Genomic DNA, 56,795 nt, shown 5'->3' with positions numbered 1-56,795 from the left:
CTGATAGTTGATCATCAACATTATTAAATACTATAGAAATATTACTTTCATTATCAGCAATATATGTTTTTTCATAAACTATTTTATCTTTTTTTAGAATGTCTTCTACTTTAGACAAGGTTTGTTCTGTAACATTTGAATCTTTCTCTGAAACCTGCAAGGCTGGATTTTTACCAAATACATTTGGTAAAGCATAGAATAAAGACAATGCTAATATGAATACTATTAATAAATTTTTCCATAATGGAAATTGATTCACTGGAAGAGTTTTATGTTTTGCCATGGAGGATTCCTTCAAACAATAAAAAAGATAAAATGAAGAATTTTATATAATTAATAAATTATGCTTTTAAAGTACCTTTTGGTAAAACATTGCCTATAGCATTTCTTTGAACTTTAACAGTTAAATTATCAGCAATTTCTAAATCAACAAAAGTATCACCTAATTTAACAATTTTTCCAACTATTCCGCCACTAGTAAGAACTTCATCACCTTTAGTTAATTCAGATAACATTTTACGAAGTTCTTTATTTTTCTTTTGTTGAGGTCTAATTAAAAGGAACCAAAAGATTGCAAAGAAAACTACTAGCATCAATATAGAAGCTAATGGACTGCCTGCTTGACTACCTGCAGTATCAGCTGCGAAAGATGTTGAGCTAAATAAAGTAATCGCTGCTAAAGATAGAATTATTTTTTTCATTATTAAGTTACTCCCTAATTTAAATACATTATTATTTTTATAATTAAACGACAAAATTTTACATTACACACATGGTATTATCAAATACTATTACTTGTAGCTTGCTATAAAGTCTTTATAAAAGTTTTCAAACCTTTCTTCTTCTATAGCTTTTCTTATATTTTGCATTAGCTTTTGGTAGTAATGTAAGTTATGAATAGTATTTAGTCTTGCACCAAGTATCTCTTTAGTTTTGTCTAAGTGATGTAAATAGCTCTTTGAAAAGTTTTTACAAGTATAACAATCACAGTTTTTGTCTAAAGGAGATGTGTCCTCTTTATACTTAGAGTTTCGAATTCTAATTACTCCATCACTTGTAAATAAATGACCATTCCTAGCATTTCGTGAGGGCATAACACAGTCAAACATATCTATGCCTCTATGCACAGCTTCAACCAAGTCTTTAGGAGTACCAACTCCCATTAAATATCTTGGTTTATCTTCTGGTAATTTATAAGCTATATGATCTAAAACTCTAATCATATCCTCTTTAGGTTCACCAACAGACAAACCTCCTATAGCATAACCATCAAAATCAATTTCTTTTAATGCTGCTAATGACTCATCACGTAAATGCTCATACATACCACCTTGGACAATGCCAAATAATGCAGATGGATTATCTCCGTGAGCATCTTTAGATCTCTTTGCCCAACGCATCGATAGCTCCATAGAGTCTTTAGCTTCTTTTTCTGTTGCTGGATATGGTGTACATTCATCAAAACACATTACAATATCTGAGCCTAGATCTCTCTGAACTTGCATAGAAATTTCTGGAGATAAAAAAACTTTTGCTCCATTTATAGGAGAGCTAAAAGTTACTCCTTCTTCTGTAAGCTTTCTCATTTTACCGAGGCTAAATACTTGGAAACCACCAGAGTCTGTTAAGATAGGCTTGTCCCAGCCTATAAAATCATGTAAGTCACCATGCTTTTTCACAATATCTGTTCCTGGTCTTAGCCATAGATGAAATGTGTTACCTAATATTATCTCAGCGCCCAATTCTTTTAATTCTATAGGAGACATGGACTTAACTGCTCCATAAGTGCCAACAGGCATAAAAGCTGGAGTTTGAATATCGCCTCTTGGAAAACTGATGCTCCCCCTTCTCGCTTTATTTTGCTTATTTAATATTTTAAATTTCATTACACTCATATTATAAATATCTATATTTTAAAATTAGTACTAACTATTGCAGCTTACTATGCTATAAAAATAACTCTCTAATAGCAATAAAAATAGCTAGTCTATATCTCTAGGAAATAGTATTATTTATCCTAAAATTTATATTTAAATGAATATTTTTTATAACAGGAGTAATAAAAATGGATTTAGTAAATTTTTCATTATTAATATTTGCTTACCTATTGGGGTCTATTAATAGTGCTATTATTATATGTTATTTATTTAGGCTTCCTTCTCCTAAATCAGTAGGTTCTGGGAATCCTGGTACAACAAATGTTTTAAGAATTGGTGGGAAAGTTCCTGCAGCTTTGACTTTATTATTTGATTTGCTTAAAGGTCTTGTTCCAGTAGTTGTAGCTAACATTTATAGCAGTAGTGAATTTATAGTAGCCTTTGTTGCACTATATGCTGTTTTAGGACATATCTTTCCAATTTTCTTTGGGTTTAAAGGTGGTAAAGGTGTTGCTACTTTAATAGGAACATTATTTGGTTTTTGTTGGATAGTAGGATTAATTTTTGTAATAACATGGGTTTTAGTAGCTAAAATTACAAAATATTCTTCTCTTTCAGCTCTAATAGCAACCACTATTTCATGCTTATCTGTAATATTTCTAGCAAGTTTTAAAGTTGCTATTCCTTTTATAATAATAGCCCTTATTGTGATTATAAAACATAAAGGTAATATACAGAGATTAATCAAAGGTGAAGAAAGTAAAATTGGTGACAAGGCAAAAGCCAAAAATTAAATAGAAGGCCTATAGAATGATAAGAGTAGAAAACTTAAAAAAAGAATATATAACCAATGGAGTATCAAACCTGGTTCTTGATAATATAAATTTGGAAGTCAAGAAAGGAGAGATATTTGGTATTATTGGACATAGTGGCGCTGGAAAGAGCTCTTTACTTCGTTGTTTAAATCTACTCGAAGAACCTTCTGATGGCACAGTGTTTGTTGCAGATGAAGATATTACTAAGAAAAATCCAAAAGCTTTAAGAGCTTTTAGAAAAAATCTTGGAATGATTTTTCAACATTTTAATCTATTGTCCTCAAGAAATGTTTTTGAAAATGTAGCATTACCTTTGGAAATTCAAGGATATAGTAAACCAAATATAAAAAAGAGAGTTTTAGAGCTACTTGACTTAGTTGAGTTGCCAGGTAAAGCAAATGCTTACCCTAATGAACTAAGTGGTGGGCAAAAGCAAAAAGTTGCTATTGCCAGAGCTTTAGCATTAAATCCTTTAGTTCTACTTTCGGATGAAGCAACTTCTGCATTAGATCCAACGTCAACTAAGCAAATTCTTAGACTATTAAAGAAATTAAATAGAGAATTAAACTTAACGATTGTACTTATCACACACGAAATGGATGTGGTTAAAAATATTTGTGATAGAGTCGCCATTATAGATAAAGGGAAAATAGTAGAACTTGGAGATACTATTAATATCTTCTTAAATCCAAAAGCAGATGTTACAAGAGCTTTTGTTGAAACAAGTATTAATACAAAGATACCAAATTATTTATTATCTAAACTGCATGATAATCCTTACTCTCATGATAATCTCTTTCCTTTAGTAAGACTTACATTTTATGGCTTAAAAGGTAAAGCACCTATTATTTCACAAATATCTAAAAAATTTAATGCGAATGCTAGTATTATCCAAGCAAACATAGAAAGAATTCATGATCAAATTGTAGGAATAGCAATTTGTCATATAACTGGAGAAAGAAAAGACTGGGAAGAAGCATTAAAATTCTTATCTACTCAAGAAGTAAACTTAAAGGTACTGGGCTATGCATCAACAGATAACATCTAACCTTACTGAGCTAAATTTAATAATTGGTGCGACTTGGGAAACTATATTTATGGTTTTCATTGCTACGCTTGTAGCAGTTATTGGAGGTATTGCACTGGGTATAGTTTTATATATTACAAAAGATAGTAAGAACATATTTATAAGGGGTTCTAATAAAACTATTGGTATAGTAATAAACATTACTAGAAGTATTCCTTATATTATACTTCTAATTTTACTTTATCCTATAACTAGGATTATCGTTGGAACTACTATTGGAACTACTGCATCAATAGTACCTTTAGCAATTGCTGCCCTTCCATTCTATGCTAGATTAACAGAGTCTTCTCTAAAAGAGGTTGATAAAGGACTTATAGAAGCAGCTACAGCAATGGGAGCTACAAAATTTCAAATAATTTTTAAAGTACTTTTGCCTGAATCTAAAAGTTTATTGATAGATGCTGCTACATTAACATGTATTTCATTAATAGGTTTCTCCGCTATGGCTGGCATTGTTGGTGGCGGAGGTCTTGGTGACTTAACTTACTTTAAAGGTTATAACTATAGCAACTACACTCTTCTTTTCGGAGGGGTAATAATGCTAGTTATTCTTGTACAACTTTGCCAATCATACGGTAACTACTTGGTTGCGACAAAAAGATTAACTAGTTTATGGATTGTTACAGCTATATTAATTTTAGGTAGCGGTATTCAAATCTATTATAACAATAGTAAAGTTAACACAAATGAAATTACTGTAGGTTATGTAACTAGTCCACCTCAAGATAAGATAATGCAATTAAGTAAAAAGATTGCTAAAGAAAAGTATGGTTTAGATGTAAAACTAGTAACTTTTGGTGATTATAATATTCCAAACAGAGCATTAAATGATGGTGAAATTCAGATAAATGTTTTTCAACACATTCCTTTCTTAGAAGATCAAATAAAACAATTTGGCTATGACTTAACTTATATTGGGAAGACTTTTTTATATCCTATGGGAGTTTTTTCTAAAAAAATAGATAGTTTAGATCAATTAAAAGATGGAGCAACTGTAGCTATCCCAAATGATCCAACAAACCAGGGAAGAGCTCTAATGATCCTAGAAGATGCTGGTCTTATTAAATTGAAGAAAGATGTTAAATGGAATGCAACACCTAATAGCGTTGTAACAAATAATAAACATCTTAAGATCATTCCTTTACAAGCTGATCAAATCCCTAATAATCTTCAAGATGTTGATATAGCAGTAATTAATAATGATTACTTAGCTAAAGCTGGCTTAAGTCTTAAAGATGCATTATTTATTGAACCTAAAGATTCTCCTTTTGCGAATATTATCGCTGTACAAAAGAGTCAAAAAAATAATCCAAAACTTCAAGATTATGTTAAAGCTTATAATAATGATGAAATGATAAAACTAGTTGATGGACTTTATCCAAATGGTGCCGCTATTGCTGCTTGGTAATTAACTCTTATTATTTTGATACAAGAAAAATTCAACAAACTCAATATCTTCTTGTTTTGTTACCTTAATATTACTTCTCAAACCTTCTACAATTATTGGATTATCACCATATAATTCTAAAGCAGAAGCCTCATCTGTAACACTGTTTACTAAATTATTATTAGAACAATAATTAAATGCCTTTAATAGTTCTCCATATTTTGATAATTGAGGAGTCTGAGCCAACCAAATATTCTCTCTATTTAAAGTTTTAGTAATTTGACTATTTGTACATTCTTTTACTGTTTCAAATGCTTTAACAGCTAATATTCCAGAATTTGAGTTAACATTAGAGTTAGATACTTCTTTAAAGAGTTTCTTAACATTTTCTATATTTATACAAGGTCTAGCAGCATCATGAACAAATATCCAATCTTCTTTATCAGTACTATCTTTTATAAAGCTAAGAGCATTATAAACGCTGTGAAATCTTGTCTTTCCACCAATACAAGTTTTTACAAGTGAATGATTTGCAAACTCTGATTCAATCCAGTATTTATCTTTATCACTTAAAGAAATTATTACTAGATCAAAAAATGGTTCTTTCAAAAGAGCTAAGATTGTATTATCAAGAATGGTTTTATTATTACTTAGTTTAAGATATTGTTTTGGCAGATCTAATTCCATCCTCGAGCCAATGCCTGCAGCTGGAATAATTAATATTTTTTTAGGGTTACTCGACACTATAAAAAACTTCTCCTTTTTTAATGTATCCAAGATTTTCTCTAGCTAAGTTTTCTAAAACATTGTTATTATCTCTTAGCGAAACTACTTCAGAATATAGCTTTTGATTATTTAATTCCTTATTAGTAATCTCTTGTTTTTCTTCAACAACTTTAGATCTCAAGCTTTTAAGCTTCAAATATCCTGTATCACTAAACCAGAAGCTATATTGTAAAGAAACTATTAGTAAAATAACTACTGTTATAAAAGCATAAAAAGGAGTATTTGTTTTTACCTTCATTTAAATATTATTCTTCTACACTTATAACAACGTTTTCTGTTTCTTTTACAATTGTCTCTTTTACTTCTTCATTTACATGGTTATTCTCATCTTCTTGAGCTGAAGCAAATACAAAAGCTTTTATTCCTGGATAGATAGCATTCTCACCAAGTTCTTCCTCTATTCTTAAAAGCTGATTATATTTAGAAATACGATCAGATCTGCATAAAGAACCAGTTTTAATTTGACCTGAACAAGTAGCTACTGCTAAATCAGCTATTATAGTATCAGAAGTCTCACCTGAGCGATGAGAAACAACACAAGTATAACCAGCTTGACCAGCCATAGCCATAGTTTCAAATGTTTCAGTCAATGATCCAATTTGATTTAATTTAACTAGAATAGAATTAGCAACACCCTTTTCTATTCCTTGAGCTAGAATACTTGCATTAGTTACAAATAAGTCATCGCCAACTAATTGAACTTTGTCACCTAATTTTTCAGTTAAAAGTTTCCAACCATTCCAGTCTTCCTCTGCTAATCCATCTTCTATAGAAACGATAGGATATTTCTCTACCCATTCAGCATAATAGTTTACCATTTCTTCTGAAGTAAGAGATTTGTTCTCTGATTTTAGCTCATATCTACCATCCTTGTAGAATTCACTACTAGCAGGATCTAGTGCGATAAATACATGTTTACCTGGCTCATATCCAGCTTTTGTAATAGCTTTTAAAATAGCTTCAATAGCAGATTCGTTTGATGGTAAATTTGGAGCATAACCACCCTCATCACCGACTCCTGCTACTGTGTAGCCATCTTCTATAAGAACTTTTTTAAGTGTATGAAAAACCTCCGTACCACATCTTAAAGCTTCTGAAAAAGTATCAAACCCTGCTGGTACAATCATAAACTCTTGCATATCAACATTGTTATCAGCATGAGCACCACCATTTATAACGTTCATCATAGGAACAGGCATTAAATACTCTTTTACATCCATTAAATAACGATAAAATGGTTTTCTCAAATGAGATGCTGCTGCTCTAGCTGTAGCTAAAGAAACTCCCAAAATAGCGTTTGCTCCAAGCTCTCTTTTATTTTCTGTCCCATCTAATTCGATCATAGTTTTATCAACTAATCTTTGATCTAAAGCATCAATACCTTTTATTGCTTGAGCTATCTTTGTATTAACATTTTCTACAGCTTTATAAACACTTTTGCCTAAATAAATATCTTTATTACCATCTCTTAACTCTAAAGCTTCTCTAATACCAGTAGATGCTCCCGATGGCACAGCCGCTCTACCAAAAGCACCACTTTCTAATATTACATCAACTTCAACTGTTGGATTTCCTCTAGAATCTAAAATTTGTCTTGAAACTACTTTCTGAATTAATGATGACACAATGATCTCCTTTATTTTAATAAGTAAGTAAAATAGTACTTAAAATGTCTTTGATAAATTATAGGTTAGAGTTATAACCTTTGCAATTAGTACACACAACTTAAGCATAATAATATTTATTAATTATATTAAACTCCACAAGATATACTATATTTTATTTTTGACATTTTTTATCAAAATTAGTTGTCACTTTTTGGCAAATAAAGTTGACATTATTTTTTGCGGCACTTATACTCGACCATGAACTGACAACATAAGGAGTCAAAAATGAATAAAGAAACAGTAAAGGGCAGATGGAATGAATTTGTCGCTACTATGAAAAAAAAGTATGCTGAAATTAAAGATGATAAAGAGTTAGAAACAAAAGCGAATGTAGAAAAATTTGCGGCACATTTACAAGCTAAATATGGAATAGCGAAAGAAGAAGCAGAAAAACAAGCAAAAGAATTTGGAAAAGAGTTTAAATAAGAAATGAGGAGAAAATAATATGTTTACTAAAAATAAAAAGAAAATAGCTTTAACGATTTTATTATCAACTTTGGTATCACCTGTAGTTTTTGCAGGAAACCTTTCAGATGCTGGTGAAAGCATGGATAATGCCGGAAGCAATATAGCAGATGCTGCTTCTAGTACAGGAAATGCTGTAGCAAATAAATCATCAGATGCATGGCAAGCTACTAAAGAAGGAGCCTCTGATGCGGGAGATGCAATAGCAGATACATCTTCAGATGCATGGGATTCTACTAAAGAAGGAGCTTCTAAGGCAGCTGGTTATGTTTCTGACAAAACTAGTGATGCTGCAGATGCAATGGATCCAAGAAGCCCAACTGAAAAAGCTGGGGATGCTTTAGATAATGCTGGTGATGCTGTAGCAGATAAAGCACAAGATGCTAAAGATGCTATAGATCCTCGTGGACCAATGGAAAAAGCCGCTGATCAAGTTGAAGATTGATTAAGTTTCTTCCTAATTCTAAAAAATATGTTAAGCAAACAAAATATCTTAACAAATTTCTTTTTACCTTTTCTTGTAAATATTTTCTTAACATCTTTATATATGTATCTTTATCATGGACAATTAATGTATTTAAATCTTGTTGAAAGTATACAAAAGTTTTTGCCAATAAGTATTTCAATATTTTTTGTAACTTTTATAACTATACATACTTCTGGAAATTCTTTTCTATCTAAAAAAATATCAATAACTCAAGATATATTTTATTTTAAGAATAATCTGATCTGTAAAAATTATATTAGTTTTGTTTTTTCAAAGTTATTAACAGTAAATATCTGTATATATTTATTAACAGTAGTTTTTGATAAATCTGCGAATATAGTTAAAGAATCTTTTTTATTAAATCAATTTCTATCAATTGTTTTATTAAGTAGTTTTTTTTATATATTACTAAATTTACTTCGGATAATTAAATTGCTAAGAAGTGTTACTTATGAGGATGATTCATTAGTTTAGATAAAGTTATTTTGCAAAGAATTTTTCTGCTATGTTTATAGTTTTTTGGATATCTTCATCAGTATGAGCTATAGACATAAATCCTGCTTCATATGCAGATGGAGCAAAATATACTCCATTATCTAGCATATATGCAAAAAATTTATTAAACATTTTTATATCACATTTAGCTAAATCAGAGAAACTATTTATTTCTATATTACTATCACAAAAAAATAAACCAAACATACTACCTAAAGCTTTGGCATGAAAAGGAAAGTTCTTAGCTTTTGCAACACTATTCAAACCATCAACTAAAGTTATTGTTTTCTTAGTTAATTCTTCATAAAAACCAAGTTCAGTTATTTTTTCTAAAGTTTTTAAACCAGCTTTCATAGCTATAGGATTTCCAGATAATGTGCCTGCTTGATAAACAGATCCCGCTGGTGAAATTAATTGCATAATTTCTTTCTTACCACCAAATGCACCTACAGGCATTCCACCACCTATTACTTTCCCTAAGGTAGTAAGATCAGGTTTTATGTTATATAAGTCTTGAGCACCTTTTAAAGCAACTCTAAATCCTGTCATAACTTCATCAAAAACGAGTAAGCTACCATATTCATCACATAGTTTTCTCAATTCGGTTAGAAAGTCTTTATATGGCATAATAAGGTTCATATTGCCTGCTACTGGCTCAACAATAATACAGGCAATACTATTTCCATGTTTTTTGAATAAGTCTTTCACAGAATTTATATCATTAAAACTAGCAACTAATGTATCTTTTACAACATCTTTTGGTACACCTGGAGAATTTGGTTCACCTAATGATAATGCTCCCGAGCCGGCAGCCACAAGAAATTCATCAGCATGACCATGATAGCACCCTTCAAACTTGATGATTTTATCTTTTTTTGTATATGCTCTAGCTAAACGGATAGCACTCATAGTAGCTTCTGTACCAGAGTTTACAAATCTAACTTGCTCAATATTTGACATAATACTGATAATCTTTTTAGCAAGTTCAATTTCTAATTTACAAGGAGCGCCATAACTTAAACTGTTAAAAGTCTGCTGTTGTACAGCCTCAATAACCTCATCATCTGCATGTCCTAATATCATTGGTCCCCATGAACCAACATAGTCTATATATTGATTATTATCTTCATCAAATACATAAGCTCCTTTAGCAGAACTTATAAACCTAGGATATTCTTGCCCTACACTTCTAAAAGCTCTAACTGGTGAATTCACACCACCTGGGATATATTTTTTTGCTTCTTCAAAAAGTTTTTTTGAGTTTGAATAATCTCTGCTCATCTTAATATGACCTCATTTTTTCAAGTCTTTTTTCAATTGCTTCAACCAATAAACCTGCTGCATTTATCCCTGTATTTTTATAAATTTCCTGAATGCCTGTTGGGCTAGTAATATTAATTTCAGTAAGTTTATTTCCAATAACATCAATACCTGCAAACATAACACCGTGTGTTTTTAATTTTAATGCTACATCTTTAGCGATTTGGTATTCAACTAAATCTAATTCTCTAACCTCAGCTGTGGCGCCAGCTGCTAGATTACCTCTATTATCTTTATCACTAGGTATCCTAGCTAAACAATAATTAATAGGTTCACCATCAACTATTAATATTCTTTTGTCACCTTTTGATATTGCGGCTTGATAGTCTTGAACCATAATATATTTAGTTTGATGTTCAGTAAGCATTTCAAGGATAACATTTTTATTTTTATCACCATCTTTGATTCTAAAAATAGAGCTACCACCCATTCCATCTAAAGGTTTAACTATAATATCTTTATGCTGTTCATAAAATTCATTAATCTCTGCATAGCTTCTTGTCACAAGGGTTTGAGGAGAATATTGAGGAAAGTTAGATATAGCAACTTTTTCATTATAGTCTCTTAAAGCTCGAGGATTATTGACTATAAGAACATTAGCCTTTTTTGCTAAATCTAACATATATGTAACATATATATACTCCATATTAAATGGAGGGTCTTTTCTCATTAAAATAACATCTAAGTCAGTTAGAGCCATTTTATGTTCACTTTCTATTGTATACCAACTACTTTCACTATTATGATTAAACTTAAATACCTTAGCATTACCAAAAGGAACGCCATTTAGAATACTTAAATCATTTAAGTAAAAAGCATATATATCCCAACCTTTATCATGGATAGCATTTAGCATCATGTATGTACTATCTTTTCCTATATTAAAGGTTTCCAATCTATCAATAATAAAACCAACTTTCATATATTAACCTACTTTTTTACCTATATAATTTTTCAAATCTTTATAACCATTTAATATATCTGCAATATTGAGCATTTTTTTACCAGGAAATTGTAATTGCTTGAATCTAATAACTTTATCGGCTGTGGCCACATCAAAGCCATTCTTACTTATATCCAAAATCTCACCAAAGTTATTACTATTAATTTTAGAGTCTAATATCTCAAACTCTCCAACCTTAATTGTTTCATTATTTAGTATAAAATATGCTGATGGCCATGGAGTAAATGCTCTTATTTGACAGCTTATTTCAGCTGATTTCTTAGAAAAATCAATATTTCCTTCTTCTTTTGATATCTTATGAGCATAAGTAATATCACCATTTTGCTTTTGAGGCTCGCTAGTTTCAATATTATTTAAAACCTCTAGCAATGGCTTAATAGAAAGCTTTGCAAATTTATCATGTAATGTCTGTGAAGTATCTGTATCTAATATATCTATTTCTAAAATTTTTAGAATGTCGCCAGTATCTAAACCCTCATCCATTTGCATGATACAAACTCCAGTTTTTTTATCTCCAGCTTGAATTGCTCTTTGTATTGGTGCAGCACCTCTCCATCTTGGTAGAAGTGAAACATGGATATTTAAACAACCATATTTTGGAATATCTAAAAATTCTTTAGGAACAATAATTCCATATGCAATAACAACAATTACATCAGGATTTAAATTTTTTATATCTTCTAAAACTTCAGGATTCTTTTTAAATGACAACGGCTGAAAAACCGGTATGTTATGATCTAGAGCAATTTCTTTTACTGGAGAGTATTGAACTTTTTTTCCTCTGCCTTTTGCTCTATCTGGTTGAGTTAAAACTGCTTTAATATTGTGTTCAGTCTTATATAAATCTTTTAATACTTGTGCAGATATGTCCGGAGTACCCGCAAAAACTATATCCAGCTTTTTCATAATAACTAATCCCTAAAAGCATAAGCTTGAAGATTAACTGTACTTAATTCATTTAACTGCCCTTCTGGAAAAAAGCACATATATCTTACAGTATTCGTACCATTAGCAGCTGCTAACCTAACAGCTTCTTCTAGGTCTTTATTGCACGCTCTTTCAAAATCTTGAGGATTTTTAACGTTTATAGAAGCTCTAATAGATCCTATAGCATTATCAAATTCACCTTTATAAAGTTTATTTTGGCTATATTTTAAATCAAAAGCTTTTACATTATCTGGATCTATGCTTGGCAACCTTATATCATGAGCTGGTAAAAAAACGCCATGAGGCTTTATTGGTTCATTTGTATAAAATAAAACAGCACATATTGCGAAAACAACTAGTAAAACACCTAAATATAATAAATTTTGTGAAAACCTATTCATCAGACTTATCTTAAACTTTAAAACTAGCTAAATTTTATCATATCTTAGAAAAGATAATTTACTAATAGTCAGTAAAAACTAAAAAGAATGTAGATTTATCAATTATTTATTTCTAATTTCCCAACAATTATGGATATTTTTATTTGATAAGAAATCTCTAGATAAACATTTTTTGTCTATGTTTTCACAAGCATATTTATCAATAATGCTTTGAGCCATTTTAAAACGACGATAGTTATTAGAGAAAAATAAAACACCATCTTTGTTTAAAGATTCCATAGCTAGATTTATAAGCATTTCATGATCTCTTTGTACATCTAAAATATCTTCCATTCTCTTTGAGTTAGAAAAGGTTGGTGGATCTAAAAATATAACGTCAAATTTTTGTTTATTGTTTTTTAGCCATTGAATACAGTCAGCTTGAATAAAACTATGTTTAGATCTATCAATAGTATTTAGATCAAAGTTTTTCATACCCCATTCAAGATATGTGTTAGACATATCAACATTTGTAGTTTTTGCTCCATTTAAAGCAGCATGAACACTTGCTGTACAAGTATAAGAGAAAAGGTTCAACATAGTTTTATCTTTACTAGATTTGGCAACTAATTGCCTAATTTTTCGATGATCTAAGAAAATACCTGTATCTAAATAATCTGTAAAATTTACATAAAATTTAGCATCTGCTTCTTTTATTACGTAAAATTCTTTTTTTGTATCAGCCTTTTCATACTGATTTGCACCCTTTTGTCTTTGTCTAACTCTTGTATAGATATTTTCATAAGGGATATTTAGTATATTATGTATTTGATATATAGATTGAAAAAATCTTTGTTTAGCTATTTGAGGATTAATAGTAGCATCTGCTTTATATTCTTGTAGGTAAACTTTATCACCATAAACATCAACTGCTATAGCAAATGTAGGTATATCTGCATCATATAAACGAAAACATTCTATATCACTCTGATTTAACCAAGGTTTCAAATTATTTAGATTTTTCTTAAGTTTATTGGCAAAAGCTATATGCTCATCAGATTTTTCTGCTGAATATTCTGCTAATCTAATATTTTTTTCTAATTGAGTTTCATGTTTAAATCTTGATTCTTTATTAATATTAAATTGGTATAGGACTACCTCAATAGCACCATTATAAAATTTATTTTTTCTAACTGCCCTATATTGAAGCTCTTTTACTGAATCATAAAAGCTTGTGATTATAGCAATATTCCAACCTTCGAAATCTTTCTCAAGAGCTTTATCGAATTGAGTAAATGAATCAATTAATTTAGGGATTCTATCACCAAAAAGTCTTTCTCCATAAGGAGGGTTCATAATCATTAAACCACCATCTGTTGGAAAAATATTTTTAATATCTCTAATATCTTGCTGTTTGATATTTATTACATCTTCTAATCCAGCTATTTCAATATTTTTCTTAGCTTTTTCTAATATGTAATTATCAATATCATAGCCTTGGATAATTGCATTTGAACACTTTACTTTAGACTCTGCCTCTTCTAATAAATTAGACCATAGCTTTTGATCATGTAATTTTGAATCAAAAACCTTAAAGTCTGGGTTTAATAATGCCGGTGCAATATTTTTAGCCATCAACGCAGCTTCAATAAGTATAGTTCCTGAACCACACATTGGGTCAACTAATACAGGATTCTCATTTTGCAATTGCTCTAACCATCCTGATTTAATAAGGATAGCTGCAGCTAAATTTTCTTTTAGTGGAGCATAACCTTGGAAGTTTCTATAACCTCTTCTATGTAAACTGTCATTATTTATACATAGAAAAATATTTACATATTCTTTATTCAAATGGATTTTAATTACATTATCAGGAGTCTTTTGATCAACATCTGGTCTGATATCATATTTATCTCTAAACTGATCAACTATCGCATCTTTAACCTTTTGTGATATAAACATAGAGTTATTGAAATCATAATGACTACCAGATATTATGATCTTGAAGCTTTTCTCAACGGAAAAATATTCATCCCAATTTATAGAGCTAGCAAAGTCATATAGCTCTTCTTGAGTTTTGACTCTACTAGTTTGTATTTTAAGCATTACTTGACTGGCTAAATATGAGTATATGCAAACTTTATAAGCATCCTCTATAGATCCTTCAAACTCTACACCAGCTAATTTTTCTTGAGAAAAAATACCTAACTTTTCTAACTCATCCTTTAAAAGAAGTTCCAACCCCTTAGGGCAACTTACAAAAAATAGATTATCTTGCATGATTATAAAAATATAAAAAATATAAGGACTATAATAACTTAATCAATAAAAATAACAATCGCTAAGTAAAAATCCATTTTTACCAAGACATAAATCTATTTATTTTGTCCAAAAAACCAAGTAAAACCTGCAGATACCATACTCATTGCCGCTTTTGCATTTGGTTGCTGCATACCACCACCTGCTACAGGATCAGGACCTACTGTTTCAATATATCTGTACATAACGCCGACATTTAGATGTTTTGAGAGTACGAAGTTAAGACCTCCACCAACATCCCATGCGCCTTTAACAGGACCAGAAAGATTTGACCAGCCAGCTCCTCCAGCAAAGCTTGGCATAACCATAGTTCCTGTTGGGATCATAATTACACCCTCACCTATCCCAGTAAATGTGCCTCCTAAAGACATCATTTGGTTATATTGAATACCAAAATATTTATTGAAATTATAACCTGGCATAATCATCACATTTGCCATTGGACCACGCATTACACCATTATAGGCAGGAATACTGCTACCAACCATAACTCCTAAGTGCCATTGACCAGATCTGTTTTCAGGTCCCCAAGTATCATCCTCATTTGTCAAGGAACTCCATGTACTAGCAAAAGGTTTTATAAAGTAGTTTGAGGTAATGCTATTAGAGTCATCAGTATTAATATTATTTGGAGAAATATTTGTTTCATCATTACTACCAAAAGATATGCTAAATATACTTAAAAGCATAAAAGTAGTTATTAGAAATTTTTTACTCACAGAACAGTATTTTTTAAAAAATAGATGGAAATAATATATTTTTTTTATTTAAAGTACAAATTATTTTGCCCCAATCCTATGTAGGATTGACATTAGAAAAATTAATACTATAATGAAACTTCGAATACTCGCATAGCTCAGTTGGTTAGAGTACTACCTTGACATGGTAGGGGTCACTGGTTCGAATCCAGTTGCGAGTACCAATAATATAAACACTTTTAGCCTTGTTAATCAAAAACTCTATAAACTGACAGGTAACAAATATGTAACAATTTGTTTTACTTTTTTATCTATATGAATTTTAAATATCTGAAACGCTAGTAGATTTAGATGACCGCTGGGTTATATAAATCTTTTACAATAGTGTTTCTAACTATTAATTTATGCGAAGCATTACGCCTTGCTTACAACTAAGGGCGGATGATATTGAGAAACTCTAGCCTATGGGGTTTATTTGATAGCTTGATTATTTACTTACTTTGACAAAAGTAATAAATAAACTTAAAAATAAAGTAAAAATATTATTTTTATTGTGATACTTTAATTCATTTTTTTTTAGAGTTATCTGAGAAAAATAAGGTTATTTCACCTTATTATCTTAAACAGAATAAAGATCATATAAGTCGTGTAAGATAACAAACTCTTTTAAAATATCAAAAAGGCTTTCTCTACTTAATTTATTCATAAGTTATATTTTACTTTTTCCTATTTTTATCAAGCACTCTCTTTAGGCAACCATAGATCAGCTAATTCAGATGAACTTAGTTTAGTAGTAGTTTGGTGTTGTACCATCTACACTTCCTCCATCCATATCTATGTCATCTACTCCAGAGGCTGCTAATAGCTCTGCTATCTTATTTGAGTTAACTGATAAATCTAATGCAAATCCATCATTAGCATCTATCTCTAAACCTTGATTAGTGTATTGACTAGTAAAATAATCATCTACTATTACTGAGCCTAATGGATCGCTATCAAAACTAATTAGTAAGTCTTCTCCATCTCTACGGATAGTATTAAAAAATACCGTTACCCTATAGAAATCATTAGTTATGCTATGTGGATCTACCATAGATCTAATATGAGCTATAGAGATGTTGAAGAAAAGTTTATTTTATAGAGAGCTATTGATAGTGAAGGCTTTGGACTAGATGTATTTTTTCTACAAAAGCGAAAAAATAAAAAGGCTGCAAGTAGGTTTCCTACCTAGAGTTCTTAAATCTTATCCGTTACCTATGGTAATCGTTACGAATAAGCTTCCGAGTTATACAAAGCCAATAAAATATATGACAGATGCTGAGCACAGAAGACATAAAGATAAGTTTAAGAAGCTATCAGTATTTGGCGAGAAGCTGCTAAAGAGGTGCTGTATCTAAAATTAAGCATTTAGGCTTTTTCTAAACTGAATAAGTTAACTTGACGGCGACTAACTTAGTTATCTAGTATAGCTCTTTTGTTAAAATATTGGTTAAGAAACAAAGCCAGTTTGAGGCGCTTTTTTCTCACACTTTTTTTACAATTAGCTAGTTATTATCCGCAAATACTCCCTAAATTTTTTCAAACCATTGTTTCTTTGATGTCCATTTTGATATATTGTCAATATTTTGTTGATTTATCATATTAAAATTTTTAAGTTTTTTAATCATTAGTTCAAAATCATATGTAGAAAACTTTGTATTTAATTTTAAACTAACTAATGTTTGAAGCATTTCTTCAGAAAAAAAGTACGTACTAAAAGGTTTGTGATCTACAATATTGTTATAAGATATATGAGATAGATCTTTCATCATGAAATTTAGCAATATATTTCTATCTTTATACATATCTAATATAGTTTGCTTATCAAGATTTATTTCCGCTGCTATTAATGAAGGACTTTCAACAAGTTTATATAAATTGACATGTAAATGTTTGTTTTTAGATTCGCCCTCAGGAATTATACATTTCCTTAAATACCCCTGACCTGCACGTATGTTAGCTGGTAATAATAAGAGTTCTTTTTCTCCTGCATATAGTGAGTAAGACTGCATATTTATTCCTCTAGGATAAATAAATATTGACTCTTTATGTGAATTTCTATTTTTTTCATAAAAAAACATATTAAAAGGATCAAAAGATGTACTTATAAAACCTTCAAAAGAGTTCAGAAAAAGCTTTTCTCTATCTTTTATAATGTTTGGAGGGAGCTTGGAATGTTCCTCAATTCTATATGAGAGATTCATAGTATTATTTGAATTACATGCTGAACAAAGAAATATTATTGTTAATAAAAAGAATAGTAAGCTATCCTTATCATTATTGAGTACATTTATTTCTTTAAAAATATTATTAAGGGAGTATGCTCGAAGATAATTATTTATATTAGAAAAATATAAATCCGTAGAATAAATATAACAAGCAACTCTTTGAACGACATTTAACTCATCTTCCATCTTCAATAATTTATCAAACATTTTCTTAAAATCTTGGTGATCCTTTTTTCCTAAAAAAGATAAGTAATCATGAGATAGATTAAAATAATAATTTATAGCTAGTTCTATACGATTAAAATTTGAAATAACTATTTGATGCAAATTAGAACAATAAAATAAATCATCTATATATAAAGTATTTGAACCTAATGATATTTCACCATACTTAATATTCTCTATTTTAACATTATTTATATTCTCTACAATATCTAAGATAATTTCTGAATATCTATTCATATTTATTGGACCAAATTCTAAATCATCCGTTTCAAAAGGAATATTATTTAGATTTTTATACTTTATTTCTTTTGAAATTAATAGGTTTGGCATAATTTATATTCTTTTTTTATTATCAATAGTAACAAATCACAGGAACTTTTCAAGGTAACCAACTACGTTGGCAACTTTTATCCTAGCCAATCTATACCTTTCTGATACAATATAAATCAACTTCGTTTGATTTATATTTCACCCCTATCCGACTGCCAAGTAAAATCCAAGAGCTTCTCCAAACCAAGAATGGTTGGTGGAATTATACGAAAAAAACAGAAGATGTAATAAGAGATGGAGTCATTGAGTCTATAGTCAAAATGCTTAGTTGCGGTTCTCGTGCTAGAGAGTATCACCACTGTTGCGCTGTGAAGATCAAACGTGTAAACATTCAAAGAATGTGGCACATAGCTGCTCTCATACAGATACTGCCAAACATGCAAGGTTAAGCCAAACAAATGACTGGATTATAGAAATTCTACCCAATTGTATCATTCTAACTATGCCAGATACTTTATGACCAATATTCAAAGATATTAAGTCTCTAAACAAACTACCCAAAGTAGCTGCTGATATTTTTAATAAAAAAGCCTATATAGAAAATATAAATGCTCTGTGGAGTAATCTTATGCATACTAGTTTTATAAGGAGTTAGCTATAGCTGCTAAAATAAAATACTCGTCTTGTTTATCTTGCAAAATCACAGGGAAAGTTCTTGGATTGAAATACTCTGTTTTTAAGTCAACCGCCTTTGCCCTAAAGCCTTGAGCCTTGATTGCCCTTAAAAGATTGACTTCTGAAATATTGCCATCTGGCTCTGCATATTCGTGGATTATTTGTTTAGGGTCTACTGCTATTTTGTTGAAGTTAGCAATCTGGCAAAATGAATATATTCCACTATGCATAATTTTAATTTTCTTAAAACAAAATTAAACTAAATGGTATATAATTTTTATTCAAATTTAAACAATAATTTTGCACGCTATGTCAAGACTTTTTACAGCAATTATTCTATTGCTTACAATTTCACAAGCTAGTGCTTTTGCTAGTAGATATTTCTGTCCTGCATCAGAAGATTTCAAACAAGAAAATAATCAGCTTGTAGCAACTACTAATTATTATAATATTAAACATACATGGGTAGGCTTTGATAAAAATCCATCTGGATTTCCAGAATCTCCTCAACTATTCAAAGGGGCCACATTAGCAAATTGTAAAGATGGTACTTGTGATTTGATTTGTGTCTACTACTCAAATGTAGAAGATCATACTATTGAAGCTAGTTCAAATCATAAACCTAATCAAACCAAGTTCATAATCAATGAAAATATAAATGCTTATCTAAAAAACTTCCAATGCCAATTCACTGAACATGTGGATTGTCCCTTTATTGTTGAGACTGTATAGTTTTAAACTCAAACCACTGCCAAACATCATGAGTTAGATTAAATTGTCGCTTCTGTCAGTTAGTTGATATAGTAACTGACTTTATCGATTTCATAGCTTTCTCAACCATTTGAGCCTTAGATTGATCTGGCATTACATATCTAACTTTGTTTATCTGATTAGCTTTTATCATTTTTAGATATTGAACTATTATCTGCTGATAGCGATATTTACTCTTTATTGTTCGCTCAGCCTCTATAGCTATCTTTTGGTTCTCTTGAGTAATGATAATAGCATCAGGTCGTTTGACATTTTTGCCACCAAACCACTCATCAGTTAGCCATCTACCACTAATAAATCTATGGTTTTGTTTAATAGCTTGTAAATGTATCTGCTGACATAGAAACTTATGCAATAGCTGACTATGTTTAAGTTTGCTTATTTCAAAACCTCTTCTATCAAGATGATTAGTTTCAGCCATACCTTGTGAAGTGATACCAATTATCTTATAGGCTTTATTAGGTTCTTCTACACTTGGTAAGTTTATTTCTTTAGCCAAGTTAAGCTTTTCTAATCTCTTAATAAAATGACTTATACCTTGATTAGATGTTATACCAGTAACCTCTTTTAATATTTGTCTATTTGTATAAACTTCATCAGCTAGAAAATCTAATGCAAGCATTATTCTTTTATTACCCTGCTCAATTAGATCTTTCCGCCCTCTTGTCTCAATCATAAAGCCTCCATAATGTTTTTGTCGTCATCTTTTGGATTTGTGTCTGATTGATAACGCTTTGCTTGTATAAGAGTTGGATATTCAGTATCACTTGGATATCTAAGCACATCTGTTTGCACTAATTTAGCTTCTCCTTGTCCGATAAAGATTCTTCACCATATTTATCAAATACTTTTTTTATGTAGATCATACATACAGCTAACACCATCTAACTCTTTCTCCTAGTAGTTTTATCTAGCATCTCTAGAGAATTGAGCATAATAGTTAGCGTCTGTATCTTTGATCTTTAAAGATGGGAACAGTAAGTTAGTTAGCTCTTTAAATTTACATGGACTACAGTCTTGTAATAAGTCAATTTGCGGTCTGTTATAATCTTTAAAGTTAATCCAATGAAATCTTTTACCCATTTTTTCATATACTATGTCAAGAAAACACAATATTAATTCTTGACAAAATGTTTAGGTCTAGATAGTACCTTCAGTCTTTACTTGTTGTGGATATTAGAAATTAAAAATTTCAAATATTCTCACAAGTTCTATTATTTGTTTTGTCACAATCTTTGGATAAATGGATATGTCTATACATACTTAAATTATTAAGCATTATCACGATGTCACGCTTTTGACACAACAAAATTGTTCTCATCTATTATCTATATAAAATATTCCTTATCGGTAATATTTAGAGATAAATATATGAAAAGCGTATATAATAATACCGTACGGTAATAAATTGTTAATTTGTTTGAAGTTACTGTATAGACTCTTACCGATGGGGAATATGATATGCAAAAAAACATATTTGATAGTAAAGACCTAGGTTTATTAATTAGGAAAGCTAGAAAAAAACAAGGCTTAACTCAAGCTGATCTTGCTGGCATTTCTGGACTAGGAACTAGATTTATAGGTGAAGTCGAAAATGGTAAAAGTACGGCTCATATTGGAAAAGTTGTACAACTTGCTAGTAGTTTAGGTTTGGTAATTTCTGTTGGCTGTGATTGGATGGAGGATTGATAATGTCTAACCAACTAAATGTTTATTTAAAAGACATACATATTGGATATTTAAAAAAACAAGATTCAAAACTAAGCTTTAACTATTCAAAAGAATATTTAGATTTAGAGAATGCTCAACCTATATCCATAAGTATTCCTTTATCTAAAAACGAATATAAGCATAATGTAGTTCACCCATTTTTTTCTGGATTACTACCTGATGAGCCTGCTAGATCAAGATTAGCAAAATATTTACATATTTCTAATAAGAATACTTTTGAGCTTCTCAAAGCTATTGGTGGTGAATGTGCTGGTGCTATTTCAGTATATGATGGTCAACCGTTAGTCGATAATTATACAAAAAATGATTATCGTATTTTAAAGAACGATGAAGCTTATAAGCTTTTTAATGAGCTAAAAGTTCGTCCTTTACTTATTGGTGAAGATGATTTTAGAATCTCTGGAGCTGGTGCTCAAGATAAGATGATGATTTCTTTCGTAGATAATCAAGTTGCTATACCTCTGCACAATACTCCATCTACTCATATTATTAAACCAGCTATTAGTGAATTAAATGATACTGTCTTTAATGAGTTTTTTTGTATGCGATTAGCTATTGCTATGGGATTAAACACTTCAAAGCCAGATATTATTTGGTTAGAAAATAATCCTTTTTATATAGTAGAGAGATATGATAGAGAAGTCTCTCCTGATGGAAAAATTATTAGACTTCATCAAGAAGATTTCTGTCAAGCTATGGATATTGAACCAGATATTAAATATCAAAATGAGGGTGGACCTTCTATTATTGATTGTTTTGAATTAATAAATACTCTTATTAAACATGGTAAGATGTCGCTAACTAATAAAGTAGCTCTGTTTGATGCTAGTATTTTCAATTTTTTAATAGGAAATGGCGATGCTCATGCAAAAAACTTTTCACTATTATATAGAAACTCAAAAATAGAGCTTGCTCCTTTATATGATATTTTATCAACTATAATTTATGGGCAGCCATATCAAAAGGCTAAAATATCAATGAAGGTTTATAGTAAATATAAGTTCTGCCAGATACAAAAAATACACTTTATAGAACTAGGCAAGTCTATTGGCTTCAAAGATTCTTATTGTATAAAAAGAATACAAAATATTGCTAGTAAAATATTACCTATTGCAAAACAACTTCAACAAGACTTAAATACTGACAATAAATATAAATCTGAAATTTATCAAAATATTATAGATCTTATAGAAAAAACATCTAAACAAATAAGTTAATACAATATCATGGTATACAAAAAATTATATATAGCTCAAAATACTGAAAACAAAGGTTTTAAGACTGATTTATTTTCCGGTCACTTCTAGCCTATTCTAGTGCTATTTTGGAATAAATATTATTAAATTAATTACTTTGGAGCTATCCTAGATAAGTTTACTTTAAACTCTCTCTAACCCAGTGTCTAATTAGCTTTAGCTGCTCCTTAGAGTCACTGTGGTTAAACCTCCACTCACACTCTTTCAAAAACAAGTAAAAATGCTCTCTAGGAACTAGGAATACCATTAAATTTTCTTAAATGTCTCTTTGCTTGATTCCAGAAATTCTCTATACCATTTATATGATTATGCTTTTTAGCAAATAACTTACTATGATTAATTCTGTAATGTTTAAACTCAAATTATTGGTAGTAAAGTATCAACTCTTAGCATCTGGAAGAATTACTGTGTATACCTTCACATTACGTTTAAGTAAACTAAATACAGGAATTTTACCACCAGCTCCTCTACCTCGTTTTCCTTTACGAGTTCCTCCAAAGTAACTTTCATCTACTTCAATTTCTCCAGCAAACATTTCTAAATGCTCACTGTTTTGATAAATAAGTAATCTTAATCTATGAAAATAATAGCTGGCTGTAGTCTTTGTTTACTGATACTAATTCTGATGCAGTTCGTGCCGTACTTCCTGCTATAAATAACTCTATTAACTTGTCTTGTTTGTATGAACTTAACCTACTTCTTCTCATCAAAACCATCCTAACATAACTTAGTTATCTAGGACAGCCCCAAATTTTTTATAATCTAAAATGGAATATACTAAAAAATATATTTTTTATTCTATGCAGAAGTTCCGTTTAAGTTTTCAATATTATTAAGAAATTAATATTTATTTGTAGCATAATCTTCTTTAGATAGTAGAAAGAAAATAAAATCTTTTAATGAGTAAAAAATTAAAAATTTTAATCGCAGACGACGATAAGCAAATAGCTGACTTTATATATAAAAGTTTAAGTAGCCATAATATAGATAGTGATATTGCCAATGATGGTAAAGAAGCTTTATTTTTAATAACCACAAATAACTATGATGTGATAATTCTTGATTGTATGATGCCATATTTAGATGGTATATCTTTACTTAAGATTATTAGAAAGCAAGACATTCAAACACCTGTGATAATTCTAAGTGCTCTTGATGATACAAGCAATAAAATAGAAGGTTTTGAAGCTGGTAGTGATGATTATATAACTAAGCCATTCTCTATAGATGAACTTATTGTAAGAATAAAATCAATTTGTAGAAGACTTTCTATGGCGACTCAACAAGTTACAAAAATAATCTGTCAAGACCTTATCCTTGATGAAATAGCTCATAAAGTAACTAGAGATGGTATCGATATACCTCTTCAAGCTAGAGAATATAAAATATTACACTTATTGCTAAAGCATAAGAATGAAGTTGTTAGTAGAAATATGCTTTTAAAAGAGGTTTGGGATTATAGTTTTGACCCACAAACTAATGTTGTAGAAGTTCATATATCTAGACTTAGGAATAAGCTAAATATAAATGATAAACCTGATTTGATTATAACAGTTAGAGGTTTTGGGTATGTCATCAAAGATAGAGACTAATAATATTCAAAGAAGATATGTTATAAGCTCTAGTTTTAAAATGGCTATGCTATTTACAATCCTTTTAAGTTTTAGTTTAGCATCTTGGGGCTATATTCTTTATGTTTCTTCCTCTGAAATATATTTACACATAATACCTTTATCTATAGCTATATTAAGTACTTTTGCTGTAGTCATAATAAGTTTTTTAATTAGTGTATTCGTAGTAAAAAAAATAAATCAAATTGCTAATACAGCTGTTTCAATAGTAAATACTCAAGATCTAAGTCGTAGGATAGAGGTAAATGTAAAATGGGATGATTTGAGTAACTTAGCTCATGTTTTAAATATTTTATTAGCAAATATCGAGACATTACTTATAGATATAAAAAATGTTTCAGATAGTGTTGCTCATGATCTAAGAACTCCCTTAACAAGGTTAAAAAACCAACTTGAAGATTTAGATAAAACAGATCCTTCAGAAAATACTTATAATGCATTAGCCAACTGTAATCATATATTAGATATATTTAATAGCATTCTAAAAATAAATCATTTAGAGCATGGTAGACAAAAATTAGATAAGCAAAAATTTGATATAGCAAAAGTTATAGATGATGCTATAGAGTTATATCAGCCCATGATGGAAGATAAGAAAATAGCTTTAATAAAAGATATAAAAAGTATAGAAATTAGCATAGATAAAAGCCTTATATTTCAAAGTATTATAAATATCCTAGATAACTCATTAAAATATTCAGATAAACGAACAACAATTTTAATTAATTCATATAAAAAAAATAACTTCTATATATTAGAAATAATAGATGAAGGTATTGGGGTTAAAGAAGAAAATTTAGAAAATATATTTAATCGATTTTTTAGAGAAGAAAATAGTAGATCTACTAAAGGCAATGGATTAGGTTTAGTTCTTGTAAAAAAAGTCATAGAGCTACATGGTGGAAAAATTACTGCTAAAAATAATAATCCGGTAGGTTTAATAATAAAAATTCAGCTTCCTATAAGATAATTACATTAACTTTTTTTAACTATTCTTTTTTGATTATTTTTTTTAACCTTTATAGTAATAAAGACTATTTTGGTTGTTAGTATGAAAAAAGTTGCTGTAATCGGAAGTGGTATATCAGGCTTAGCAGTGAGCTATTTATTAAAAAATGAATATGATGTTACTTTGTATGAAAAAGAAAATTACTATGGTGGACATTCTCGTACAATAACAACTGATGATAATACTGATGTAGATACTGGTTTTATTGTTTTCAATTATGAAACTTATCATCATCTAACTAGATTATTCTCTGAGTTAAATGTATCAATAGAAAAAAGTGATATGTCTTTTGGAGTATCTATAAAAAATGGAAAATTTGAATATGGGTCTAAGAGCTTTAAAAGTATATTTTCACAAAAGTTAAATATCTTAAAACCTAGCTTTATTAAAATGCTTATGGATATTTTAAAATTTAATAAAATATCTATAAATCATTTAGAAAATAATTCCTTAAAAGAAGATGTTACATTAGGTGAGTATCTTGATACTATAAATGTAGGAAGCTGGTTCAGACACTATTATCTTCTTGCTATGGGTGCGGCTATTTGGAGTACTCCTATAAAAAAAATGTATGACTTCCCTGCCCTAACATTTATTAGATTCTTTAATAATCATGGATTACTAAGAACTTCTAAGCCAATTCAGTGGTATACAGTGAATGGTGGTAGCAAGATGTATGTTAAAAAGCTAATAGATTCTCTAAAGCTTTCTAATGTGAAATTTAGGTCTAAGGCAATATCTGTTATAAGAGAAAATGAAGTATCAATTATCGATGAGAGTGGAAATTTAAGTAAATATGATAAAGTTATTTTTGCTTGTCATTCGAATCAAGTATTAGAGATTTTACAAAATCCTACTGAATTAGAAGAGAAATTAATATCTAGTATTAAGTATCAGCAAAACAAAGCTATCTTACATAAAGATATATCATTTATGCCAAAGAAAAAATCAGCATGGTCAAGCTGGGTATATCTCAATGAGGAAATCAAAGATAGCCTAGAAGCTATATCTTTAAGTTATTGGATGAATAATTTACAGCCTTTAAAAACTACAAATAACTATTTTGTTACAATAAATCCTGATAGAAGACCTGATGAAAAATTGATCGTAAATGAACATACTTTTGAGCATCCAGTATTTGATAAAGAAGCAATTTCAGCACAGAAACAATTTGATGATATACAAGGGACTCAAAATACATATTATTGTGGAGCATATCTAAGATATGGCTTTCATGAGGATGGAATATTAAGTGCTGTTAATGTTGCTAAAAAACTAAAGGTTGAAATACCATGGGATTAGGAAAAAGCTATATTTTAGATGCTATAGTTTCACATAAGAGAACTATTCCAAAAACTAACTATTTTAAATATAGAACTTACTATACAGCTCTGAATATGTCTAATTTAGAAAAGTGTAAAAAGGCATTTTTTAGTATTGATAGATTTAATATTTTGAGCTTCTATAACAAAGATCATGGCTATAGGAATACTCAAGAATCTACTATATGGGCAAAAGAGATTTTTGATAAAAATAAAATACAATATACAGACATTACTTTAATAACCATGCCTAGGGTTTTAGGCTATTTATTTAACCCTGTTAGCTTTTGGTTAGCTTTAGATAATAATCATATAATTGGAGTAATTGCGGAAGTAAATAATACATTTAAAGAAACACATAGCTATGTTTGTTATGATATTGACTCACATATAACTAAAGAAAATTGGTTTAAAGCTAATAAGGAGTTTCATGTCTCCCCTTTCTTTGAAAGACAAGGCTACTATAAGTTTAACTTTGATATTAATCTACAGACTAACTCAAAAGTTAGAATAATTATTAATTACTTTAACAATAAGGATCAACTAGAGTTAGCAACTTCAATAGATGGTAAATTAAAAGAGTTTACAAATATAAATCTTATAAAGCAGTTTTTTAAGGTTCCTTTATTAACACTAAAAGTTATAACATTAATACATTATCAAGCGTTAAAGCTATTTATAAAAGGTCTTAAGTACATTCCAAAGCCTCAACAAAAAGAATCTACTATCTCTATAGCGAAGAACATTAACAAAATTTAATGTTTTAGAAATGTTCATGTAATCTTCATATCGTATTATATAGTTAACAAACAAGTTAAATTTGAGTAAGAGCCATGTTTGAGAAACTAGTAAAAAAACAAGCTTTTAAAATTTTAGATAATATTGAATATGGTGAGATATTCTTGACTACTCCAGAAGGAGAAGTAGTACATAAAAAAGGTAAGTACTCTGGAGTGTCAGCAGATATATTACTTAAAGACTGGCGTACTATAGTAAATTTGAAGTTTAAAGCAGATATAGGTTTTGCTGCTGACTATAGAGATGGATATTGGGAAACTTCAAATATCAAGAATTTAGTTCTTTTCTCTTTAGATAATTATGAAGCTTTTGATAGCTATCTGGAGCCATCATTATTAAATAAATGGCTACAAAAACTAAGCTATTTAACTAAGAGAAATTCGATAAAACAAAGCAAAAAGAATATTAGTGAACACTATGATCTAGGTAATGAGTTTTATAAGCTTTGGTTAGATAAGACAATGACATATTCTTCAGCGTTATTCAAAGATCAAGATGAGTCATTAGAACAAGCTCAATCAAATAAGTATAAGAATATTTTAGAAAGATTTGATAAAAAATCAGGAAGTATCATAGAAGTCGGATGTGGTTGGGGTGGCTTTGCTGAAGAGGCTTTAAATTATGGAGATTACTCGCTAAAAGGAATAACTTTATCTGAAGAGCAGCATAAGTATGCAAAGCAAAGACTAGAGGGTAAAAATGCTGAGATAGTTATAGAAGATTATCGAATCCAGAAAGGTAAGTATGACTATATTGTTTCTATAGAAATGATAGAAGCTGTAGGTAGAGAATACTGGTCAACGTATTTTTCAAAGCTAAAAGAATTACTTAAACAAGATGGTAAGATTATTATTCAAAGTATATTGATTGATGACAAACTTTATAAGTCATATGCTTCAGGTACGGATATGATAAGAACCTATATCTTTCCTGGTGGTTTTCTACCATCTATGGAGCAGATAGAAAAAGAGTTAAAAAAAGTTGGCCTAAAATGTACTAATAAACATTTCTTTGCTAAAGATTATGCAAAAACTCTAGATATCTGGCAGGCAACTTTTTCTAACAAGGAGCAAGAGCTTTTAAAATTAGGTTTTGATAAAAGATTCCAAAGAATGTGGGATTTTTATTTACTATCTTGTAGTGCTTCATTTGAAAAAGGTCGTACTAATGTTGTGCAGCTGGAGATAACACATGAATAAATTAGCAACTAGATTATTAATCTTAATGTTTCTCTTTCCTATATGTTCATGGGCACTAGATCTTTCTAGCATAGAGAGACAAAATGATAAGCTCGTAGGCAAAGTCCATTATCAAAAATGGTTCTTTGATGTTTATGATGCTGAGCTTTTTACAACAAATGGTAAATTTGATTGGGATAAACCATTTTTACTAAGAATATCATATCTTAGAAATTTGTCTGGTCAGAGCATTGTCAGTCAGACTATAAAGGAAATAAGTTTACAACACCCTTCTCTTACAAAGACTGAGAAACAAGATTATAGAAAGATATTTTCAGGTATGATTCCCGATGTAAAAAAAGGAGATATATTGTATGGTTATATGTCTGATGAAGGCTATGCATATATTTATTCAGGCAATAATGAATTACTAGGAGAAATAAAAGATAAAAAGCTATCTACCTACTTTTTTGAAATATGGCTAAGTGATGACACATCTAGCCCAGAACATTCTAGGAGGCTAAGAGGATTATGAAAAAACTTATAACAAAATTGGGAGTAATTATTATGGCTATCAGTTTATTTGGATGCTCAACAAATATCCAATCGTATAAAGACATGGGTCCTAAACTAGATCTAAAAGAGTATTTACAAGGACATATTGCTGGAACTGGTATTATTCAAGACTGGAAAGGTAAAGTTGTTAAGCAATTTGAGTTTTCTGGTGATGCTAGCTGGAAGGATAATGAAGGAACCTTTGATGAGCATATGACATATTATGATGGAAGCAAAGATCATAGGATCTGGAAAATCACAAAAATAGATGATAATCACTATGAAGCAACTACTCATGATGTTATAGGCAAAGCGAATATAACACTTGAAGGTAATGCTATGAATTGGCAATATCAGATGAAGGTTCCGGTAAATGGTAAAGAGATTACTATAAACTTTGATGACTGGATGTATCTGATGAATAATGGTGTTCTTATAAATAAAAATACATTTAGGAAATTTGGAATAAAAGTTGGCTCATTAACGCTCTTTATGAAAAAGGAGAATAATCCTAATGCAAAAGCTTAAGAAATATTATCAAAATCAAAGAATTTGGATAATTGGAGCTACTGATGGTATTGGTAAGGCACTTACTTTAAAGCTAGATCAATTAGGTGCTAAGCTTATTCTATCTTCTAGATCTAAAGATAAGTTAGATGCCTTAGCTAAAAGTTTAAATACACAAGCTGAAACTGTAGCTTTTGATGTATCAACGTATGATGAGTTTATAAAAGCTGCTAATGAGGCGTTAGGAAAATCTGTAGATAGAATAATATATCTACCAGCATATTATGAGCCAGCTACTATTGAGAATATAAGCTTAGAGAACTTCCAAAACACAATGAATACAAATCTTAATGCGGTTTTTTATCTTATAGATGCTGTTTTACCGTATTTAAAAAGTAATACAAATTGTCAATTAGCAATCACGGCTAGTGTAGCTGGATATATTGGTTTACCTAAGTCTCAGCCTTATGCAGCATCAAAAGCTGCTGTTATAAACTTAGTAGAATCATTTAAAGCAGAAAATCAAAATTTAAATATAAAGCTAATAAATCCTAGCTTTGTAAAAACAAGACTAACAGATAAGAATGACTTTAAAATGCCTGCTTTAATGACACCAGAATTTGCTGCAGATAAAATTTTAAATGGTTTAGTAAGTTCCAACTTTGAAATTCATTTTACAAAGAAATTTACATTAGTACTTAAGCTAATAAAAATACTACCCTATAAAATTTATTTTAGGCTAGTTAAAAATATAAAATAACACTTATTTTACTATATCAGCCCGTAATGCTACTCCAGACATTATTAAACCATCAGCACAAACATATGTCTCAGTACTTGAGGTTACGTTATGTTTCCAATTAGACTGAATATTTGCTACTACTATTCTAACCAAGTCCCTAGCCTGTTTAGATAGTTTAATTAGATCCGAATAAAATGCCATATTACAAGATTTTGTAACATCTCTAAAAGTACTGTTACTTCTAGGAGAAACTAAAGTATGGGTAATAACTTCAAAGTCTAAAGAGGTAAAACTCACTTTTAATTTTACTATAAAGTTTTTCTATAATCTAAAATGGAACACACTAAAGATAGTATATTTGTTTTACTCCCCTTTTTTAGCCCAGTGTGAAGTTCCTCTTAGATAGACAGGATAAGTTTCATGAGTTAGTTTATTTTCTTTTTTATGTTTATAATATTCACTAATAATATAGTCTGTTAAAAACCTAGTATCTAAATTAAATTCATCTATTTCTGGTTCAAAATTAATTTGAGCTATTTTTTCTCCAACTGTTTGATAACCATCCAGCATATTTGGAGAATATTCATCTAATTTATAAACTTGCTCAGAAACTATCTTATCTTTACTCTTATCATAAAAGCCTAGATAGAAATCTCCCATTTTAGCATCAAGGATTACAGCTACTTTATCATTATCAGTAGTAGTACTTTTCGCGATAGCAAACATGCTTGAAAAACCAATTACAGGAATATCTAAACTTACCGCAAATGCTTGGCATACAGAAGCAGCTAATCTTACTCCAACAAAACTTCCTGGACCAACGCCATAAGCAACGAAACCTATACTTTTTTTATCTATATTAGCTTCTTTAATAACTTCATCTATCATTGGTAATAGATATTTATTATGCTCTCTTGGAATAAATCTTGTTTGTGAAAAAATTTTATTATCCACACTTAATGAAACAGAGCAAAAAGAACTAGAGGTGTCTAAAACTAAAAACTTCATTTATAACCTTTAATTTAGAGTTTGTTTTACTTGATAATTTTTATCTAAAATAACAAATTCAGCATTATACCCTACTTTTATTTGTCCACCTTTTAAATTTAATGATTTTGCTTGGTTTGTACTAGTCATCTTGACAGCATCTAGTAAACTACAGTCTGTAAATTTGATCATATTTTCTAGAGCTTTATTCATAGTTAAAACACTTCCAGCAAGCACTCCATTTTCAAGTCTTGCTTCACCATGTTTGACTATAACCTTTTGACCACCTAGCTCAAATAAACCATCCGCACACCCTTGAGCGGACATAGCATCAGTTATAAGAGCTATGTTATTGGTTCCTTTTATTTCATAAGCAAATTTGACAGTATCTTTATGTAGATGTACACCATCAACTATTAATTCTGCTAAAACTTTTTTAGACATTAAAATTGCTGTAGCTGCTCCTGGGTTTCTATGATCAACACCACTCATAGCATTAAAAAGATGTGTTGCATGAGAGCACCCTCTTTCTATAGCAGCTAGAGCTTGATGAGCTGTACAGGCTGTATGTCCAATTGATGTAATAATTTTTTGCTTATTACAGAAGTCTATTATTTCATTAGTTCCTTTTATTTCTGGGGCAATGGTTATTTTTTTAACCAAATTTCCTGAATTAATATTCCAAGTATTGAGTTTATCTAAATTTGCATCTTGTAAGTAATTTGGATTTTGAGCACCTATTTTTCCTGGAGAGATAAAAGGACCTTCTAAATGAATACCAGCTATTTTAGCGCTATCTTTTATAATTTTTTGATTATAATTTTTGATGGCTAGCATAGAATTCAAAATATCTTCATATGATGCAGTCATCGTTGTCGCTAAATAGCTTGTGACACCATGCTTGTATATTGATTTTGAAATAGTTTCTAAAGACTCAAAAGATCCATCCATAACATCAGCACCATTAGAACCATGAATATGAATATCTATAAATCCTGGTAAAACATAATCGTCACTAGATAATTCAATTACTGGTAAATTATATAAATCTTTTTTTATATCTTCTTGAACTAGTTCGATAACGCCATTTTTTACTAAAATATCTGAATGTTTTATTTCTGTATCAAAGCATACTTTTGCACCTTTAAGGATATAACTTTGCATAAATAAATCTTATATATAAAATATCTTATTAATAAATATATCAGAATTACGGTTTTTATCTACTCATGTTACATTGGTTTCCAGGGCATATGCATAAAGCAACTAAAGAATTTAGAAAAAAAATGCCTCAAATTGATATTGCTATAGAAATAGTTGATGCAAGAATTCCTGAATCTAGCAGTAATAATGTCTTAGAAGATATAGTTGGCGATAAGCCAATTATCAGGATACTTTCAAAAAATGATCTAGCAGATAAGGAAATAACTAAAGAATGGATAAACTACTATAAAGGTAATGCTATAGCAGTAGATACACTTACCGATAAAAATATTGTAAAAAAAATAGTAGCTTTAGCAAAAAAACAACTCCCAAATAGAGGAACTGTTTTAAAACCTATTCGAGCAATTATATTTGGTATTCCAAATGTTGGGAAATCGACTATGATTAATAAACTTGCAGGTAGAAAAGTTGCAAAAACGGGAAATGAGCCTGCAGTAACAAAAATGCAACAAAGGACAGATATTGAAAAAGGATTTATAATATTTGATACTCCAGGAATTATGTTTCCAAGTCCTAAAAGTGAGCAGTCAGGGTATAGAATTGCATGTATTGGTTCTATTCGTGATACTGCAATGGATTATATTTCTACAGCAAATTTCTTAATAAACTTTTTAAATTCTAAGAATATTAGCTTGCTTACTAATAGATATAATATAGTTACTGAGAATAAACATCCTCAATATATTCTAAAAGAAATAGCAAGTTTAAAGACAAATAATAATATTGAACAAGCAGCAAAAACTATTATTCATGATTTTAGAAATGGACATTTTGGAAAGATTTCTTTAGAAGATCCAGCTACTGTTTTAGATGAGAAACAAGCTTTAGAAGATCTTATTAAAAATAAAAATGCTGATAATTCTTAAATGCAGCTGATTACTATTATATAATGTCATAGTGATTGTCTATCAATTTATTTAGTGTAAATCTAGAATATGATTATAAAGAGAAAAAAAGATAAGAATCCTGTTGAGAAAAAAGCAAGAAAGAGCTTAACTAAAAAACAATCAATTATAGTAGGATTAGTTATTTTAATTCTTGGTCTTGGTGGTATGGGAGTTAATCTTTATTTAAGTCATACACATAAGGCTTATTTAGAGGCTTATGCTAAAGCTATAAATGATATCCAAGCTAGGAAAAGTGATGGCTATAATGAGGCTTTTGAGATTTTAAAAGAGTTAGATGAAAATGGTAAAGCTACTACTTCAGATAGATATTATTTAGGTTATGCTTACCAATTTGGTTTAGGTACTAGTATTAATTATAGAGAAGCTTATAAAAATTATAATATAGCTTTGAGTCAAGGATCTGCTAGAGCTGCTTATCAATTAGCTATCTTATATATGAATGGCGATGGGGTAAATAAAGATAATGCTAAAGCTAGAGCATATTTAGTTCAAGCATATAAAAAAGGTTATAAACCTGCTTTAGAGCAATTAGTTAAACTCTTTGATCAAAATCCAGATCTTATTTTTAATACAGATCCAGTTCTATTATATAAGTTGTTTGAATTGTATGAAAAAGGTGAACTTTCATCTGATGACGAAGATGAAATTGATACATTATTAAAAGCAGCAGCAGTACAAGGTTATGAGCCAGCTTTGGTTAAACAAGCTAATAGGTTTAATAATAGTAATGAGTATTCAAAAGCTCTAAATTTATGGAAAGAGCTTGAAAAAAGTAAAGATCCTGAAATTGCAAAAAATGCTAAAGATAATGTTACTCTAATAACAGATAAGTTGTCTGAAGCAAAAGCTACAGATAAGCTTAATGAAGAAGTACAAAATTATAAACAATCTCAAATTGCTGAGAAGATAATAAATGAATCTCAGGTTAGAAAGCAAAATACAGTCAATATAATAAATAATAGTGCTAATAAGAGTTCATTAAATAATGAAGGTTTAATTTATTTTTATTATAGAACTATTAATAAAGAATATTTTAGAGAGTTTATTTCAAAAGCTTTAGACGTTAATAAAGCAGATATTGAATTACTAGATAATAATACTAAGAAAAGCTTAGTAAATATTGATTATTTTAAAGATAACAATACATCAAAATATATAAGTAATTTATTTACTACTTCAAATAAACTTTCATGGGATAGCTTGATAGATTTAAACAAAAGTTTTGATAAAAATAATGATTACTATATTGCAAAGATCAGTTTTATTAATAAGTTTCTAAAAATAAGACAATTTAAAAATCTTTCTAAAAAGAATATAGTAACAGATCAAAAAGATATAGCTTCTGTTGCTACTCCTACTACGACAGTTTCATCTATTCCGATAACTAATAAAATTACTGAAGCTGAAACTACTAAGAAAGTAGAAAAAGAGTTAACAACTGAAGAGAAAATGAAAGCCTTAAAAGAGTCTGCAGTAAAAGATAATTATGTTGATAGAGCAAAATTAGAGAAAGAAGCTGAGAATGGTAAAGTCGAAGCTATATATTATCTAGGTGAATATTTCTATGATATGAAAGAATATCCTGAAGCAATAAAAGAATTTAGAAAAGCAGCTAAATTAGGCTATGGCCGAGCATATTACAAATTAGCTAATATATATTTTGATGAAGATGATGATGGCTTGAAATATAATAAGGAAAAAGCTATTGAGTATTATCAAAAAGCAGCTGCTAATGGTGTGGAGAATGCTAGATATATCCTTATGCTTATTCAATAGTCTTCCAATAAGTATAATTTTATAACCTTTTAACAAAATAAATATATGTCGTCTGATAATCAGCTTGAAGAAAAAACCTTAAAATTAAACTTTGGCATAGCCGTTGTTTATGCTATTTTTAGTATCGTAATAGTTTATTTTGCACAATCATTAACAGTTCTTTTGGATACTGGATATTCTATAATCACAGTACTAATATATGCATTTTCAATTTATGTCATAAAAAAGATCAACCAACCAGCTAATGATAGATATCCTTATGGCTACTATAGATTAGAGCCTGTTTTTATATTGTTTGAATCTGGCTTTGTTCTTTTAATGGCTATAAGTGTAATTTTGATTTCAATCATAAATATGATAACCCATGCAATAAAACCTAATTATAGCTTTGCTTTACTATCTGAAATTGTAGGAACAGTTTTATGTATAGTTATGTTTATATTTGTCTATAAGAAATCTAAGGTAACAGGGTCAAGAATTTTAGCAGCCGATGCTGAACTATGGAAAGCTGATAGCTTGCTTGGAATTGGAGTAACTTTAGCTATTTTTATGGGCTTTATTCTAGAATATTTGGGATATCATAAATTAGCAATATATGTTGACCCTATCATTGCTATTTGTATGGGTATTTTCATAATGAGAAACCCTATTAAGCTAATTATAGAATCCTATTCTCACTTGCTTGATGTAGCCCCGGTAGAAGAATTAGAAACAAAGATTTTTCATTTTGCTGAAGAGATTGCCAAAAAATATTCAATAGCTATTAATCAAGTAAAGGCAACTCAATCAGGACGTTTTATATTTGTGGATATTCATCTGCAATCTGATCAAGTTTTTGAAGGTAAAAAGTTGAGCCAATATAAAACAGAGTTAAAGAAAATTTATAATAAGAACTTTACATATAATGAGTTTAAGGTTTATATTCTTCTATAATTATTTATAAATAGTTAAATTCATAAACTGACCATCTTTTTGACTCATTATTTGTTTCATATATAACCTAGCTGCATAAGTTACGCTGTGACAATTTATTTACAATAATTATATAAAGTTTATATTTTTTAGTGGATGAGATATAAATGAGGGAAAGACATATGAACAAATTTGGTTATGTGGGAAATGCTATGCTGTCGAGCATTAATCGATACTATGAGATAGTAAACCTAACTAATAACAATACTGTAAAGCTAAATAGACTATCTTCAGTGGAAGATGGTATTAAAGGCATTGATGTTATTAAAAATTATTTAACTAATGGATTAACTTATGAAGTAGTTATTCAAATGCTTCAAATTAAGCCTGAGACTCTTGAGTTATGGAAAGGTAGAGAAGTAGAGATTTATGGTCAATCCATCTTTGATTGGCTAATTGATACATTGACTCCTACCTTTATATCAAATAATGACCTTAAACTGTCTGATGATAAGTCAATTTATGCAGGATTTTCAGAGCTCAATAATCCTACTGACACACCTACTCTACTACTTACTGACGGTTTTGAACATACAGAAACAAATACAACCTCTACTACTACAACTAGCGGTTGGGAAAACTCAACTGGAGTAACAACTAAAGCTGAATTTTCAATACCATTTATAGGTAAAGGAGGAGTGGAAATTACGGTTTCAGGCACCTGGTCTGGGAGCACTTCAGATACAGTAACTCATTCAGAAACAATATCTTACATCTCTCCTCCCCAGAGAATAACTGTTAATCCTTGGGAAAGAGCAGAATTAATAGTATACCTTCATAAAGTACAAATAGATGGCACATATCATTTTAGTATCCCATTAACAGGTACATTAAGATATGATTATCAGGCTAGAGATAAAAATACTGGAGAAATTTTGATTGATCCTAAATATACTAGTTATCAAAGTGTACAAATACCAATATTTGATGCATTAGGATGGACACAAACTAAGCTTCCATTACCTGAAGGGGTAAAAATTGATATAGAAAAAAGAGTTGCTTACTTGATAGGTACTGGTAATGTTCATGCGGATACTGGTTCACATTTTAGTGTAACTATTCACCGTTATGATATAAAAACGAATAAGCTTGTGTCTACTGAATCTTATCCAATTAATTCATCAATAATATCTGAATTAATTAAAAGATAAGTATTTTTAATTATGAATAGCCAAATTCATAAGCTGACTACCTTGACAAGCAGCGCCTTTGATATGAAGACTTATGATAGTTCCACCGAAAGGAAACCATAATGGTTTTTTCTCCATAGTAGAAGTTTGGATGTACTGCCCAACTATTTCATTTGCCTTAAAAGTATCACCTGCTTTTACAAACCATTCATAAAGACCACCTTCTACTGCTCTTATAGCTTTATAGTTTGCGATATCATTATGAGTGATTTTTGTGCTTAATCTATTTGTTTCAAATGGTGAGTTAATGATTCCTCTATAAGCTAGATAATTTAATACACCTTGAGTTTGCATTTTAGCATCATCAAAATTTATATACTCTTCTGATCCAAGTTCAAGTGTAAAGCATTCTTTTAATACCTCTTCATCTCTACCTTGTCTTTTAAACTCTTCTTGTAGTTTCCACCAAGGTACAAATATAGCTTCATCTAAAGCACCACCAAAATCATTACCAATAACTAAAGTTTCTCTATAGCCAAACTTTTCAGCAGCTTTTTTAGCAAATTCTGGAGTGTAAATATATGTGATAGCATCTGTATCTGTATGTAGATCTAAAACATAATCAGCTTTTATAGCTTCTTTCTGGACAGTATAGTTTAGTCTTTTAGCACGAGATAAAAACCATTCTTCTGATAAAGCTTCATCTAATTGTTTAGCCAATATTTTTTCAAAAGCTTTTTTATATTCTGCTGTACTAGAGTTTAAATGTTCCTTAACAAAAGCGGCATAGTCGATAGTTTTGAAGAAATAATATCTATTCCAGTTATCACCATTCGCTGAATCAAATCTGCCTTGGTGCCCTGCTCCTTGGAAAACATCCATTCCTATAGGATTACATTGAGGAATTAGGTAGATATTTCCTTTTGGTTGATGCTTTTTAAAGTAATCAATAAGATCTACCATTACAGCATTACCTTGTAGTTCAGATGCGTGCATACTTGCTTGCATATAAACACTAGGGGCATTTTTATCAGAGCCTGTGATAGTGATTTTCTCTATAAAAATATCATTCCCATTAGATGCTTGACTGACTTTTATTTTCTCTTTTGAAATATAACTGTGTTCCATATTAATGTATCCCCTACTTCTTATGTTGTATAATTAAATGTTAAAATGACTGTATTTCAGAACAATTATATTAGATATGATAAAAGTAACAACATTTAATGCTAACGGTATTAGAGCGGCTGCTAGAAAAGGCTTTTGGGAATGGTTTGATAAAAAAGATGTAGACTTTCTATGTATACAGGAAACAAAAGCCCAATTTCACCAGCTTGAGAATGATCCTACTTTCTTTCCAGAGGGATATTTCTATGACTATAAAGATGCTGAAAAGAAAGGCTATAGTGGTGTTGCAATATATGCTAAGAAAAAACCTATAAAAGTTGTAAAAGAAATAGGTTTAGATTGGGCTGATGCTGAGGGAAGATATATTCAATTTGATTATGATAAGTTTAGTATAGCTAGTTTATATCTGCCAAGTGGTTCTAGTGGTGATGTGCGCCAAGAATTTAAAATGCAGTTTCTAGAGAAATATAAAGATATTCTCAAAGAGCAAGCTGCCCAAGGTAGAGATTTTATAGTCTGTGGTGATTTCAACATTGTGCATAAAGAAATTGATATAAAAAACTGGAAATCAAACTATGGTAAGACTTCTGGAGTATTACCAGAAGAGCAAGCATGGCTAGATCATATTTTTGATGATATCGGTTGGGTAGATGCTTTTAGAGTGATAAATCATGAGCCTAATAACTACACATGGTGGTCAAATAGAGGTCAAGCAAGAGCTAAAAATGTAGGCTGGAGAATTGATTATCATATCACTACATCAGGCTTAAAAGATAAAGTAGTAAAAGGTTCAGAATGTATCTATACAGAAAATTGGTTTTCAGATCATGCGCCTTTGACTATGAGTTATGCTTATAAAATATAAGGAAAGGTAAGCAATGAAAAAACTTTTACTTACATCGTCTTTTGTTGATGTATCACATTTATTAGAAAATTTTATTGATGAAAAATTAATAAATAAACAAATAGCATTTATTCCAACAGCAAGCATTCCAGAACACTATAAAGATTATGTTGAAAATGATAGAAAAGCTTTTGAAAAATTAGGATTAACTATTAAAGAGTTAGAAGTATCAACTTCTTCTAAAAAATTAATTGAAAAAACACTTAAGGATTCAGACTTTATATACGTTTCAGGTGGAAATACATTCTATTTACTCCAAGAACTAAAAAAATCTGGTGCTGATAAAGTCATAATAGAAGAGGTAATAAAAGGAAAACCATATATTGGAGCTTCAGCAGGTTCTGTTATTATGGCACAAAACATTACCTATACAGAAAAAATGGATGATAAAAATAAAGCTGATAGTTTGAATAATTACAATGCTTTAAATTTGATTGATTTTTATCCTGTACCACATCATACAAATAATCCATTTAAAGAAGTTGTTGATGAGATATTAAATGATTATAGAGATAAACTTAATTTGATTCCAATAAGTAATACAGAAGCAATAGAAGTTAATGGACATGATATAAAGATAGTCGGAAAAAAATAACATTCTTAAAATAATTAATATGTTAAACGCTTATATATTTTCAGGTCTACCAGGAGTAGGCAAAACAACTTTAGCTAAACGATTGGCACAGGCTGTGTCAGATTCTGTCTACTATAGAATAGATACTATCGAGTATTATCTAAAGAAAGAATATTCAAAAGATTTAATAAAACAAGGTTATGAAATAACTTACTACTTAGCGAAAGAAAATTTAGAATTAGGTAAGAATGTTATTATAGACTGTTGTAATCCAGTTAAAGAGTCTAGAGAATTATGGAATAAGCTATCAACTGATTCTATTAAAGTTATAAATATAGAAGTTTTGTGTAGTAATAAAGAAATTCATGAAAATAGAATAGAATCGAGATTTGAAGAAAATAAAAATAAGTACCCTTCTTGGCAATCTGTGCTAGATAGAGACTATGAGAATTGGTTTGATAAAGATGTGATTAGAGTTGATACAGCTAATATTGAAATTAAAGACTCTTTAGATAAGTTAATGAAATTAATTAAACTAAAAAATGAGGAATAACAATGAGTAAAAATCATTTTGATGTAATAAGTGTTGGTGGTGGTTCTGGTGGAATTGCTGCTGCTGTTCAAGCTGCTAAATTTGGTAAGAAAGTAGCTATTATAGAGAAATATGAGTTAGGTGGCACATGTGTAAACAGAGGTTGTGTACCTAAAAAAGCTATGTGGTATGGTGGTATGCTTGCAGAGCAATTAAAACATGATGTTAAAGGCTATGGTTTTGATATCGACTATAAAGGCTTTAACTGGAAAGTTTTAAAAGAAAAAAGAGCTACATATATAGGCAATATTCATGGCTTTTATGACAGATTATTAGATAAGTGGGATATCACGCATTTTAATAATTGGGGTAAATTTAAGGATAATAAATCGGTTGAACTTGATAATGGTGAAGTTGTAACAGCAGATCATATTTATATCTCTCCAGGTGCTTATCCTATCGTTCCTAATAATATTCCTGGTGCTGAGTTTGGTATCACATCAGATGGTTTCTTCGAGTTAGAAGATACTCCTAAGAAAGCTGTAATAGTTGGTGGTGGCTATATTGCGGTTGAGATTGCTGGCGTTCTAAATGCTCTTGGTACTGATGTGACTATAGTTATTCGTAAAGAAAAACCACTTAGAGGCTTTGATAATGATATCGTTGATACTCTAGTTGAGTCTATGAATACATTAGGTCTTAAGATCTTAAATAATAATAACGTTACTAAAGTAGAAAAAGCTGGAGCTAATCTAAATATAGAGTTTGATAATGCAGAGTCTTTGAAAGATGTTGATACTCTAATATGGGCTACTGGGCGTGCACCAAACACTCATAATCTAGGTCTTGAAAATACGGATATAGAGTACAATAAAAAGACAGGTACTATTGATATTAACGTATGGCAAGAAACTAATGTGAAAGGCGTATATGCTCTTGGTGATGCTACTGAAAATGCTCAATTAACTCCAGTAGCTATAGCTTGTGGTCGTAGATTATCTCGTAGACTTTTTAATGGTGAAACTGGTCTTAAGCCTAAGTTAGAATATATTCCTACAGTTATATTCTCTCACCCCGCTATTGGCACAGTTGGATTATCTGAAGAAGATGCTATTTCTAAATATGGTAAAGATGATATCAAGGTTTATAAGAGCAGATTCACAGCTCTATACTCTGCGATTTCTGGTTTCAGAATGCCAACAGTAATGAAACTAGTAGTTCAAGGTAAAGAGGAAAAAGTAATTGGTTGTCATATGATTGGTCTAAATGTAGATGAGATGCTTCAAGGTTTCTCAGTAGCTATAAATATGGGCGCAACTAAGAAAGATTTTGATGATACTATAGCTATCCACCCTACTAGCTCAGAAGAGCTTGTGACTATGGTGTAAATTAAAGTGAAGCCAACTAAACAATCAATAATTCATGTAGCTATTGTTGTAAAAGATTATGATGAGGCAATTGATTTTTATACAAAAAAGTTAAATTTTGATTTAATAGAAGATACATATCAACCTGAGCAAGATAAACGATGGGTATTAGTAGCTCCTAAAAACTCAAAAGGATTTTCTTTATTATTAGCTAAAGCATCTAAAGAAGAGCAAAAAAGCTTTATTGGTAACCAGACAGGTGGTAGAGTTTTTTTATTTCTTAATACGGATGATTTTTGGGCAGACTATAATAGAATGAAAGATTTAGGTATAGAGTTTGTTAGAGATCCTTCAGTTCAAGAATATGGTACTGTTACTGTATTTAAAGATCTATACGGAAACTTATGGGATCTTATACAATTAAATGAAGATAAAAGAATTAGTAAAAACCTATAAATTATTAAGGAATAAATATTTATGATATTAACTACAGCAGATACTGTTCCTAATAAAGAGATAGTAGAATATAAAGGCCTAGTCACTGGTATTATTGTTAGAACCCCTACTATTGTGCAAGGCATACTAGGTGGTTTAAAAGATATTATCGGTGGTAAAAATGTTTCTTATACTAATGTTTGTTTAAAGGCTCGTGAACATGCTGAAGAGGAAATGAAAAGACAAGCTCAAGAGCTAGGAGCAAATGCTATTATAGCTATTCGTTTTGACTCTAGTAGCCTTGGTGGTAGAACTAGTGGTACAGAGGTTTTCTGCTATGGAACTGCTGTAATTGTTTACTAAAATTTGAGTATTGATATGTAAATAAGGCAGGGAAAAAGATGAAGTTTATAAAGTTTCTTATTCTATTAATTTCATCTATTAGCCTTAATAGCTGTCTTTTATTTGTAGCTCCTTATGCTATCCAGCAAAATGCTAAAGTTAGTCAGACTTATGATTACAATTTAATTGATGTATATAAAGCAACAATATATAAGATAAATTCCACTGAAGGTGCAAGTGTAGTTTCAGTTAGCGGAGCTGGCGATGACTATTCAAAATCTATTCAAATTTTAGGTAAAATAGATTCGTCAGACTATAAAGGCAAATTTAATATAAATATTGATAAAGTAACAAATACATCATCTAAATTTACTATAAAATATAATATTTTAGGAGATAAAGTACAGTCTCATAATTTCTTAGCATCTATCAAAAAAATTCTTGATGATAAATCTTATCAGCAAAATAATAAGACAGTTAAATAACCTAAAAATTTTATTAGCGTTAAAACAAAATTGTTAATTAGCTATAGATTGACTAAAATTAGAGAAATAATCTTAGAGTAATAAAATATAAATATGATCACAGAATTAGATGCATCTTGGCAAGCTTGGGTAAAAGAAAATATTGAGCGAGGCTGTAATAAAGAAGAGTTGTTTAAAATAATGTTAGATCATCAATTTACCCCTAGTACAATTCAAGCAGCATTAGGTCTAAAAGAACTAAGCCAATATCTAAAAAGTCTAATTAATAATGAAGACTTAGATCATAAACCACAATTATATAACCTTCCTGAAGAAACATTCAAAACTGCTCAGAAAGTACCAAGCGATAAAGCAAGGGCTTATATTCAACCAGATTTTTTATCAAAAGAAGAATGTGAGCAAGTAATAGCGAGAATTAAGAAAAATCTTCGACCTTCATTAATCACTAATCCAAATGAGCCTGATAAGTATTTTCGTACTAGTAAAACTTGTGATTTAGGTATTCATACGGATGATTTTATTAAATACATTGATCATAAAATTGCAGGCTATTTAGGTATAGATCCTAGTTGTTCAGAAGTGATACAAGGTCAGTATTATCAAATTGGTAATGAATTTAAATTGCATACTGATTATTTTCAACCAAACACTTCTGAATATAAACAATTTGCTGCAAGGCAGGGTCAGAGAACTTGGACATTTATGATTTACCTAAATAATGTTGAAGAAGGTGGACATACTGATTTTCCAAATCTTGATCTCTCTGTTAAGCCTAAATTAGGGACAGCTGTTATTTGGAATAGTCTTGATGAAAAAGGTGTAGTAAATCGAAACACCCTTCATTGGGCAAAGCCTATTATTAAAGGTGAAAAATACGTTATTACAAAATGGTTTAGAGAAAGAGCTATTTAGTTCTTTAGAAAATTATTGTCATTATTCCTAAAACTATTAAAAGTATTGCAAATGTAGTTTGTAGATATTTATCATTCATCAAACTTCTTATTTTATTTGCAGAAAACATACCTATAGAGCTACCTAATATAAATAATCCTGCAATATAGAAGTTTATTTCAGTCTGCTGGAAATGTGATATAAACCCAGATGTTGATATTAAAAATACAATAAATAAAGATGTGACAATCGCTTTCTTCATAGGCATTTTAGCGACAAATATTAAGGCTGCGATTATTAAAAAACCTCCACCAACACCAAATAAACCTGTTAATGTCCCCGTAATAACTCCAGCTATTGCTAAGACTAATTTACATTTCCAAGCTAAGTACAGTTTACCATCATCAGTATATTTACAGGCTGTTTCACGATTATTAGCTGTTTTGAATATAATAGGTTTGATCATAGTCCAGATACCAACAAATATCATCAGTCCAGAAAAGCCTAGTAATAGTATATTTCTAGGGAGGTGTTCCGATATTATGGCACCTATAGGTGTAATAATCATCCCAACAGTTGCTAATATAAGTACAGCAGAAAACTCTATATCTCTTAACTTTGATAAAAAGCCAAGCATTGCAGTTAATCCTACTACAAGCAAAGATATTGTGACTGCCTCTTCATATGGTAGTTTTAGTCCATATATAAGCATTGGTACAGCTAGTATAGAGCCACCACCACCAGTTAGTCCTAAGGCTATACCACATAAAAGTCCAAATAATATAACTAACATAATATAAAACTACTCAGGATCTTTTAAACCACAGTTTAAATTTGCTGGAACAGCAATATTCATATAATTTGGAGGAGCTAACTTTAAGCCATCCATTAACTCTTTATATTCTTCTGCTGATTTAACTTGTAGTCTTGGATTATGCTTTTTCTCTTCAGCTATAGTGCTACTAGTTAGGCCATTATAATCATGGCCTGGATAAACAATAGTTTCATCAGGTAATGTTAGTAGTTTTTTAGTAATACTATTATAAGCAGCAAAAGAATCACCATTCTGAAAGTCTGTTCTGCCAGAACCTCTAATTAATAAAGTATCTCCAGTAAAGACTCTATCATTCATTAAGAAAGAATATGAATCATCTGTATGGCCTGGTGTATAAATAGCTTTAATTTCATATTTACCAAACTTAATGATGTCATTATCAAAAACTTTTTTAGTTGCACAGTTTGCTTTACTCTCTCCACCAATGACGATGTCGCACCCTGTTTCATTTCTAAGGATACCAGCAGCTGTTACATGATCTGCATGAACATGAGTATCCATAGCGTAAATTAATTTTAAATCTAACTCTTTTAAAAGTTTTAAGTATTGTTGTACATTAAATCTTACAGGATCTATTATTATTGTTTCTCTAGTTTCTTCACAGCCTAATATATAAGTATATGTATAAGTTTCTCTATCAAATAATTGTCTAAAAATCATAATTCGACTCCATATAATGCTTAAAATTATATTAGTAAATTCTAATATAGAAATTTATTATATCTATATAACTAATTTTAATCAATAATTTGAAATACCTAAAATAAGAATATCGTATTCGTTAAAAATTAAACTCTGCTCCAGGACCTGAAAATCTAAAATGTAATTTATTATTATCAGAATCTAAATCAAAAGTATCTTTAGCAGAGATATAAAGAGGAATAATTAAAAAAATAAAGATTAAATATAAAAATCTATACACTTTTAATTTATTAGAATCTTAATAACTTTATTTGAGTTTATATTATTTTGATAAAGATGAGAAATATTAAACTTTTTTATTGCCTCTAAATTTACTATTTTCATTAATTTTTTTCTTTATAACATCAGAAAAACTTTTAACATGAGGGGATTTTTTTGCTTTATTAGCTCTTTTAGCTGCAATAATTTTAACCTCGTCAATTTTCTTTGCTTTAGTTTTTCTAAGCATATTTGTTTCTGGGACATTATGCTGAGCTTGGAAGCCTTCTAGTTCATCTCTTGGTAATAGGTGTCCTATTAGATGCTCTATATTTGATAATAGTTCAACTTCATCTGCACTTACTAAAGATATTGCAACACCTTCTTGCCCTGCTCTACCCGTTCTACCTATACGATGTACATAATCTTCAGCAACACTTGGTAAATCAAGATTTATAACATATGGTAGTTGTTGGATATCTATACCCCTTGCAGCAATATCTGTTGCTACTAATACACTTATTGTATTGGCTTTAAAATCTGCTAATGCCTTAGTTCTTGCGGTTTGGCTTTTGTTACCATGTATTGCACTGGCATTAATACCTGCTTGATTAAGTTTTTCAGCAATTCTATTAGCACCATGTTTTGTACGAGAAAAAACTAAAACCTGATGCCAGTTATCTTTCTTAATAAGAGAGATAAGTGCATTAATTTTCTTTGCTTTATCTACAGTTATAATACTTTGTGATATTTTTTTAACAGTTGTATTTTCAACATTTGCAGCAACTGATTTTGGATGATGTAAAAAGCTTTGAGCTAATTCTTTTATTTCTGGAGAAAATGTTGCTGAAAACATTAATGTTTGTATTTTCTTTGGTAAAAGTTTATGTATTCTTTTTAAAGAATGTATGAAACCCATATCAAGCATTCTATCAGCTTCATCAAGGACTAGAGTATTTAACTCAGTAAATTTAACAGCTCTTTGTTCATATAGATCTATTAATCTACCTGGTGTAGCTATTAAGATCTCAACTCCTTTTCTAAGAGTCATCATCTGAGGGTTTATGCTTACACCACCAAAGACTACAGCTGATCTAATATGAGTATTTGAAGCATAGATATCTATTTGTTCTTTTATCTGAGCTGCTAACTCTCTTGTTGGAGTTAAAATAAGTACTTTAGTTGTGTTAGAACCTGCTTTTGGTTGATTCATTAATTTTTCAATAATTGGCAATGTAAATGCAGCAGTTTTTCCTGTACCCGTCTGAGCAGATGCCATTAAATCATTATTTTGTAGTATAAGAGGAATAGATTTTTCTTGTATAGGTGTAGGCTGTGTGTAACCTTTTGTTTCTAAGGCTTTACATATTTTTAATGAAAGTCCTAAATCTAAGAATTTATTAGACATTATTATCCTTTTAATGTTTAGTCATACTATATTAGCATTTATTAAAATATTAGTTAGATTTATTTATACGTTATTAAGTAATATAATCTTTCTCTAGAAATATTTAATTAATTAAAGTTAATGAGTATAACTTATAATAAAAAGTTAGGTTTGGAAATTCAAAATCACTTAATAGCAAAAGGATTAGAGTCACTTAGAAAAGTACCACATAATAAATCTGAGCAGTTAGATATCATATCGAATGCTTATAGTGATATTTTAAAAACCTTAGGCTTAACAACTTCAGAATTTGATAAAACGCCATATAGAGTAGCAAGAATGTTTACTCAAGAAATATTCTATGGTTTAGACTATGAAAATTTTCCTGATTGTTCTTTATTTGAAAATGATTTTCATTATGAAGGAGTATTAACTCAAAAAAATATAAATATAATGTCATTTTGTGAGCATCACTTTGTACCTTTTGAAGGAGTCGCTGAAATCTCTTTTATTCCTAAAGATAACAAAATAATCGGCTTGTCTAAATTAAATCAGATTTGTGACTTTTTCTCTCGTAGACCACAAATACAAGAAAGGCTGACAGCACAAATATTTGAAACTTTGAAGTTTTTACTTAAGACAAAGGATATTTCAGTAAATATAAAAGCTAAGCATACTTGTGTTTCATTTAGAGGTCTAAATGATAAAGACTCTATTACAGAAACAAATATGGCTGGCGGAGTTTTTACTTAGTCTTTATTAAGCAAGCTTATCAGTAGCAATATGATAGTCTTTATCCTCTAATATATTTAACTCAACAAGATCACCTGCTTTACCTAATAGAGTTTTACATTCTTTATTTAAATGGCGTAAATGCAAGTTTTTCCCTAGTTTTGTATATTCATCTGCGACCCATTGGATAGTATCTATCGCTGATTGATCCGCAACACGTGAGTATTTAAAGTCTATGATCACTTCTTGAGGATCTTTATCAAATTTAAATAACCCTTTAAAGCCTGTTGTAGAACTAAAGAATAATGGTCCATGAATAATATATTCTTTATCTCCAGTATCATTGGTTTTTTCTTCTGCCCATATGTTTTTAGCTGTCTCCCATGAAAACACTAATGAAGCTATTATAATCCCAACAATAACAGCTATAGCCAAATCAAACACAACCGTAGTAATAGTAACTACTACTATTATTAATACATCTTTTTTGGGAACACGACTCATCATTTTAAAAGATGCCCATTCAAATGTTTCTATAACGACCATCATCATCACACCAACCAAAGCAGCTAAGGGAATTATCTTGATTAATGGCATTGCAACTAGAATAAACACTAACAAGAAAATACCGGCTGTAATACCCGATAAGCGACCACGACCTCCAGAAGAGATATTAATCATACTTTGCCCAATCATAGCACAGCCGCCCATACCTTTGAAAAAGCTAGACACTATGTTTCCTATACCTTGAGCTATACATTCTTTATTGCCTTGACCACGAGTTTTAGTCCGTTCATCAATAAAAGCTAAAGTCATTAATGATTCTGATAAACCAATAATTGCCAAGATAAAAGCATACGGTACGATTATTTTTAATGCTTCAAGAGATAAAGGAATATGAGGAAGACTAAAGCCATGAGAAATACTATCACCACTCATTGCCATTAAACTACCTACAGTTGGTAAGCTAATACTTTCTGGGAATGGAACAAATATTACAATTAATGTAACTACTATAATTGCTGTAAGAGCTGAAGGTAACAGCTTTGTAAATCTTGGTAGATAATGAGTAATAGCCATAGCCAATATTACCAACCCAACCATAACCCAAAGGCTAGAGCCACTAATCCATATAGATGGTTCTACTCCTGGCGGTGTAATTTTGAATGACTCTATTTGTGCTAAAAATATAACTATAGCTAAACCATTAACAAAGCCTACCATCACAGATTTTGGCATCATTCGGATAAACTTACCAAAACCTAATACACCTATAAGAACTTCTATAACACCTGTAAGTAATACAGTTGCCATCAAATAGCTTAAGCCTGTTACAGGATCGCCAGGAAATAGCAACATAATAGAAACCATCACAACAGCCATTGACCCAGTAGCACCTGATATCATACCAGGACGACCACCAAATATAGCTGTGATAATACACATAAAAAAAGCTCCCCATAGCCCAACAGTTGGGTTAACACCTGCTACCAAAGAAAAGGCAACAGCCTCAGGAACTAATGCTAGAGCCACAGTTAAACCAGATAAAAAATCTACTCTAAATATACCACCATGTGGTAATAAAAAATTATTAATACTTTGTCTCATATTTTATAAACCTTGAATTATTTTAAAAATAATAAGCACAACATATGCCTATCACTTAATAGCAATATTAACTAATATAATATTATTGAAATGAAAAAAGATATAACTAAGGCGGAGTAATAAGTTTCATTATTAAGTTATAATTTCTAATTTGCTTAATAGCTTAACATAGATTATTCGTTATAAATACCTTTGACCTTTAATATCAATTAAAAGCTGTCCATCCTCTTTATAGAAAGGTCCTGATGGCCATTTATCTAAAATACTAAGAACTTCTTCACTAGGTCTACAAAGTTTAACTCCTTTTGGACTACAAACAATAGGCCTATTAACTAGTATAGGATTATTAATCATTGCATTAATAATTACATCATCACTGATGTTATCATCTAATAACCCCAATTCTTTAGCTGGTGATTTAGTTTCTCTGAGAGCATCTTTAGGAGTTAAATCTGCCGCTGCAAAAAGCCCAAGTAATTGTGGTTTAGTCCAGCCTTCTTTCAGATATTCTATTACAATAGGATCATATCCTGCAGCTCTAATAATATTAAGTACATTTCTAGATGTTCCGCACTCTTGATTATGATAAATTACAATCATCTAAACTTCCTTATTATATAAAACATTTACGTTGAAACCATAGAGCAACATTAACTAATCCTATTAATACAGGAACTTCTACTAAAGGACCAATTACACCGACAAAGGCCTGAGCTGAATTTATTCCGAATACCGATATTGCTACTGCTATCGCTAATTCAAAGTTATTTGAAGCTGCTGTAAAGCTTAATGAAACTGATTGTTCATAATTAGCTTTAAGCTTATAAGACATCCAGAAAGAAATGAAAAACATAGCTAAAAAATATATTAAAAGAGGTATAGCTACTTTTACTACCTGAAAAGGTAAACTAATAATTTGATCACCTTTAGTAGAGAACATCAAAATTATTGTAAATAAAAGTGCAACTAATGTTAAAGGTGAGATGATAGGAGTGAAAACATTAACATACCACTCTTCACCCTTAGCAGGTATTAATATCGCACGAGTTAATATTCCAGCTAGAAAAGGTATACCTAAATAGATACCAACACTCTTAGCAATTTCTAACATTGAAATATGTACTTCCGCACTTTCCATGCCTAAAAATCTAGGGATAATAGTTATAAATATATAAGCATAAGCAGCATAAAAAATTATTTGGAATACAGAATTAAAAGCAACTAGACCAGCACAATATTCACGAGAGCCTTTTGCTAAATCATTCCATACAATAACCATAGCGATACATCTAGCTAGTCCTATAAGAATAAGTCCAATCATAAAGTCTGGTTGATTATGAAAGAAAACTATAGCTAATATGAACATTAATATAGGTCCTATTATCCAGTTTTGGATTAAGGATAAAATTAATATTCTGCTATTTTTGAATACTTCTGGCATAGTTTTATATTTAACTTTTGCAAGTGGAGGATACATCATCACAATTAATCCTATACCTATTAGCCAATTTCCAGAGCCTACATCAAAAGCATTAATGATATTTTTTGTATTAGGCAATAGATAGCTAATAGCTATACCTATAAACATTGCTAAAAATATCCAAAGAGTTAAGTATCTATCTAAAAAATTTAATTTTTTTAATTCTGTTTGCATATTTATTCCTGACAAATATTTATTAATTTACTTTTATTTCTTATTTGCTCTAATAGAGAGTTTTGATCATCTACTTTTATTATAAGTTCCGCTAATTCATTACCAATGGCACTTAATTGATAATGTTTCCATTTAGTTTTTTTATATGAAGTGACAAGCCCAGATTGCTCAAGCTCTTTTAAATGACGAGAAAGATTAGAATTTGATAGTTCAAAACAATTTTCAAGATGACAAAGACAAATATCTGGATTTAGCGAAATAAGCAATAAGATATCAAGTCTAGTCCTATCGCCTAAAGCTTTAAATATTTTTTCCATAAAAAAATAAATCTAACTATTTTGTCAAATTATATTATAGTTGCATATATTTGCAAGTGTAATATTAAAGATAAGCTTAAGATATTAAAATGAGAGATAAAAAAAGGATTATTTTCTACACATTCCCCCTTCTTGCCAAGATTCACTGCCAACACAGTGGTGACAATAGAATAATCCATTTGGATCATATTTCTGTTTTATTTGAAGTAGTTTACTATAGTTTTCCCCCCAAAAAGCTTGTTGCCAATTAGGCTCAAAATAGTCTGCTTCATTAACATAGGTACCAGCATTTGGAGCAAGAGATTTAATCATACTCATCGCTTTATTAATATCTTGAACCTGTTTTTGGGCTTTTGGAGTATTCCTATCACCAAAGATATCATTTGTACCAGCACTCATAAGAACTAGAGTAGCTGCATCATATACTGTAGGATTAGTTGAGGTTTCTTTTCCTCTTGTTATAGCATCCTCAGAAGCTCCAGCTAGCCCTTTATTTATATGAAATGCTACAGTAGTTAGTCTAGAAGCATCATAGATTGTCTTAGCAGTATTATCTAAATCATCTTTTTCAAATACTTTCTCAGGTAACCACCAAGATTGATATGTGTACCAATAGTTATATACCTCTCCAGTATTTCCTGACCACCAGTACTCTCCAGGACGAGCATTTGTTCCTTCATTCTTTGTCACAAATTCTGGGTGGTTTTTCTCCCAGTAATCATAATTCCAAATATCTTTAGGTGGCACATTTATATACTTATAATCAAACTTGTAATCTTCATTGGCATCAATCCATTTAACTAATGGTTTCCATGTTTCTTTGGCTTGCTTCTCATCTATACCTTGAGAAGTCATAAATATCTCAATAGTATTATTTGGCATAAATTTAAACTGTTCACCCCAGTTCTGATTATTTAGATTTTTCTCAAAGAAAGCTAAGAAATGTTTTATCAAAGCTTGGTATGATTTATCATCTTTTGCAGTAATCTTTCCTTGAAGGACTCCAAAATATTTTGGTAGAGGATGAGCTAATAAAGTTAAGTTACTTACAACACCATAAGTACCTGCACCACCACCGCGAATAGCATAGAATAAATCAGGATTTTGACATTTATTTGCAACAACTACCTTGCCATTAGCTGTCACAACTGTAGCTTGTAGAATGCCTGCTGCACCTGTACCAAATTCTTTTGACCAGCTACCAAAGCCCCCTCCTTGAGGGAAACCGCCTGCTGCTCCAACTGTAGTACATCCACCACCTTGAACATACATGTTATGCTTTGTAGTCGCTTCAGTATATGCTTCTAACCAACGAGTACCAGCACTAACAGTTACAGCAGGATTACCTTGACTAGAATCACAACCTTCAGGAACAAAATTTTCATTATAGCTAGTATCTCTCATATTATGAGTCCATATTAGCAATGAATCTGGAGCATTTGATCTACCTAGATAATCATGGCCAGCGCCTTTTATAACTACTCTTAGATTATGGTTGCGAGCATAGTTAATACTTTTAACTATGTCTTGAGTATTAGCCACTTCAACAGCATAGGTGCTTTGTTTAGCATCCCAAGCTCTTAACCAGCCCTGGCTTTCTGTGTTACCAGGTTTGCTCTGCATATAAAATGGATTTTTAACTTTTGCTAAATCAGCTTTACAAGTTTCACTATCAATATCTTTTTTACAAGTTTCTATAGGAGACTCTGGTACTACTAATTTTCCTGTTAGGCTTTTACTAAATTCTTGCCATTCTTTTAAGTTTGGCCAACAAGCTTGGTCTGGTGTACAACGACATATAGAATTATTAGCTTGAGTTATATTAGCTTCAGCAAAAATTATACTTAATAAAGCTATAGAAAATATTTTAAAAAGTTTCATTGATAGAAAAAATTATTACAATAGTAGTAATCTATAGGATACTATAATTAAATATATTCTATAAATATGAGGAGTATAAAGTGTCAAAAATAACAAAAATTTTATTTATCGCAGTTGCTATATTTTTTGCTAATTCAGTTTTTGCTGAAAAAGTAAAAGTAGCAGCTATACAGTTAACTGCAAAGCAACAATCTTTAGATGAGTTAGAGAGCACAATAACGAAATATGCTACAGATGCTAAAGCTCAAGGTGCAAATGTTATAGTTTTCCCTGAGGATGATATGCTAAACCTTGTGTATGATAAACCTTGGAAAAAAGATAGTCTTATTGAATTAGCAAAACAATATGATGATCTAAAAACTTTTATTTCTAGTTTATCTAGAAAGCTTGATGTTTATATTATTGGTGGTACAACAGCACAAGTTAAAGCTAATGGTAAACTATACAATACAGCATTAATAGGTATACCAAGTGGTTATGTTATTGAGCATGATAAGATATACCTAACACCAGGTGAGGTGAAAGTTGGTTATGATGGTAGTGGTAATGACATCCTTGTCTTGAATACAAAGTATGGTCGAATAGCTATATTAATTTGCTACACTAGTGAGTTTGCAAATATCTCATATGCTTTAGGTCAAGTAGAGCCTGATCTTATTATAGTTCCTTCATATACAGATAATATTTATGGCTTAAATCGTGTCCATACAGCTATTAGAATGTTAACTATACAAAATTATGCTTATGGTTTAGTTGTTGGTATGGTTTCAAATAGAGATATAAATAATCTAGAAGGTGCTGATGGTGTTGCACAGATGCTATTTTTAACTCCACAACAAAAAGATTTTCCTGTAGGAGAAATGGCAAAAGGTAAATTTAATCAAGAACAAATGTTAATAGAAACTTTTGATATAGATAAATTACATTCAACACGTAAAGAGTTTGAAGCTTATCCAAATAAAGATGCTCTTGATACTCAAAAAACTATTTCTATCAAAACTATAGGTTTTAAATAGATAATTTTAATTCTTCAATATATACAATAACTAGTTTATATATATCTCTTTGATATAATGACTTTTATATTTATATAAGCTTAGATAATTATGAAATATGTCAAACTAGGTAAAACTAATATTAAAGTAAGTAGAATTTGTTTAGGAACTATGACTTGGGGAAGACAAAATACCCAAGCAGAAGGTTTTGAGCAAATGGATTATGCATTAAGTAAAGGGGTTAATTTTTGGGATACTGCTGAGATGTATGCCATTCCCCCTACTCCAGAAACTTATGGAAAAACTGAAGAAATAATTGGTAATTGGTTTGCCTCTACCAAGAAGAGACAAGAAATTATATTAGCTACTAAATTTTCAGCGATGCCTTGGGCAAGAAATGAAGAGAATCCAACTACTAATAGAAAGAATATTATTGAAGCAGTAGATAATAGTTTAAAGCGTTTAAAAACTGATTACATTGATCTTTATCAATTTCATTGGCCAACGAATAGACCTCATTACCATTTCGGTAATTGGTGGGATTTTGTGCCCGCAATTGGAGATATTCAGAAAGAAAAAATTACTGAAAATATGATAGAGATGCTTGAAACTTGCGATGAGCTAGTAAAAGCTGGAAAAATAAAACATATTGGGTTATCTGATGATTCTGCTTGGGGAATAAAACACTTGTGTGATCTAGCTGAAAAACATAATCTTCCTCGTATTCAAAGTATTCAAAATGAATATAATTTAAATAGAAGAAGAGATGAAACAGATGTTATGGAAACTTGCGGATTAGAAGGAGTAACATACTTAACATGGTCTCCACTTGAGCAAGGTATACTAACTGGCAAATACTTAAATGGAGCTAGACCAAGAGGCACTAGAATGTCTCCTGAAATATTAGCTGGTCAAGAAGATCGCTATATGTTTAGATTAGTTACAAAAGATGCTGCTGTAAAAGCATATATGGATGTGGCTAAGAAACATAATCTAGATATGTGTCAAATGGCAATAGCATTTACTATTAGAAGAGCTTATATGCCAGTTACTATTATTGGTGCTACATCTATGGAACAGTTAAAAAATAATATAGATGCTATTAATCTAACTTTATCAGAAGAAGTGCTACATGATATTGAAAAAGTTAGAAGAGAGTATCCTGTTCCTTTTTAAGCTAAAAAATTCTTCAAAATCTCCAAACCATATTCTGTTAAATAAGCTTCTGGATGATATTGAACTCCATATATTTTTTTTGTTTCATGCTCAAAAGACATTATCTCATTATCATTAGTTTTAGAAGTTATTTGTAAAGGGGAAATGAGCTCATCAACTATTAATGAATGGTAACGGGTAACTTCAAAACTATTTGGTAAATTTCTATACAAGTAACTATCATTGGTTTGATTTATTATAGAATTTCTACCATGAAAAATATGTTTAGCTTTTATTATATTAGCGCCATAGTATTGAGCTATTAATTGATGTCCTAAGCATATGCCTAATAAAGATGCATTATGTTCTTCACAATATTTAATAACTTGATATTGGTTAGTTACTTCATTAGGATGGCCAGGACCAGGCCCTATTATGATATGACTATATTTTTCTAAATTTAGAATTTTATCATCAGTTTTTTTTACATCTACAGAAAAGCCTAAATAATTAATATAATCTACAATGGTATTTGTAAAAGAGTCATAATGGTCAATATAGAGAATCATTTTAGTCCTTTAAATAAGCTAAAGACATACCTCTAACACTATTTATGATATATATTTTATCAGCTTTTTTAAGTTCCTCTAATGATATACTTTTTGCAGAAACTTCTCCACTTTCAATGAGCTTTTTTCTATATATCCCATCTAATACTCCATCAGCTAATTTAGGAGTATATTTTTTATCGTTAATTTCTATAACTATATTATGAAATCTTGTTTCTGTTACATTTCCTTTTTCATTTATAAAAAGAAGTTCTGTAGTTTGAAGATCATTAATATATTTGTTATGCATTTTTGTATAAAAACCACGAGTTGAATGATGAGTAGTTTTATACTTAAAGAGTTTATTATTAGAATTAATAATTTCAGGACAAACTATAAGAGCATTCAGCTTTTGTATAGAGTTATCTATTTCAATATGTTCAAGTAGTAAATTTCCTGAATAATCATATTCTAATCTAACTTTATATGCTTTTTCAGACTCTAGATTTTTAGTAGC

The 56,795-nt window shown here is 30.0% G+C and carries 64 protein-coding genes, 1 tRNA gene and 1 pseudogene (2 of these 66 running past the window's edge); 33 read left to right on the top strand and 33 right to left on the bottom strand.

What is annotated here, in order from left to right; genetic code table 11:
- The 3 genes from secD to tgt form a co-directional block, all read right to left on the bottom strand.
- Nucleotides 1-283, bottom strand: partial view of a protein translocase subunit SecD gene (secD, locus tag KX01_RS06020; RefSeq protein ID WP_071664128.1) — the start only. The gene continues 1,661 nt to the left of window position 1, outside the view; 283 of the gene's 1,944 nt are visible here — the first part of the coding sequence; it begins with the start codon at nucleotides 281-283; the stop codon falls past the left edge of the window.
- Nucleotides 284-341: 58 nt separating this feature from the next.
- Nucleotides 342-701 carry a preprotein translocase subunit YajC gene (yajC, locus tag KX01_RS06015; RefSeq protein ID WP_071664127.1) on the bottom strand — a complete coding sequence of 120 codons (360 nt, stop codon included), beginning with the start codon at nucleotides 699-701 and terminating at the stop codon, nucleotides 342-344.
- A gap of 90 nt (nucleotides 702-791) precedes the next feature.
- Entirely contained in the window at nucleotides 792-1,895 is a 1,104-nt protein-coding gene (gene tgt, locus KX01_RS06010) for a tRNA guanosine(34) transglycosylase Tgt (RefSeq protein ID WP_071664126.1), read from the bottom strand.
- A 170-nt stretch (nucleotides 1,896-2,065) separates the two neighbouring features.
- On the opposite strand from tgt, the gene plsY reads away from it, so the two are divergent.
- The 3 genes from plsY to KX01_RS05995 are packed head-to-tail and all read left to right on the top strand — an operon-like array spanning nucleotide 2,066 to nucleotide 5,187.
- A complete protein-coding gene (gene plsY, locus KX01_RS06005; RefSeq protein ID WP_071664125.1) occupies nucleotides 2,066-2,671 on the top strand; it encodes a glycerol-3-phosphate 1-O-acyltransferase PlsY in 606 nt (201 codons plus the stop codon).
- A gap of 16 nt (nucleotides 2,672-2,687) precedes the next feature.
- Nucleotides 2,688-3,740: a methionine ABC transporter ATP-binding protein gene (locus KX01_RS06000; protein ID WP_071664124.1), complete on the top strand. Its 1,053-nt coding sequence runs from the start codon at nucleotides 2,688-2,690 to the stop codon at nucleotides 3,738-3,740.
- Nucleotides 3,718-5,187, top strand: a complete 1,470-nt coding sequence (locus KX01_RS05995; RefSeq protein WP_071664123.1) for a MetQ/NlpA family ABC transporter substrate-binding protein — start codon at nucleotides 3,718-3,720, stop codon at nucleotides 5,185-5,187. The genes KX01_RS06000 and KX01_RS05995 overlap by 23 nt, the downstream gene beginning before the upstream one ends.
- Here KX01_RS05995 and KX01_RS05990 read toward each other — a convergent pair whose 3' ends face one another.
- The 3 genes from KX01_RS05990 to eno are packed head-to-tail and all read right to left on the bottom strand — an operon-like array spanning nucleotide 5,188 to nucleotide 7,577.
- Entirely contained in the window at nucleotides 5,188-5,853 is a 666-nt protein-coding gene (locus KX01_RS05990; RefSeq protein ID WP_083578941.1) for an IspD/TarI family cytidylyltransferase, read from the bottom strand.
- Between the two features lie 46 nt (nucleotides 5,854-5,899).
- Nucleotides 5,900-6,190: an FtsB family cell division protein gene (locus tag KX01_RS05985; RefSeq protein ID WP_071664121.1), complete on the bottom strand. Its 291-nt coding sequence runs from the start codon at nucleotides 6,188-6,190 to the stop codon at nucleotides 5,900-5,902.
- 7 nt (nucleotides 6,191-6,197) lie between these two features.
- Nucleotides 6,198-7,577 (bottom strand): phosphopyruvate hydratase, encoded by a 1,380-nt coding sequence (gene eno, locus KX01_RS05980; RefSeq protein ID WP_071664120.1) that lies wholly within the window; start codon nucleotides 7,575-7,577, stop codon nucleotides 6,198-6,200.
- 267 nt (nucleotides 7,578-7,844) lie between these two features.
- Between eno and KX01_RS05975 the strand changes: the two genes are divergently transcribed.
- From KX01_RS05975 to KX01_RS05965, 3 genes are read left to right on the top strand one after another with little or no spacing between them, the layout of a single operon-like run.
- On the top strand, nucleotides 7,845-8,045 hold the full coding sequence (locus KX01_RS05975) for a CsbD family protein (RefSeq protein WP_071664119.1): 201 nt from the start codon (nucleotides 7,845-7,847) through the stop codon (nucleotides 8,043-8,045).
- Nucleotides 8,046-8,064: 19 nt separating this feature from the next.
- Nucleotides 8,065-8,529: a hypothetical protein gene (locus tag KX01_RS05970; protein WP_071664118.1), complete on the top strand. Its 465-nt coding sequence runs from the start codon at nucleotides 8,065-8,067 to the stop codon at nucleotides 8,527-8,529.
- A 27-nt stretch (nucleotides 8,530-8,556) separates the two neighbouring features.
- On the top strand, nucleotides 8,557-9,045 hold the full coding sequence (locus tag KX01_RS05965; RefSeq protein ID WP_071664117.1) for a hypothetical protein: 489 nt from the start codon (nucleotides 8,557-8,559) through the stop codon (nucleotides 9,043-9,045).
- Nucleotides 9,046-9,051: 6 nt separating this feature from the next.
- Here the strand turns inward: KX01_RS05965 and hemL are convergent, their stop codons facing one another.
- The 6 genes from hemL to KX01_RS05935 form a co-directional block, all read right to left on the bottom strand.
- Nucleotides 9,052-10,347 carry a glutamate-1-semialdehyde 2,1-aminomutase gene (gene hemL, locus KX01_RS05960; protein WP_071664116.1) on the bottom strand — a complete coding sequence of 432 codons (1,296 nt, stop codon included), beginning with the start codon at nucleotides 10,345-10,347 and terminating at the stop codon, nucleotides 9,052-9,054.
- A gap of 1 nt (nucleotide 10,348) precedes the next feature.
- On the bottom strand, nucleotides 10,349-11,308 hold the full coding sequence (gene gshB / locus KX01_RS05955; protein WP_071664115.1) for a glutathione synthase: 960 nt from the start codon (nucleotides 11,306-11,308) through the stop codon (nucleotides 10,349-10,351).
- 3 nt (nucleotides 11,309-11,311) lie between these two features.
- Entirely contained in the window at nucleotides 11,312-12,256 is a 945-nt protein-coding gene (fmt, locus tag KX01_RS05950) for a methionyl-tRNA formyltransferase (protein ID WP_071664114.1), read from the bottom strand.
- Between the two features lie 5 nt (nucleotides 12,257-12,261).
- Nucleotides 12,262-12,678 (bottom strand): Francisella virulence factor A, encoded by a 417-nt coding sequence (gene fvfA / locus KX01_RS05945; protein WP_071664113.1) that lies wholly within the window; start codon nucleotides 12,676-12,678, stop codon nucleotides 12,262-12,264.
- A gap of 102 nt (nucleotides 12,679-12,780) precedes the next feature.
- Nucleotides 12,781-14,937, bottom strand: coding sequence for a bifunctional 23S rRNA (guanine(2069)-N(7))-methyltransferase RlmK/23S rRNA (guanine(2445)-N(2))-methyltransferase RlmL (gene rlmKL, locus KX01_RS05940; protein ID WP_071664112.1), 2,157 nt, complete (start codon nucleotides 14,935-14,937; stop codon nucleotides 12,781-12,783).
- A gap of 95 nt (nucleotides 14,938-15,032) precedes the next feature.
- Nucleotides 15,033-15,695, bottom strand: a complete 663-nt coding sequence (locus tag KX01_RS05935) for a hypothetical protein (protein WP_232223319.1) — start codon at nucleotides 15,693-15,695, stop codon at nucleotides 15,033-15,035.
- A 126-nt stretch (nucleotides 15,696-15,821) separates the two neighbouring features.
- Between KX01_RS05935 and KX01_RS05930 the strand changes: the two genes are divergently transcribed.
- Nucleotides 15,822-15,898: transfer RNA gene (locus KX01_RS05930), tRNA-Val, on the top strand.
- Nucleotides 15,899-16,461: 563 nt separating this feature from the next.
- Here the strand turns inward: KX01_RS05930 and KX01_RS05925 are convergent.
- The 3 genes from KX01_RS05925 to KX01_RS05910 form a co-directional block, all read right to left on the bottom strand.
- Nucleotides 16,462-16,767: a hypothetical protein gene (locus KX01_RS05925; RefSeq protein ID WP_071664111.1), complete on the bottom strand. Its 306-nt coding sequence runs from the start codon at nucleotides 16,765-16,767 to the stop codon at nucleotides 16,462-16,464.
- Nucleotides 16,768-17,242: 475 nt separating this feature from the next.
- A complete protein-coding gene (locus tag KX01_RS05915; RefSeq protein ID WP_071664109.1) occupies nucleotides 17,243-18,496 on the bottom strand; it encodes a hypothetical protein in 1,254 nt (417 codons plus the stop codon).
- Between the two features lie 581 nt (nucleotides 18,497-19,077).
- The gene (locus KX01_RS05910; protein WP_071664108.1) at nucleotides 19,078-19,341 is read right to left on the bottom strand and encodes a cysteine peptidase family C39 domain-containing protein; all 264 of its coding nucleotides are present in this window, start codon (nucleotides 19,339-19,341) and stop codon (nucleotides 19,078-19,080) included.
- 79 nt (nucleotides 19,342-19,420) lie between these two features.
- Here KX01_RS05910 and KX01_RS05905 point away from each other — a divergent pair, with 79 nt between their 5' ends.
- Nucleotides 19,421-19,843, top strand: coding sequence for a hypothetical protein (locus KX01_RS05905; RefSeq protein WP_071664107.1), 423 nt, complete (start codon nucleotides 19,421-19,423; stop codon nucleotides 19,841-19,843).
- 55 nt (nucleotides 19,844-19,898) lie between these two features.
- Here the strand turns inward: KX01_RS05905 and KX01_RS09550 are convergent, their stop codons facing one another.
- The 3 genes from KX01_RS09550 to KX01_RS05895 all read right to left on the bottom strand — a co-directional run bounded on the left by KX01_RS09550 (nucleotide 19,899) and on the right by KX01_RS05895 (nucleotide 20,998).
- Nucleotides 19,899-20,558: a TriL protein gene (locus KX01_RS09550; RefSeq protein ID WP_232223318.1), complete on the bottom strand. Its 660-nt coding sequence runs from the start codon at nucleotides 20,556-20,558 to the stop codon at nucleotides 19,899-19,901.
- Entirely contained in the window at nucleotides 20,555-20,677 is a 123-nt protein-coding gene (locus KX01_RS09580; RefSeq protein WP_269556685.1) for a hypothetical protein, read from the bottom strand. Before KX01_RS09580 ends, KX01_RS09550 begins: the two co-directional genes overlap by 4 nt.
- Nucleotides 20,678-20,788: 111 nt before the next feature.
- Complete coding sequence (locus KX01_RS05895; protein ID WP_071664106.1) at nucleotides 20,789-20,998, bottom strand: hypothetical protein; 210 nt, start codon at nucleotides 20,996-20,998, stop codon at nucleotides 20,789-20,791.
- A 345-nt stretch (nucleotides 20,999-21,343) separates the two neighbouring features.
- On the opposite strand from KX01_RS05895, the gene KX01_RS05890 reads away from it, so the two are divergent.
- Nucleotides 21,344-21,571: a helix-turn-helix transcriptional regulator gene (locus KX01_RS05890; RefSeq protein ID WP_071664105.1), complete on the top strand. Its 228-nt coding sequence runs from the start codon at nucleotides 21,344-21,346 to the stop codon at nucleotides 21,569-21,571.
- Between the two features lie 2 nt (nucleotides 21,572-21,573).
- The gene (locus tag KX01_RS05885) at nucleotides 21,574-22,830 is read left to right on the top strand and encodes a type II toxin-antitoxin system HipA family toxin (protein WP_071664104.1); all 1,257 of its coding nucleotides are present in this window, start codon (nucleotides 21,574-21,576) and stop codon (nucleotides 22,828-22,830) included.
- Nucleotides 22,831-22,987: 157 nt separating this feature from the next.
- Here KX01_RS05885 and KX01_RS09310 read toward each other — a convergent pair.
- Nucleotides 22,988-23,576 (bottom strand): annotated as a pseudogene (locus tag KX01_RS09310) (transposase).
- Between the two features lie 192 nt (nucleotides 23,577-23,768).
- On the opposite strand from KX01_RS09310, the gene KX01_RS05870 reads away from it, so the two are divergent.
- The 8 genes from KX01_RS05870 (at nucleotide 23,769) to KX01_RS05835 (ending at nucleotide 30,629) form a co-directional block, all read left to right on the top strand.
- Nucleotides 23,769-24,461 (top strand): response regulator transcription factor, encoded by a 693-nt coding sequence (locus tag KX01_RS05870; RefSeq protein ID WP_071664103.1) that lies wholly within the window; start codon nucleotides 23,769-23,771, stop codon nucleotides 24,459-24,461.
- Nucleotides 24,439-25,470 (top strand): sensor histidine kinase, encoded by a 1,032-nt coding sequence (locus KX01_RS05865; protein WP_071664102.1) that lies wholly within the window; start codon nucleotides 24,439-24,441, stop codon nucleotides 25,468-25,470. The genes KX01_RS05870 and KX01_RS05865 overlap by 23 nt, the downstream gene beginning before the upstream one ends.
- 81 nt (nucleotides 25,471-25,551) lie before the next feature.
- Nucleotides 25,552-26,811 carry an NAD(P)/FAD-dependent oxidoreductase gene (locus KX01_RS05860; protein ID WP_071664101.1) on the top strand — a complete coding sequence of 420 codons (1,260 nt, stop codon included), beginning with the start codon at nucleotides 25,552-25,554 and terminating at the stop codon, nucleotides 26,809-26,811.
- Nucleotides 26,802-27,590 carry a DUF1365 domain-containing protein gene (locus KX01_RS05855; RefSeq protein ID WP_071664100.1) on the top strand — a complete coding sequence of 263 codons (789 nt, stop codon included), beginning with the start codon at nucleotides 26,802-26,804 and terminating at the stop codon, nucleotides 27,588-27,590. The genes KX01_RS05860 and KX01_RS05855 overlap by 10 nt, the downstream gene beginning before the upstream one ends.
- A gap of 74 nt (nucleotides 27,591-27,664) precedes the next feature.
- Nucleotides 27,665-28,828, top strand: coding sequence for an SAM-dependent methyltransferase (locus KX01_RS05850; protein WP_071664099.1), 1,164 nt, complete (start codon nucleotides 27,665-27,667; stop codon nucleotides 28,826-28,828).
- Nucleotides 28,821-29,342, top strand: a complete 522-nt coding sequence (locus KX01_RS05845) for a chalcone isomerase family protein (protein WP_071664098.1) — start codon at nucleotides 28,821-28,823, stop codon at nucleotides 29,340-29,342. Before KX01_RS05850 ends, KX01_RS05845 begins: the two co-directional genes overlap by 8 nt.
- Nucleotides 29,339-29,890, top strand: a complete 552-nt coding sequence (locus tag KX01_RS05840; protein WP_071664097.1) for a DUF3833 domain-containing protein — start codon at nucleotides 29,339-29,341, stop codon at nucleotides 29,888-29,890. The genes KX01_RS05845 and KX01_RS05840 overlap by 4 nt, the downstream gene beginning before the upstream one ends.
- Nucleotides 29,877-30,629, top strand: a complete 753-nt coding sequence (locus tag KX01_RS05835) for an SDR family NAD(P)-dependent oxidoreductase (protein WP_071664096.1) — start codon at nucleotides 29,877-29,879, stop codon at nucleotides 30,627-30,629. The genes KX01_RS05840 and KX01_RS05835 overlap by 14 nt, the downstream gene beginning before the upstream one ends.
- A 3-nt stretch (nucleotides 30,630-30,632) precedes the next feature.
- Here the strand turns inward: KX01_RS05835 and KX01_RS05830 are convergent, their stop codons facing one another.
- From KX01_RS05830 to nagA, 3 genes are all read right to left on the bottom strand, one after another.
- Nucleotides 30,633-30,908 (bottom strand): hypothetical protein, encoded by a 276-nt coding sequence (locus KX01_RS05830; RefSeq protein WP_071664095.1) that lies wholly within the window; start codon nucleotides 30,906-30,908, stop codon nucleotides 30,633-30,635.
- Between the two features lie 66 nt (nucleotides 30,909-30,974).
- Nucleotides 30,975-31,619 (bottom strand): tRNA (adenosine(37)-N6)-threonylcarbamoyltransferase complex dimerization subunit type 1 TsaB, encoded by a 645-nt coding sequence (tsaB, locus tag KX01_RS05825; RefSeq protein WP_071664094.1) that lies wholly within the window; start codon nucleotides 31,617-31,619, stop codon nucleotides 30,975-30,977.
- A gap of 9 nt (nucleotides 31,620-31,628) precedes the next feature.
- The gene (gene nagA, locus KX01_RS05820) at nucleotides 31,629-32,762 is read right to left on the bottom strand and encodes an N-acetylglucosamine-6-phosphate deacetylase (protein WP_071664093.1); all 1,134 of its coding nucleotides are present in this window, start codon (nucleotides 32,760-32,762) and stop codon (nucleotides 31,629-31,631) included.
- Nucleotides 32,763-32,827: 65 nt separating this feature from the next.
- Here nagA and ylqF point away from each other — a divergent pair, with 65 nt between their 5' ends.
- From ylqF to KX01_RS05800, 4 genes are all read left to right on the top strand, one after another.
- Nucleotides 32,828-33,688 (top strand): ribosome biogenesis GTPase YlqF, encoded by an 861-nt coding sequence (gene ylqF, locus KX01_RS05815; protein WP_071664092.1) that lies wholly within the window; start codon nucleotides 32,828-32,830, stop codon nucleotides 33,686-33,688.
- Nucleotides 33,689-33,757: 69 nt separating this feature from the next.
- Nucleotides 33,758-35,506, top strand: a complete 1,749-nt coding sequence (locus tag KX01_RS05810) for a tetratricopeptide repeat protein (protein WP_071664091.1) — start codon at nucleotides 33,758-33,760, stop codon at nucleotides 35,504-35,506.
- Nucleotides 35,507-35,551: 45 nt separating this feature from the next.
- The gene (locus KX01_RS05805; protein WP_071664090.1) at nucleotides 35,552-36,439 is read left to right on the top strand and encodes a cation diffusion facilitator family transporter; all 888 of its coding nucleotides are present in this window, start codon (nucleotides 35,552-35,554) and stop codon (nucleotides 36,437-36,439) included.
- 161 nt (nucleotides 36,440-36,600) lie between these two features.
- A complete protein-coding gene (locus KX01_RS05800; RefSeq protein ID WP_071664089.1) occupies nucleotides 36,601-37,629 on the top strand; it encodes an ETX/MTX2 family pore-forming toxin in 1,029 nt (342 codons plus the stop codon).
- Between the two features lie 6 nt (nucleotides 37,630-37,635).
- On the opposite strand, the gene KX01_RS05795 is transcribed toward KX01_RS05800, so the two are convergent.
- Nucleotides 37,636-38,736: a succinylglutamate desuccinylase/aspartoacylase family protein gene (locus tag KX01_RS05795; protein ID WP_071664088.1), complete on the bottom strand. Its 1,101-nt coding sequence runs from the start codon at nucleotides 38,734-38,736 to the stop codon at nucleotides 37,636-37,638.
- A 76-nt stretch (nucleotides 38,737-38,812) separates the two neighbouring features.
- On the opposite strand from KX01_RS05795, the gene KX01_RS05790 reads away from it, so the two are divergent.
- The 8 genes from KX01_RS05790 (at nucleotide 38,813) to KX01_RS05755 (ending at nucleotide 44,287) form a co-directional block, all read left to right on the top strand.
- Nucleotides 38,813-39,601, top strand: coding sequence for an exodeoxyribonuclease III (locus KX01_RS05790; protein ID WP_071664087.1), 789 nt, complete (start codon nucleotides 38,813-38,815; stop codon nucleotides 39,599-39,601).
- 13 nt (nucleotides 39,602-39,614) lie between these two features.
- Nucleotides 39,615-40,235, top strand: a complete 621-nt coding sequence (locus KX01_RS05785) for a Type 1 glutamine amidotransferase-like domain-containing protein (RefSeq protein ID WP_071664086.1) — start codon at nucleotides 39,615-39,617, stop codon at nucleotides 40,233-40,235.
- 19 nt (nucleotides 40,236-40,254) lie between these two features.
- Nucleotides 40,255-40,767, top strand: coding sequence for an AAA family ATPase (locus KX01_RS05780; RefSeq protein WP_071664085.1), 513 nt, complete (start codon nucleotides 40,255-40,257; stop codon nucleotides 40,765-40,767).
- A gap of 2 nt (nucleotides 40,768-40,769) precedes the next feature.
- Entirely contained in the window at nucleotides 40,770-42,134 is a 1,365-nt protein-coding gene (gene gorA / locus KX01_RS05775; RefSeq protein ID WP_071664084.1) for a glutathione-disulfide reductase, read from the top strand.
- A gap of 6 nt (nucleotides 42,135-42,140) precedes the next feature.
- Complete coding sequence (locus KX01_RS05770) at nucleotides 42,141-42,569, top strand: VOC family protein (RefSeq protein ID WP_071664083.1); 429 nt, start codon at nucleotides 42,141-42,143, stop codon at nucleotides 42,567-42,569.
- Between the two features lie 21 nt (nucleotides 42,570-42,590).
- Nucleotides 42,591-42,911 (top strand): YbjQ family protein, encoded by a 321-nt coding sequence (locus KX01_RS05765; protein ID WP_071664082.1) that lies wholly within the window; start codon nucleotides 42,591-42,593, stop codon nucleotides 42,909-42,911.
- Between the two features lie 38 nt (nucleotides 42,912-42,949).
- On the top strand, nucleotides 42,950-43,375 hold the full coding sequence (locus KX01_RS05760) for a DUF3568 family protein (RefSeq protein WP_071664081.1): 426 nt from the start codon (nucleotides 42,950-42,952) through the stop codon (nucleotides 43,373-43,375).
- Nucleotides 43,376-43,468: 93 nt separating this feature from the next.
- Nucleotides 43,469-44,287, top strand: a complete 819-nt coding sequence (locus KX01_RS05755) for a prolyl hydroxylase family protein (RefSeq protein ID WP_083578904.1) — start codon at nucleotides 43,469-43,471, stop codon at nucleotides 44,285-44,287.
- A 4-nt stretch (nucleotides 44,288-44,291) separates the two neighbouring features.
- Here KX01_RS05755 and KX01_RS05750 read toward each other — a convergent pair whose 3' ends face one another.
- From KX01_RS05750 to KX01_RS05740, 3 genes are all read right to left on the bottom strand, one after another.
- Nucleotides 44,292-45,059, bottom strand: a complete 768-nt coding sequence (locus KX01_RS05750; protein WP_071664080.1) for a sulfite exporter TauE/SafE family protein — start codon at nucleotides 45,057-45,059, stop codon at nucleotides 44,292-44,294.
- 9 nt (nucleotides 45,060-45,068) lie between these two features.
- The gene (locus tag KX01_RS05745; protein ID WP_071664079.1) at nucleotides 45,069-45,761 is read right to left on the bottom strand and encodes an MBL fold metallo-hydrolase; all 693 of its coding nucleotides are present in this window, start codon (nucleotides 45,759-45,761) and stop codon (nucleotides 45,069-45,071) included.
- Between the two features lie 328 nt (nucleotides 45,762-46,089).
- Entirely contained in the window at nucleotides 46,090-47,409 is a 1,320-nt protein-coding gene (locus KX01_RS05740) for a DEAD/DEAH box helicase (RefSeq protein WP_071664078.1), read from the bottom strand.
- Nucleotides 47,410-47,529: 120 nt separating this feature from the next.
- On the opposite strand from KX01_RS05740, the gene folE reads away from it, so the two are divergent.
- A complete protein-coding gene (gene folE / locus KX01_RS05735; RefSeq protein ID WP_071664077.1) occupies nucleotides 47,530-48,141 on the top strand; it encodes a GTP cyclohydrolase I FolE in 612 nt (203 codons plus the stop codon).
- Nucleotides 48,142-48,147: 6 nt separating this feature from the next.
- Here folE and KX01_RS05730 read toward each other — a convergent pair whose 3' ends face one another.
- From KX01_RS05730 to KX01_RS05710, 5 genes are all read right to left on the bottom strand, one after another.
- Nucleotides 48,148-49,728 (bottom strand): SulP family inorganic anion transporter, encoded by a 1,581-nt coding sequence (locus KX01_RS05730; protein WP_071664076.1) that lies wholly within the window; start codon nucleotides 49,726-49,728, stop codon nucleotides 48,148-48,150.
- Nucleotides 49,729-49,908: 180 nt separating this feature from the next.
- Entirely contained in the window at nucleotides 49,909-50,328 is a 420-nt protein-coding gene (gene arsC, locus KX01_RS05725) for an arsenate reductase (glutaredoxin) (protein WP_071664075.1), read from the bottom strand.
- 13 nt (nucleotides 50,329-50,341) lie between these two features.
- Nucleotides 50,342-51,382 carry an ACR3 family arsenite efflux transporter gene (gene arsB, locus KX01_RS05720; RefSeq protein ID WP_071664074.1) on the bottom strand — a complete coding sequence of 347 codons (1,041 nt, stop codon included), beginning with the start codon at nucleotides 51,380-51,382 and terminating at the stop codon, nucleotides 50,342-50,344.
- Between the two features lie 2 nt (nucleotides 51,383-51,384).
- A complete protein-coding gene (locus tag KX01_RS05715; RefSeq protein WP_071664073.1) occupies nucleotides 51,385-51,699 on the bottom strand; it encodes an ArsR/SmtB family transcription factor in 315 nt (104 codons plus the stop codon).
- Nucleotides 51,700-51,807: 108 nt separating this feature from the next.
- Nucleotides 51,808-53,580, bottom strand: a complete 1,773-nt coding sequence (locus tag KX01_RS05710) for an FAD-binding protein (protein ID WP_071664072.1) — start codon at nucleotides 53,578-53,580, stop codon at nucleotides 51,808-51,810.
- 80 nt (nucleotides 53,581-53,660) lie between these two features.
- Between KX01_RS05710 and KX01_RS05705 the strand changes: the two genes are divergently transcribed.
- A complete protein-coding gene (locus KX01_RS05705; RefSeq protein WP_071664071.1) occupies nucleotides 53,661-54,596 on the top strand; it encodes a nitrilase-related carbon-nitrogen hydrolase in 936 nt (311 codons plus the stop codon).
- A 90-nt stretch (nucleotides 54,597-54,686) separates the two neighbouring features.
- On the top strand, nucleotides 54,687-55,751 hold the full coding sequence (locus KX01_RS05700; protein WP_071664070.1) for an aldo/keto reductase: 1,065 nt from the start codon (nucleotides 54,687-54,689) through the stop codon (nucleotides 55,749-55,751).
- On the opposite strand, the gene KX01_RS05695 is transcribed toward KX01_RS05700, so the two are convergent.
- Together KX01_RS05695 and KX01_RS05690 are read right to left on the bottom strand one after the other, a co-directional pair.
- Nucleotides 55,748-56,299, bottom strand: a complete 552-nt coding sequence (locus KX01_RS05695; protein ID WP_071664069.1) for an anthranilate synthase component II — start codon at nucleotides 56,297-56,299, stop codon at nucleotides 55,748-55,750. The genes KX01_RS05700 and KX01_RS05695 overlap by 4 nt on opposite strands.
- 1 nt (nucleotide 56,300) lies before the next feature.
- A protein-coding gene (locus tag KX01_RS05690) for a chorismate-binding protein (protein ID WP_071664068.1) crosses the window boundary here: on the bottom strand, nucleotides 56,301-56,795 show its end. 1,278 nt of this gene lie beyond the right edge of the window; only the last 495 of its 1,773 coding nucleotides appear in the window; its start codon lies beyond the right edge, outside the window; the stop codon is at nucleotides 56,301-56,303.

It is taken from the genome of Francisella frigiditurris, from assembly GCF_001880225.1.
Taxonomy (GTDB): domain Bacteria; phylum Pseudomonadota; class Gammaproteobacteria; order Francisellales; family Francisellaceae; genus Francisella; species Francisella frigiditurris.
Note: the sequence above shows the minus strand (reverse complement) of the source record. Positions and strands in the feature narration are given on the sequence as shown.

What these genes read in the sequence shown, in the direction of transcription:
- KX01_RS05840 (WP_071664097.1), top strand. Translation starts at nt 29,339, where the DNA reads ATGAAAAAACTTATAACAAAATTGGGAGTAATTATTATGGCTATCAGT.
- KX01_RS05910 (WP_071664108.1), bottom strand. Translation starts at nt 19,341, where the DNA reads ATGCATAGTGGAATATATTCATTTTGCCAGATTGCTAACTTCAACAAA.
- KX01_RS05795 (WP_071664088.1), bottom strand. Translation starts at nt 38,736, where the DNA reads ATGGAACACAGTTATATTTCAAAAGAGAAAATAAAAGTCAGTCAAGCA.
- yajC (WP_071664127.1), bottom strand. Translation starts at nt 701, where the DNA reads ATGAAAAAAATAATTCTATCTTTAGCAGCGATTACTTTATTTAGCTCA.
- KX01_RS05970 (WP_071664118.1), top strand. Translation starts at nt 8,065, where the DNA reads ATGTTTACTAAAAATAAAAAGAAAATAGCTTTAACGATTTTATTATCA.
- KX01_RS05710 (WP_071664072.1), bottom strand. Translation starts at nt 53,580, where the DNA reads ATGAAACTTTTTAAAATATTTTCTATAGCTTTATTAAGTATAATTTTT.
- KX01_RS05990 (WP_083578941.1), bottom strand. Translation starts at nt 5,853, where the DNA reads ATGGAATTAGATCTGCCAAAACAATATCTTAAACTAAGTAATAATAAA.
- KX01_RS05780 (WP_071664085.1), top strand. Translation starts at nt 40,255, where the DNA reads ATGTTAAACGCTTATATATTTTCAGGTCTACCAGGAGTAGGCAAAACA.
- tsaB (WP_071664094.1), bottom strand. Translation starts at nt 31,619, where the DNA reads ATGAAGTTTTTAGTTTTAGACACCTCTAGTTCTTTTTGCTCTGTTTCA.
- KX01_RS05865 (WP_071664102.1), top strand. Translation starts at nt 24,439, where the DNA reads ATGTCATCAAAGATAGAGACTAATAATATTCAAAGAAGATATGTTATA.
- tgt (WP_071664126.1), bottom strand. Translation starts at nt 1,895, where the DNA reads ATGAGTGTAATGAAATTTAAAATATTAAATAAGCAAAATAAAGCGAGA.
- KX01_RS05755 (WP_083578904.1), top strand. Translation starts at nt 43,469, where the DNA reads ATGATCACAGAATTAGATGCATCTTGGCAAGCTTGGGTAAAAGAAAAT.
- rlmKL (WP_071664112.1), bottom strand. Translation starts at nt 14,937, where the DNA reads ATGCAAGATAATCTATTTTTTGTAAGTTGCCCTAAGGGGTTGGAACTT.
- nagA (WP_071664093.1), bottom strand. Translation starts at nt 32,762, where the DNA reads ATGCAAAGTTATATCCTTAAAGGTGCAAAAGTATGCTTTGATACAGAA.
- gshB (WP_071664115.1), bottom strand. Translation starts at nt 11,308, where the DNA reads ATGAAAGTTGGTTTTATTATTGATAGATTGGAAACCTTTAATATAGGA.
- KX01_RS05750 (WP_071664080.1), bottom strand. Translation starts at nt 45,059, where the DNA reads ATGTTAGTTATATTATTTGGACTTTTATGTGGTATAGCCTTAGGACTA.
- KX01_RS05700 (WP_071664070.1), top strand. Translation starts at nt 54,687, where the DNA reads ATGAAATATGTCAAACTAGGTAAAACTAATATTAAAGTAAGTAGAATT.
- hemL (WP_071664116.1), bottom strand. Translation starts at nt 10,347, where the DNA reads ATGAGCAGAGATTATTCAAACTCAAAAAAACTTTTTGAAGAAGCAAAA.
- KX01_RS05965 (WP_071664117.1), top strand. Translation starts at nt 8,557, where the DNA reads ATGTTAAGCAAACAAAATATCTTAACAAATTTCTTTTTACCTTTTCTT.
- KX01_RS05800 (WP_071664089.1), top strand. Translation starts at nt 36,601, where the DNA reads ATGAACAAATTTGGTTATGTGGGAAATGCTATGCTGTCGAGCATTAAT.
- KX01_RS05730 (WP_071664076.1), bottom strand. Translation starts at nt 49,728, where the DNA reads ATGAGACAAAGTATTAATAATTTTTTATTACCACATGGTGGTATATTT.
- KX01_RS05925 (WP_071664111.1), bottom strand. Translation starts at nt 16,767, where the DNA reads ATGGTAGATCCACATAGCATAACTAATGATTTCTATAGGGTAACGGTA.
- KX01_RS05760 (WP_071664081.1), top strand. Translation starts at nt 42,950, where the DNA reads ATGAAGTTTATAAAGTTTCTTATTCTATTAATTTCATCTATTAGCCTT.
- fmt (WP_071664114.1), bottom strand. Translation starts at nt 12,256, where the DNA reads ATGAAAAAGCTGGATATAGTTTTTGCGGGTACTCCGGACATATCTGCA.
- KX01_RS06000 (WP_071664124.1), top strand. Translation starts at nt 2,688, where the DNA reads ATGATAAGAGTAGAAAACTTAAAAAAAGAATATATAACCAATGGAGTA.
- KX01_RS05810 (WP_071664091.1), top strand. Translation starts at nt 33,758, where the DNA reads ATGATTATAAAGAGAAAAAAAGATAAGAATCCTGTTGAGAAAAAAGCA.
- gorA (WP_071664084.1), top strand. Translation starts at nt 40,770, where the DNA reads ATGAGTAAAAATCATTTTGATGTAATAAGTGTTGGTGGTGGTTCTGGT.
- KX01_RS05890 (WP_071664105.1), top strand. Translation starts at nt 21,344, where the DNA reads ATGCAAAAAAACATATTTGATAGTAAAGACCTAGGTTTATTAATTAGG.
- KX01_RS05740 (WP_071664078.1), bottom strand. Translation starts at nt 47,409, where the DNA reads ATGTCTAATAAATTCTTAGATTTAGGACTTTCATTAAAAATATGTAAA.
- KX01_RS05805 (WP_071664090.1), top strand. Translation starts at nt 35,552, where the DNA reads ATGTCGTCTGATAATCAGCTTGAAGAAAAAACCTTAAAATTAAACTTT.
- plsY (WP_071664125.1), top strand. Translation starts at nt 2,066, where the DNA reads ATGGATTTAGTAAATTTTTCATTATTAATATTTGCTTACCTATTGGGG.
- KX01_RS05915 (WP_071664109.1), bottom strand. Translation starts at nt 18,496, where the DNA reads ATGCCAAACCTATTAATTTCAAAAGAAATAAAGTATAAAAATCTAAAT.
- KX01_RS05860 (WP_071664101.1), top strand. Translation starts at nt 25,552, where the DNA reads ATGAAAAAAGTTGCTGTAATCGGAAGTGGTATATCAGGCTTAGCAGTG.
- KX01_RS05905 (WP_071664107.1), top strand. Translation starts at nt 19,421, where the DNA reads ATGTCAAGACTTTTTACAGCAATTATTCTATTGCTTACAATTTCACAA.
- KX01_RS05695 (WP_071664069.1), bottom strand. Translation starts at nt 56,299, where the DNA reads ATGATTCTCTATATTGACCATTATGACTCTTTTACAAATACCATTGTA.
- arsC (WP_071664075.1), bottom strand. Translation starts at nt 50,328, where the DNA reads ATGATTGTAATTTATCATAATCAAGAGTGCGGAACATCTAGAAATGTA.
- KX01_RS05850 (WP_071664099.1), top strand. Translation starts at nt 27,665, where the DNA reads ATGTTTGAGAAACTAGTAAAAAAACAAGCTTTTAAAATTTTAGATAAT.
- KX01_RS05995 (WP_071664123.1), top strand. Translation starts at nt 3,718, where the DNA reads ATGCATCAACAGATAACATCTAACCTTACTGAGCTAAATTTAATAATT.
- KX01_RS09550 (WP_232223318.1), bottom strand. Translation starts at nt 20,558, where the DNA reads ATGATTGAGACAAGAGGGCGGAAAGATCTAATTGAGCAGGGTAATAAA.
- KX01_RS05870 (WP_071664103.1), top strand. Translation starts at nt 23,769, where the DNA reads ATGAGTAAAAAATTAAAAATTTTAATCGCAGACGACGATAAGCAAATA.
- KX01_RS05845 (WP_071664098.1), top strand. Translation starts at nt 28,821, where the DNA reads ATGAATAAATTAGCAACTAGATTATTAATCTTAATGTTTCTCTTTCCT.
- KX01_RS05715 (WP_071664073.1), bottom strand. Translation starts at nt 51,699, where the DNA reads ATGGAAAAAATATTTAAAGCTTTAGGCGATAGGACTAGACTTGATATC.
- arsB (WP_071664074.1), bottom strand. Translation starts at nt 51,382, where the DNA reads ATGCAAACAGAATTAAAAAAATTAAATTTTTTAGATAGATACTTAACT.
- fvfA (WP_071664113.1), bottom strand. Translation starts at nt 12,678, where the DNA reads ATGAATAGGTTTTCACAAAATTTATTATATTTAGGTGTTTTACTAGTT.
- KX01_RS05765 (WP_071664082.1), top strand. Translation starts at nt 42,591, where the DNA reads ATGATATTAACTACAGCAGATACTGTTCCTAATAAAGAGATAGTAGAA.
- KX01_RS05785 (WP_071664086.1), top strand. Translation starts at nt 39,615, where the DNA reads ATGAAAAAACTTTTACTTACATCGTCTTTTGTTGATGTATCACATTTA.
- folE (WP_071664077.1), top strand. Translation starts at nt 47,530, where the DNA reads ATGAGTATAACTTATAATAAAAAGTTAGGTTTGGAAATTCAAAATCAC.
- KX01_RS05855 (WP_071664100.1), top strand. Translation starts at nt 26,802, where the DNA reads ATGGGATTAGGAAAAAGCTATATTTTAGATGCTATAGTTTCACATAAG.
- KX01_RS05985 (WP_071664121.1), bottom strand. Translation starts at nt 6,190, where the DNA reads ATGAAGGTAAAAACAAATACTCCTTTTTATGCTTTTATAACAGTAGTT.
- KX01_RS05745 (WP_071664079.1), bottom strand. Translation starts at nt 45,761, where the DNA reads ATGATTTTTAGACAATTATTTGATAGAGAAACTTATACATATACTTAT.
- KX01_RS05835 (WP_071664096.1), top strand. Translation starts at nt 29,877, where the DNA reads ATGCAAAAGCTTAAGAAATATTATCAAAATCAAAGAATTTGGATAATT.
- ylqF (WP_071664092.1), top strand. Translation starts at nt 32,828, where the DNA reads ATGTTACATTGGTTTCCAGGGCATATGCATAAAGCAACTAAAGAATTT.
- KX01_RS05790 (WP_071664087.1), top strand. Translation starts at nt 38,813, where the DNA reads ATGATAAAAGTAACAACATTTAATGCTAACGGTATTAGAGCGGCTGCT.
- KX01_RS05975 (WP_071664119.1), top strand. Translation starts at nt 7,845, where the DNA reads ATGAATAAAGAAACAGTAAAGGGCAGATGGAATGAATTTGTCGCTACT.
- KX01_RS05885 (WP_071664104.1), top strand. Translation starts at nt 21,574, where the DNA reads ATGTCTAACCAACTAAATGTTTATTTAAAAGACATACATATTGGATAT.